This window comes from Streptomyces ficellus (genome assembly GCF_030406405.1).
In the GTDB taxonomy this organism is placed as follows: Bacteria; Actinomycetota; Actinomycetes; order Streptomycetales; family Streptomycetaceae; genus Streptomyces; species Streptomyces ficellus_B.
In genome coordinates this window covers 55,716-106,384 of record NZ_JAUEPL010000019.1, presented here as the reverse complement: position 1 = coordinate 106,384, position 50,669 = coordinate 55,716, and the positions used below count along the sequence as shown (strand labels likewise).

The 50,669-nt window shown below is 72.4% G+C and carries 47 protein-coding genes and 7 tRNA genes (1 of these 54 only partly in view); 25 read left to right on the top strand and 29 right to left on the bottom strand.

Going from position 1 to position 50,669, the window contains the following annotated elements; genetic code table 11:
• The 3 genes from QWM81_RS15080 to QWM81_RS15070 all read left to right on the top strand — a co-directional run.
• The coding region (locus QWM81_RS15080) for an SWIM zinc finger family protein (protein WP_290112458.1) at window positions 1-1,308 on the top strand (1,308 nt) is incomplete at its 5' end.
• A 45-nt stretch (window positions 1,309-1,353) separates the two neighbouring features.
• Entirely contained in the window at window positions 1,354-1,800 is a 447-nt protein-coding gene (locus QWM81_RS15075; RefSeq protein WP_290112457.1) for a hypothetical protein, read from the top strand.
• A 215-nt stretch (window positions 1,801-2,015) separates the two neighbouring features.
• Window positions 2,016-2,789 carry a chaplin gene (locus tag QWM81_RS15070; protein ID WP_290112454.1) on the top strand — a complete coding sequence of 258 codons (774 nt, stop codon included), beginning with the start codon at window positions 2,016-2,018 and terminating at the stop codon, window positions 2,787-2,789.
• A gap of 13 nt (window positions 2,790-2,802) precedes the next feature.
• Here the strand turns inward: QWM81_RS15070 and QWM81_RS15065 are convergent, their stop codons facing one another.
• Complete coding sequence (locus QWM81_RS15065) at window positions 2,803-3,459, bottom strand: DUF2293 domain-containing protein (RefSeq protein WP_290112451.1); 657 nt, start codon at window positions 3,457-3,459, stop codon at window positions 2,803-2,805.
• 152 nt (window positions 3,460-3,611) lie between these two features.
• On the opposite strand from QWM81_RS15065, the gene QWM81_RS15060 reads away from it, so the two are divergent.
• Window positions 3,612-4,244 (top strand): nucleoside/nucleotide kinase family protein, encoded by a 633-nt coding sequence (locus QWM81_RS15060; RefSeq protein ID WP_290112449.1) that lies wholly within the window; start codon window positions 3,612-3,614, stop codon window positions 4,242-4,244.
• Between the two features lie 193 nt (window positions 4,245-4,437).
• Here QWM81_RS15060 and QWM81_RS15055 read toward each other — a convergent pair whose 3' ends face one another.
• The 4 genes from QWM81_RS15055 to QWM81_RS15040 all read right to left on the bottom strand — a co-directional run bounded on the left by QWM81_RS15055 (window position 4,438) and on the right by QWM81_RS15040 (window position 8,291).
• Window positions 4,438-5,328, bottom strand: a complete 891-nt coding sequence (locus QWM81_RS15055) for a carbohydrate kinase family protein (protein ID WP_290112448.1) — start codon at window positions 5,326-5,328, stop codon at window positions 4,438-4,440.
• Complete coding sequence (locus tag QWM81_RS15050) at window positions 5,325-6,233, bottom strand: pseudouridine-5'-phosphate glycosidase (RefSeq protein WP_290112447.1); 909 nt, start codon at window positions 6,231-6,233, stop codon at window positions 5,325-5,327. Before QWM81_RS15050 ends, QWM81_RS15055 begins: the two co-directional genes overlap by 4 nt.
• Window positions 6,234-6,336: 103 nt before the next feature.
• Window positions 6,337-7,587: an MFS transporter gene (locus tag QWM81_RS15045; RefSeq protein ID WP_290112472.1), complete on the bottom strand. Its 1,251-nt coding sequence runs from the start codon at window positions 7,585-7,587 to the stop codon at window positions 6,337-6,339.
• A 161-nt stretch (window positions 7,588-7,748) separates the two neighbouring features.
• On the bottom strand, window positions 7,749-8,291 hold the full coding sequence (locus QWM81_RS15040) for a methylated-DNA--[protein]-cysteine S-methyltransferase (RefSeq protein ID WP_290112446.1): 543 nt from the start codon (window positions 8,289-8,291) through the stop codon (window positions 7,749-7,751).
• Window positions 8,292-8,517: 226 nt separating this feature from the next.
• Here QWM81_RS15040 and QWM81_RS15035 point away from each other — a divergent pair, with 226 nt between their 5' ends.
• The 5 genes from QWM81_RS15035 (at window position 8,518) to QWM81_RS15015 (ending at window position 16,035) form a co-directional block, all read left to right on the top strand.
• The gene (locus QWM81_RS15035) at window positions 8,518-9,390 is read left to right on the top strand and encodes an MHYT domain-containing protein (protein WP_290112445.1); all 873 of its coding nucleotides are present in this window, start codon (window positions 8,518-8,520) and stop codon (window positions 9,388-9,390) included.
• A gap of 94 nt (window positions 9,391-9,484) precedes the next feature.
• Window positions 9,485-11,635 carry an excinuclease ABC subunit UvrB gene (uvrB, locus tag QWM81_RS15030; RefSeq protein ID WP_290112444.1) on the top strand — a complete coding sequence of 717 codons (2,151 nt, stop codon included), beginning with the start codon at window positions 9,485-9,487 and terminating at the stop codon, window positions 11,633-11,635.
• 248 nt (window positions 11,636-11,883) lie between these two features.
• Window positions 11,884-12,462 carry a TerD family protein gene (locus QWM81_RS15025; RefSeq protein ID WP_290112443.1) on the top strand — a complete coding sequence of 193 codons (579 nt, stop codon included), beginning with the start codon at window positions 11,884-11,886 and terminating at the stop codon, window positions 12,460-12,462.
• A gap of 210 nt (window positions 12,463-12,672) precedes the next feature.
• A complete protein-coding gene (locus QWM81_RS15020) occupies window positions 12,673-14,772 on the top strand; it encodes a TerD family protein (protein ID WP_290112442.1) in 2,100 nt (699 codons plus the stop codon).
• Between the two features lie 246 nt (window positions 14,773-15,018).
• Window positions 15,019-16,035, top strand: coding sequence for a TerC/Alx family metal homeostasis membrane protein (locus QWM81_RS15015; protein WP_290112441.1), 1,017 nt, complete (start codon window positions 15,019-15,021; stop codon window positions 16,033-16,035).
• A gap of 155 nt (window positions 16,036-16,190) precedes the next feature.
• Here QWM81_RS15015 and QWM81_RS15010 read toward each other — a convergent pair whose 3' ends face one another.
• The 3 genes from QWM81_RS15010 to QWM81_RS15000 all read right to left on the bottom strand — a co-directional run bounded on the left by QWM81_RS15010 (window position 16,191) and on the right by QWM81_RS15000 (window position 18,927).
• Entirely contained in the window at window positions 16,191-17,492 is a 1,302-nt protein-coding gene (locus tag QWM81_RS15010) for an MFS transporter (RefSeq protein WP_290112439.1), read from the bottom strand.
• Window positions 17,493-17,577: 85 nt separating this feature from the next.
• Entirely contained in the window at window positions 17,578-18,234 is a 657-nt protein-coding gene (locus QWM81_RS15005; RefSeq protein WP_290112438.1) for an MBL fold metallo-hydrolase, read from the bottom strand.
• Window positions 18,235-18,243: 9 nt separating this feature from the next.
• Window positions 18,244-18,927, bottom strand: a complete 684-nt coding sequence (locus QWM81_RS15000) for a maleylpyruvate isomerase family mycothiol-dependent enzyme (RefSeq protein ID WP_290112436.1) — start codon at window positions 18,925-18,927, stop codon at window positions 18,244-18,246.
• Window positions 18,928-19,118: 191 nt separating this feature from the next.
• Here QWM81_RS15000 and uvrA point away from each other — a divergent pair, with 191 nt between their 5' ends.
• Window positions 19,119-22,121, top strand: a complete 3,003-nt coding sequence (gene uvrA / locus QWM81_RS14995) for an excinuclease ABC subunit UvrA (protein WP_290112434.1) — start codon at window positions 19,119-19,121, stop codon at window positions 22,119-22,121.
• Window positions 22,122-22,698: 577 nt separating this feature from the next.
• Here uvrA and QWM81_RS14990 read toward each other — a convergent pair.
• Entirely contained in the window at window positions 22,699-23,616 is a 918-nt protein-coding gene (locus QWM81_RS14990; protein WP_290112471.1) for a carbohydrate kinase family protein, read from the bottom strand.
• 125 nt (window positions 23,617-23,741) lie between these two features.
• Between QWM81_RS14990 and QWM81_RS14985 the strand changes: the two genes are divergently transcribed.
• Window positions 23,742-24,170 carry a Rieske (2Fe-2S) protein gene (locus QWM81_RS14985; RefSeq protein ID WP_290112432.1) on the top strand — a complete coding sequence of 143 codons (429 nt, stop codon included), beginning with the start codon at window positions 23,742-23,744 and terminating at the stop codon, window positions 24,168-24,170.
• Window positions 24,171-24,179: 9 nt separating this feature from the next.
• Here QWM81_RS14985 and QWM81_RS14980 read toward each other — a convergent pair whose 3' ends face one another.
• Window positions 24,180-25,103, bottom strand: a complete 924-nt coding sequence (locus tag QWM81_RS14980; RefSeq protein ID WP_290112430.1) for a hypothetical protein — start codon at window positions 25,101-25,103, stop codon at window positions 24,180-24,182.
• Between the two features lie 224 nt (window positions 25,104-25,327).
• On the opposite strand from QWM81_RS14980, the gene QWM81_RS14975 reads away from it, so the two are divergent.
• Both QWM81_RS14975 and QWM81_RS14970 read left to right on the top strand, forming a co-directional pair.
• Window positions 25,328-25,954, top strand: coding sequence for a papain-like cysteine protease family protein (locus tag QWM81_RS14975; protein WP_290112429.1), 627 nt, complete (start codon window positions 25,328-25,330; stop codon window positions 25,952-25,954).
• 5 nt (window positions 25,955-25,959) lie between these two features.
• Complete coding sequence (locus tag QWM81_RS14970) at window positions 25,960-26,649, top strand: hypothetical protein (protein WP_353938301.1); 690 nt, start codon at window positions 25,960-25,962, stop codon at window positions 26,647-26,649.
• A 419-nt stretch (window positions 26,650-27,068) separates the two neighbouring features.
• Here QWM81_RS14970 and QWM81_RS14965 read toward each other — a convergent pair whose 3' ends face one another.
• The 3 genes from QWM81_RS14965 to pgsA are packed head-to-tail and all read right to left on the bottom strand — an operon-like array spanning window position 27,069 to window position 29,790.
• Window positions 27,069-28,229, bottom strand: a complete 1,161-nt coding sequence (locus QWM81_RS14965) for a glycosyltransferase family 4 protein (RefSeq protein WP_290112427.1) — start codon at window positions 28,227-28,229, stop codon at window positions 27,069-27,071.
• Complete coding sequence (locus tag QWM81_RS14960; protein WP_290112426.1) at window positions 28,226-29,131, bottom strand: phosphatidylinositol mannoside acyltransferase; 906 nt, start codon at window positions 29,129-29,131, stop codon at window positions 28,226-28,228. The genes QWM81_RS14965 and QWM81_RS14960 overlap by 4 nt, the downstream gene beginning before the upstream one ends.
• Window positions 29,128-29,790, bottom strand: a complete 663-nt coding sequence (gene pgsA, locus QWM81_RS14955; RefSeq protein ID WP_290112425.1) for a phosphatidylinositol phosphate synthase — start codon at window positions 29,788-29,790, stop codon at window positions 29,128-29,130. The genes QWM81_RS14960 and pgsA overlap by 4 nt, the downstream gene beginning before the upstream one ends.
• A 254-nt stretch (window positions 29,791-30,044) precedes the next feature.
• Here pgsA and QWM81_RS14950 point away from each other — a divergent pair, with 254 nt between their 5' ends.
• Entirely contained in the window at window positions 30,045-32,246 is a 2,202-nt protein-coding gene (locus QWM81_RS14950; RefSeq protein ID WP_290112424.1) for an elongation factor G-like protein EF-G2, read from the top strand.
• Window positions 32,247-32,425: 179 nt separating this feature from the next.
• Window positions 32,426-34,066: an AbeC-like domain-containing protein gene (locus QWM81_RS14945; RefSeq protein WP_290112469.1), complete on the top strand. Its 1,641-nt coding sequence runs from the start codon at window positions 32,426-32,428 to the stop codon at window positions 34,064-34,066.
• A 9-nt stretch (window positions 34,067-34,075) separates the two neighbouring features.
• Here the strand turns inward: QWM81_RS14945 and QWM81_RS14940 are convergent, their stop codons facing one another.
• From QWM81_RS14940 to QWM81_RS14925, 4 genes are all read right to left on the bottom strand, one after another.
• A complete protein-coding gene (locus tag QWM81_RS14940) occupies window positions 34,076-34,636 on the bottom strand; it encodes an HIT family protein (protein ID WP_290112422.1) in 561 nt (186 codons plus the stop codon).
• Between the two features lie 94 nt (window positions 34,637-34,730).
• The gene (thrS, locus tag QWM81_RS14935; protein WP_290112421.1) at window positions 34,731-36,707 is read right to left on the bottom strand and encodes a threonine--tRNA ligase; all 1,977 of its coding nucleotides are present in this window, start codon (window positions 36,705-36,707) and stop codon (window positions 34,731-34,733) included.
• A 110-nt stretch (window positions 36,708-36,817) separates the two neighbouring features.
• Window positions 36,818-38,044 carry a hypothetical protein gene (locus QWM81_RS14930; protein WP_290112420.1) on the bottom strand — a complete coding sequence of 409 codons (1,227 nt, stop codon included), beginning with the start codon at window positions 38,042-38,044 and terminating at the stop codon, window positions 36,818-36,820.
• Window positions 38,044-38,610 carry a DUF4365 domain-containing protein gene (locus QWM81_RS14925; protein ID WP_290112419.1) on the bottom strand — a complete coding sequence of 189 codons (567 nt, stop codon included), beginning with the start codon at window positions 38,608-38,610 and terminating at the stop codon, window positions 38,044-38,046. Before QWM81_RS14925 ends, QWM81_RS14930 begins: the two co-directional genes overlap by 1 nt.
• A 177-nt stretch (window positions 38,611-38,787) precedes the next feature.
• Here QWM81_RS14925 and QWM81_RS14920 point away from each other — a divergent pair, with 177 nt between their 5' ends.
• Complete coding sequence (locus QWM81_RS14920; RefSeq protein ID WP_290112418.1) at window positions 38,788-39,516, top strand: 3'-5' exonuclease; 729 nt, start codon at window positions 38,788-38,790, stop codon at window positions 39,514-39,516.
• Between the two features lie 68 nt (window positions 39,517-39,584).
• On the opposite strand, the gene QWM81_RS14915 is transcribed toward QWM81_RS14920, so the two are convergent.
• From QWM81_RS14915 to QWM81_RS14900, 4 genes are all read right to left on the bottom strand, one after another.
• Window positions 39,585-39,656: transfer RNA gene (locus QWM81_RS14915), tRNA-Val, on the bottom strand.
• Window positions 39,657-39,720: 64 nt separating this feature from the next.
• Window positions 39,721-40,173 (bottom strand): SRPBCC family protein, encoded by a 453-nt coding sequence (locus tag QWM81_RS14910; RefSeq protein ID WP_290112417.1) that lies wholly within the window; start codon window positions 40,171-40,173, stop codon window positions 39,721-39,723.
• 144 nt (window positions 40,174-40,317) lie between these two features.
• A tRNA-Val gene (locus QWM81_RS14905) sits at window positions 40,318-40,392 on the bottom strand.
• 78 nt (window positions 40,393-40,470) lie between these two features.
• On the bottom strand, window positions 40,471-40,935 hold the full coding sequence (locus QWM81_RS14900) for a TIGR02611 family protein (protein ID WP_290112416.1): 465 nt from the start codon (window positions 40,933-40,935) through the stop codon (window positions 40,471-40,473).
• Between the two features lie 190 nt (window positions 40,936-41,125).
• Between QWM81_RS14900 and QWM81_RS14895 the strand changes: the two genes are divergently transcribed.
• Window positions 41,126-41,539 (top strand): SsgA family sporulation/cell division regulator, encoded by a 414-nt coding sequence (locus QWM81_RS14895; RefSeq protein WP_003959770.1) that lies wholly within the window; start codon window positions 41,126-41,128, stop codon window positions 41,537-41,539.
• Window positions 41,540-41,803: 264 nt separating this feature from the next.
• On the top strand, window positions 41,804-42,364 hold the full coding sequence (locus QWM81_RS14890; protein ID WP_290112415.1) for a CGNR zinc finger domain-containing protein: 561 nt from the start codon (window positions 41,804-41,806) through the stop codon (window positions 42,362-42,364).
• A gap of 35 nt (window positions 42,365-42,399) precedes the next feature.
• Here the strand turns inward: QWM81_RS14890 and QWM81_RS14885 are convergent, their stop codons facing one another.
• Window positions 42,400-42,621 carry a hypothetical protein gene (locus QWM81_RS14885; RefSeq protein WP_353938302.1) on the bottom strand — a complete coding sequence of 74 codons (222 nt, stop codon included), beginning with the start codon at window positions 42,619-42,621 and terminating at the stop codon, window positions 42,400-42,402.
• Window positions 42,622-42,708: 87 nt separating this feature from the next.
• Window positions 42,709-43,146 carry a hypothetical protein gene (locus QWM81_RS14880; protein WP_290112414.1) on the bottom strand — a complete coding sequence of 146 codons (438 nt, stop codon included), beginning with the start codon at window positions 43,144-43,146 and terminating at the stop codon, window positions 42,709-42,711.
• A gap of 160 nt (window positions 43,147-43,306) precedes the next feature.
• On the opposite strand from QWM81_RS14880, the gene QWM81_RS14875 reads away from it, so the two are divergent.
• On the top strand, window positions 43,307-43,840 hold the full coding sequence (locus QWM81_RS14875; RefSeq protein ID WP_290112411.1) for a DsbA family protein: 534 nt from the start codon (window positions 43,307-43,309) through the stop codon (window positions 43,838-43,840).
• Here QWM81_RS14875 and QWM81_RS14870 read toward each other — a convergent pair.
• From QWM81_RS14870 to QWM81_RS14860, 3 genes are read right to left on the bottom strand one after another with little or no spacing between them, the layout of a single operon-like run.
• Complete coding sequence (locus QWM81_RS14870; protein WP_290112409.1) at window positions 43,837-44,676, bottom strand: GNAT family N-acetyltransferase; 840 nt, start codon at window positions 44,674-44,676, stop codon at window positions 43,837-43,839. The two genes, QWM81_RS14875 and QWM81_RS14870, sit on opposite strands and share 4 nt — an antisense overlap.
• Window positions 44,677-44,709: 33 nt before the next feature.
• Entirely contained in the window at window positions 44,710-45,522 is an 813-nt protein-coding gene (locus QWM81_RS14865; protein ID WP_290112406.1) for an aminotransferase class IV, read from the bottom strand.
• Window positions 45,519-46,568: a chorismate-binding protein gene (locus QWM81_RS14860; protein WP_290112404.1), complete on the bottom strand. Its 1,050-nt coding sequence runs from the start codon at window positions 46,566-46,568 to the stop codon at window positions 45,519-45,521. Before QWM81_RS14860 ends, QWM81_RS14865 begins: the two co-directional genes overlap by 4 nt.
• Before the next feature lie 246 nt (window positions 46,569-46,814).
• Between QWM81_RS14860 and QWM81_RS14855 the strand changes: the two genes are divergently transcribed.
• From QWM81_RS14855 to QWM81_RS14835, 5 genes are all read left to right on the top strand, one after another.
• A tRNA-Gly gene (locus tag QWM81_RS14855) sits at window positions 46,815-46,887 on the top strand.
• A gap of 35 nt (window positions 46,888-46,922) precedes the next feature.
• A tRNA-Cys gene (locus QWM81_RS14850) sits at window positions 46,923-46,996 on the top strand.
• Window position 46,997: 1 nt separating this feature from the next.
• Window positions 46,998-47,069, top strand: a tRNA-Val gene (locus QWM81_RS14845).
• A gap of 33 nt (window positions 47,070-47,102) precedes the next feature.
• Window positions 47,103-47,174 (top strand) — tRNA-Val (locus QWM81_RS14840).
• Between the two features lie 41 nt (window positions 47,175-47,215).
• A tRNA-Val gene (locus tag QWM81_RS14835) sits at window positions 47,216-47,287 on the top strand.
• Between the two features lie 62 nt (window positions 47,288-47,349).
• On the opposite strand, the gene QWM81_RS14830 is transcribed toward QWM81_RS14835, so the two are convergent.
• The 3 genes from QWM81_RS14830 to QWM81_RS14820 all read right to left on the bottom strand — a co-directional run bounded on the left by QWM81_RS14830 (window position 47,350) and on the right by QWM81_RS14820 (window position 49,077).
• Window positions 47,350-47,628 carry a TFIIB-type zinc ribbon-containing protein gene (locus tag QWM81_RS14830; protein WP_290112403.1) on the bottom strand — a complete coding sequence of 93 codons (279 nt, stop codon included), beginning with the start codon at window positions 47,626-47,628 and terminating at the stop codon, window positions 47,350-47,352.
• Window positions 47,629-47,668: 40 nt separating this feature from the next.
• Complete coding sequence (locus QWM81_RS14825; protein WP_290112401.1) at window positions 47,669-48,706, bottom strand: phosphotransferase family protein; 1,038 nt, start codon at window positions 48,704-48,706, stop codon at window positions 47,669-47,671.
• A gap of 164 nt (window positions 48,707-48,870) precedes the next feature.
• Window positions 48,871-49,077, bottom strand: coding sequence for a hypothetical protein (locus tag QWM81_RS14820; RefSeq protein ID WP_290112399.1), 207 nt, complete (start codon window positions 49,075-49,077; stop codon window positions 48,871-48,873).
• A gap of 516 nt (window positions 49,078-49,593) precedes the next feature.
• Between QWM81_RS14820 and QWM81_RS14815 the strand changes: the two genes are divergently transcribed.
• Window positions 49,594-50,669, top strand: partial view of a serine/threonine-protein kinase gene (locus tag QWM81_RS14815; protein ID WP_290112398.1) — the 5' portion only. The gene runs 184 nt beyond the window's last position; only the first 1,076 of its 1,260 coding nucleotides appear in the window; its start codon is at window positions 49,594-49,596; its stop codon lies off the right edge, out of view.

Below are 50,669 nucleotides of genomic sequence, written 5' to 3'. Positions count from 1 at the left end.
GGCGCCGGGTCCGCGCCCCGAGGCGGACGCGCGCCCCGAGCCGGACCCGCGCCGCGTGCTCGCGCCGCCCGGCGCGCCCCGCTCCACGACGACCGCCGGCGTACGTTCCCGCAGCTCGCCCCCGCTCAAGGACCGGACGGGCGATTCGCTGCCACGTGGTGGGGCAACGCCTGGGTGGAGGCCCTGGAGGACAGCGCCCTGGACGCGGCCCGCCTGGCGCGCGGTCGCGCCTACGCGGCCACCGGGCATGTCGACGCGATCACCGTGACGCCGGGCAGGATCATGGCGTACGTCCACGGCACCCGCCCCCGCCCGTACCGCACCGAGATCCGGCTGCGGGTGCTCCACGACGAGGACTGGGAGCGGTTCCTGGACACCGCCGCGGCCCGCCCCGACCACATCGCCGCCCTGCTCGACAAGGACGTCCCGCACGCCCTGGCCGCCGCCGTCGACCTGCTGCCCGCCCCCGACGACCTGATCCCGGACTGCTCCTGCCCCGACCACGGCTACCCCTGCAAGCACGCGGCCGCCCTCTGCTACCAGGCGGCGCGGCTCCTCGACGAGGACCCGTTCGTCCTGTTCCTCATGCGCGGCCGCGGTGAACAGGAGATCCTCGCGGCGCTCAGCCACCGCAACGCCGCCCACGAGGCAGCCGAAACGACCGCCGCGCCCCCGCCGATGGCCACCGTCCCCGCCCGCACGGCCATCGCCGCCCCGCCCGCCACGACGCTGCCGCCGCCCCTGACGGCCCCCGACCGGCCCGGCCGCCCACCCGTCTACCCGGAGGACCCCGACGCCCCCGACCCGCTGGCACTGGAACTCCTCGCCACCGAGGCGGCCGTCCGCGCCCACACCTTCCTGACCACCGGCCAGGACCCCGTCGCCGCCCTCACCCCCTGGCAGGACGCCGTCCGCCTCGCCGCCGCCCACCCCGGCTCCGGCCTGACCGCCTCCACCCGCGCGCTCTACCGCGACCTCGCAGCTGCCCTCGACCGCACCCCCGCCGACCTGGCCCGCGCGGTCGCCGCCTGGCGCCAGGGCGGCCCGGCAGGACTCGACGTCCTGGAAGAGCCCTGGGACCCGCCCGCCGGCCCCTTCGACCGGGCCCGCCCCGCCCTGATCGCCGCCGACCTCCCGCACTTCCGCCCCTGGCGCAACCGCCTCTCCAGCGGTTCCCTCCAGCTGCGCTACGGCCGCGACGGCCTCTGGTACGGCTACGAATCGGACCTCGGCCGCGAGGACTGGTGGCCGAGAGGCACCCCCGACACGGACCCGGTGGGCGCGCTCACCGACCTCCTGGAGAGCTGATGGGTAGGCTGCTGCCGTACCGCCAGAGACGACTGAGGGGGACTGGTGGAAGCCGAGTTGGTGGCACTGGCGACAGCGGGGGCGACCGCGCTCGTCCAGCAGTTGGTCGGCGAGACATGGGAGCAGGTGCGAGGCCGGGTCACCGCCTTCTTCGCCCGGCGAGCGGGCACCGACCCGGAGACGGTCGGCGCGGAGCTGGAGACGGTACGGGCCGAACTGCTCGCCGCCGAGGAGTCGGGCGACGAGCAGGCGACGGCCGACGCCCAGGCCGAGGCCCGCACCGAATGGCGGGCCCGGATGCGCCGCACCCTCCAGGCGGACCCGGCAGCGGCTGCCGAACTGCGCGCCCTTCTCGGTGACTTGATGCCCGCTCTCCCCGCGCCCGTCTCTTCCGGCGACGTCCACAACACCATCAGCGGGGGAGTGCAGCACGGCGCCGTGATCCAGGCTGGCTCCATCGGCAGGCTCGACCTGAACAGCCGGGGCCGCTGAGGCGACTGAGTGCCAGGACCGATTCCCCGCCGCCGAGGGCGACCGCTTCGGAGAGGAATTGCCCGCGCCGCGCAACACGTAAAAAGGGTGTGATGATTCGAATGAGTCACCACTCGATGGAGTGAATGGCGCATGCGTCATAACCCCGCTTAGGTGTAAGGCGTTAATTCCGGTGCGGGCGGGTGCCCGTGAAAGTCTCCGGAAGGCAGGAAGCCATGAGGCACACTCGCCGAAATGGTCTGGTCACACTGATGGCCACGGGTGGCGCGCTCGCTCTGGCGGCGGGTTATGCGCACGCCGACTCCGACGCGGTCGGCGCTGCGGCCGATTCGCCGGGGGTGATCTCCGGCAACACCATGCAGCTGCCGGTGGACGTACCGGTCAACGCCTGCGGGAACACCGTCAATGTGGTCGGGCTGCTCAACCCCGCGTACGGCAACAAGTGCGCGAACAGGGGTGAGAACAAGGGCGGTCATGGCCACGGTGGCGGTCACCACAAGGACCGGCCGGGCACGTCGCACGGTGGGCACGGGAGCAAGAACGGCAGCGGCGGCGGAGGCGGGGCATCCGCCGGAGGTGTCGCGAAGGGCTCGCCGGGTGTGATCTCCGGCAACGGCATCCAGCTGCCGTTCGACCTGCCGGCCAACGTCAGTGGCAACTCCGTCAGCCTGGTCGGGCTCCTCAACCCCACCTTCGGCAACGCGTCCAGCAACGGCGGCAGCAAGCCGCCCGCCTCGCCGCAGAAGCCGCCGAAGGACCACGAGCCCGCCACTCCGCCCGAGCACGACGAGCCGGCCGCCCCCGCCGCGCCCGCCCCGGCGCCGGCCGCAGAGGCCCCCGCTCCGGTGACGCAGACGGGCCGGACGTCGTCTCTGGCGGAGACCGGTTCCGACGTCGGGCTGTTCGGCATGGGCGGCGCCGCCATGGGCCTCATGCTCGGCGGCGCACTGCTGTACCGCCGCTTCCGCCCCACGCCGGACGGCGCCTGACCCCTCTGGCTCCTCATCGCCGCCAGGCCTCCAGCACCGCCTCGATGGCCGGTGCCACGCGGGTACGCGCCTGGCGGCGGGGGACGCCCCGCATCAAGAGCGCGTCGTACTCCGTGTCGACGTGCCGCACCGATGCCCGTACCGCCGCGGTCACCGCGCCCTGGTCCAGCGCACGTCCCGCTGCCGTACGGCCCACGCGGCCGCTGCCGCGCTCCGCGGCGTGCGCCGCTATCCCGGACGCCCGCTCCGGCGGGCAGCCGGGAAACAGCCGCAGGATCTCGTCGGCCAGCGCGGCCCTGAACCGTACGTCCTCGGCCGCGCGCCGCGCCGCGTCCCTGGCCCGGCGGCGGGCCCGAGCCTCGGCGTCGGCCAGGCACGCCGCCTCCGCCCGCGCGAGGGCCGCCTCCTCCACGAGGATGCCCTGGCGCTCGTACCGCGTACGGCGCCGGTTGTGGCGTACGACCACCGCCCAGAGCCCACTGGCCTCGCGGGCCCGGCGGGTGAGGGCCGCGTCGCCGCGTGCCAGGTAGACCAGATGGCCCAGGTCGGCGCAGTCCAGGCAGAGCGGCGCGTGGAACTCCAGCACCAGCCTGGCCAGGGGCCCGCCGCGGCACTCGGCGCAGTGGCGGCGCTTGAGCGGCTCGATCACCACGAGCGGGCAGGACGACAATCCGCGCTCCCGCGAACTCGGCGAAATATGCGTGTCCTTGAGTTTTCCCGCGCGGTGACGTCACCGAACCCGCACCCCTGCCGCCCATGGCAACGTCGAACAACGTGGAACCGGCAGGCGACTCGGGCAGCCGACTCAGGCAGCATGAGAGCGTGAGACTCGAACCGATCACCTGGGAACGGCTGGCCGACGCCCTCGCCGTGCATGTGGACGGGTTGAGCCCGGGCGACGGGGGACCGTGGCTGAAGGTCGGCGTCGACGGGCCGCCCGCCGCCAGGCCCGGTGAGCCCGCCGGAATGCTGGCGGAGGCGCTGCGGTTGCGCGGGCGGGCGGTGATGACCGTGGGAACGGAGGGGTTCCTGCGGCCGGCGTCGCTGCGGTACGAGTACGGCAAGGAGGACCCCGACACGTACTACAGCGGCTGGTTCGACACCGCCGCCCTGTGGCGGGAGGTCTTCGGGCCGCTGGAGCCGGGTGGCAGCGGGCGGGTGCTGCCCGACCTGTGGGACCCGGTCACGGACCGCGCCACGCGCAGCCCGTACCGCGCGCTGGTGCCGGGCGGGGTACTGGTACTGCACGGGCCGTTGCTGTTGGGGCACTGGTTCCCGTTCGACCTGACGGTGCACCTGCGGCTGTCGCGGGGCGCGCTGGCACGGCGGACCGAGGAGGCATGGACGCTGCCGGCCTTCGAGCGGTACGAGGATGAGGTCGCCCCCGCGGACGCCGCCGACGTCGTCGTCCGCGCCGACGATCCCCGCCACCCGGCGTGGAGTGGCCTGCGGTAGGGGCCCGGCCAGGCGCCGTCCGCACCCCGTCCGGGACCGCACTCCGTCCGGCACCGCTCCCGCCCCATCACCCCCGCACCCCGTCCGGCACCGTTCACCGTCCGGGACCGCACCCCGTCCGGCACCGGCTCCCCGCCCCCATCCCCCGCACCCTCCCCGCTACCGTCGCCCCCGCACCCTTCCCGTCGCCGCCTCACCCTTCCTGGGGGCGTCCGCCCAGGGCGGTGACCGCTTGCGCGCCTGCCCGGCAGCCCGCTGCCGCCGCCGACGCGGCATCCGCGCCGGACAGGAGGGCTGCCAGGAATCCGCCCGTGAACGCGTCGCCCGCGCCGGTGGTGTCCACCGCCCGTACCTCCGGCGCCGGCACCCGTGCGATGATCCCGCCCGACGCCGCCACCAGCGCGCCCGCGGCCCCCAGCGTCACCGCGACCAGCGGGAAGTGGCGGCTCAGCTTGGCGGCCGCGTCCGCCGCGTCCGCCAGGCCCGTCAGCAGCGTGGCCTCGTCGGCGTTCGGGAGCAGCACGTCCGCCCCCTCGACCACCGCCAGGAAGCGGCCCACCCCCAGCTCGGTGACGAACCCCGCCGATGCCGGGTCCACGCTCACCGGCACGCCCCGCTCCCGCGCTGTCACCAGGGCCAGCCGCGCCGTCTCGCGGCTGGTCCCGGCGAAGAAGAGATACCCGGACAGGTGCAGGTGGTACACCCCGTCCAGCAGGCTTGGCGACCAGTCGCCAACCCCCAGCCGGAGCGCCGCGCCACTGTCCGTGAGGAACGTCCGCTCGGCGGCCGCGTCGACCAGCGCGACCACCGTCGCGGTCGGCGCGTTCGCGTCCGGCACCAGCAGCGGCCGCACCCCCGCACGCCGGAGCCGCTCCTCGTGCCAGGCCGCCCGGTCGGTGCCCACCCGGGCGAGAATCCGCACGTCCGGGCAGCCCGAACGCGCCGCCCAGCACGCCACGTTCGCTCCCGCCCCACCCGGCAGCGTCCGGATCTCCGCCGCCGTGTCGGTCGCCGGGGCGAGCGGCGTACGGTGCCGGGCCACCACGTCGGTGACCACGTCCCCGACGACCAGAAGCCCGCTCACAGCACGGCCGCGATGCGCGCCGCCAGCCGCACATTGCCGCGCACCGCCGTCAGGTTGGCGTCCAGGGACGCCCCGCCGGTGTGCCGCATCAGGTACTCCAGCAGGAACGGTGTCACCGCCTGCCCGGTGATTCCCCGCTCCCGGCACTCGTCCAGCCCGCGCGCCAGTACCCGGTCGTGCAGCTGGGGGTCCAACTGCGCGTCCTCCGGCACCGGGTTGGCGACGATCAGCGCCGCCTCCGGCCCGCCGAGAGCGTCCTGCGCCCGTATCACCGCCGCCACCTCCTCCGGCGCCCGCACCGTCCAGTCGACCGGCTCGCCGGAGGACGCCAGATAGAAGCCGGGGAAGTGCTCCGTCCCGTACCCCAGGATGCCGACTCCCAGCGTCTCCAGCCGCTGGAGCGTGGCCGGCACGTCCAGGATGGACTTGACCCCGGCGCACACCACGGTGATCCGGGTCCGTGCCAGCAGCCGCAGGTCCGCCGACTCGTCCTGCGTGTGGGCCCATTCACGGTGTACGCCGCCGAGCCCGCCGGTCGCGAAGACGCGGATCCCCGCCCGCGCGGCCAGGAACGCCGTCGCGGACACCGTCGTCGCACCGCTCGCGCCCATCGCCAGGGCGGGCGCCAGGTCGCGGTGGCCCAGTTTGCGTACGCCAGGGTCGGTCGCGACCCGCTCCAACTGCCGCTTGTCCAGCCCCACGTGCGCCACGCCGTCCAGGACGGCGATCGTGGCCGGAACGGCCCCGCCGGACCGAACCAGCGCCTCCAGCTCCTCCGCCACCGCCAGATTGCGCGGGCGGGGCAGGCCGTGCGCGATGATCGTCGACTCCAGGGCGACAACGGCATGGCCGGCGGCCATCGCCTCCCGTACCTCTTCCGACAACACCACCGTGGTCTCAGGCATGTCCCCATCCCTGGCGCGGCAGCGGCCCGCGCAAACCTCACGGCCTCGCCGGCAAGCGGTGCCGGGCAGCCGGGAGATTATGCCCGCGTGGTGACCGGCGACGTCACGCGCTCGGTGTCAACGGCTTCGCGCGACGCCGCAGGGCCATGGTGGCCAGCGGGAGCAGCAGGAGCGCCCCCACGGCGTTCAGCCAGCCGTAGCCCGCCTGGGCGACGATCAGGCCGGCCGCAGCACCGCCGATGCCCGCCGCCGTGTTCATCGTCAGGTCCGACAGGCCCTGCACGGCGGCCCGGGCTGCCTGTGGAACGGAGTCCGTCAGCAGGGCCGACCCGGAGACGAGGCCCGCCGACCAGCCGAGGCCCAGCAGGAACAACCCCGCCGCCGTACGCCCGTGCCCGGCGCCCGCCGTGCCGGCCAGGAACGCGGCGCAGGCCAGCAGCGCGACGGCCAGACCGATCACGGGCAGCCGGCCGAACCGGTCCGACAGCCACCCCATCACGGGCGAGAACGCGTACATGCCCGCGATGTGACCGCTGATGACGAGCCCGATCAGCTGGATGCCCGCCCCGTGGTGACTGAGCGCCACGGGCGTCATCGACATGATCGAGACCATCGCGGTGTGCGAGACCGCCACGGTCACGAGCGCCAGCCGCGCGCGGGGCGAGTCCCGCACCGCCCGCACACCCGCCCGCAAGGAGCGGCCCTCCTTCCCCGCCTCTTCCTCGGGCCCTGCCGCCAGCGCCCGTGCGGTCAGCAACGGGTCCGGCCGCAGCAGGACCGCGACCAGCACCGCGGCGGCCACGAACACCCCGGCCGCCCAGAGGAACGGTCCCGCCGCCATGGGTATCCCGAGCCCCGCCACGCTTCGCCCCGCGGGCGCGGCGATGTTCGGCCCCAGCACGGCGCCGATCGTCGTCGCCCACACCACCGTGGAGATGGCACGCCCGCGCCGCTCCGGCTCCGCCAGATCCGCCGCCGCGAACCGGGCCTGGAGATTGGCGGACGATCCGGCACCGAAACCCGCCATGCCGGCCAGCAGCAGCGGAAAGCTCCCGATGACGGCCGCGAGCACGACCACACCCGCGCCCACCGCCCCGACCCCGTATCCCAGGACCAGGCCGGGCCGCCGCCCGCGTGCGGTCATCAGCGCGGCCAGCGGCATGGACAGCAGCGCCGTCCCGGCGACCATGGCGGTCGGGGCCAGCCCGGACAGCGCCTCCGTCCCGCTCACCTCCTGCGCCAGTACGGAGGCGAGCGCGATCGCGGTCGCCACCCCCAGCCCTCCCAGGATCTGGCTGGCGATGAGCACGGCCGATACGCGCCGCCGCAGAGCGGGCAGCCGGGCCGCCGTCACCGCACCGGGTGAGGGGACGGCGGACGGCGTGACCGGAGGCGGCGTGGCGGACGACGACGCGGGCGCCGAGTCGGATGCGTTCGCCGGCCCGGACGCGTCGGGTATGTCGGGGTGCGTAGTCACCGCGGCAGTGTGCCACCCATGTGCCACCCCTTACAGATTCAGAACAGTGGCGGTGGCAACACCCCCTCCAGTTCCAGCAGTCGGCGCTTGGTCTCCAGACCTCCGCCGAACCCGCCCAGCCGCCCGTCGCTCTCCACCACCCGATGGCACGGCACCACCACGGGCAGCGGATTGGAGGCCATCGCCGCGCCGACCGCCTGCGCCGCGCCCGCCTGCCCCACTCGCCCGGCCAGTTCCCCGTACCCGACGACCGACCCGTACGGCACGCCCGACGCCAGTTCCCGCAGCACCTGGCGGTTGAACCCGGTCGTCAGCGACCAGTCCAGCCGAAGCCCGAACTCCCGCAGCCCGCCCGCGAAATACGCCTCCAGCCTGCGTATCGGCTCGGCCAGCCGCCCGGACGCATCCTCGACGAGCTCCGCGCCCAACTGCCCCGCCAGCCGTCCGAGCGCCCGGCCGCGCACCGCGTCGTCGGCGTGGAACACCACGCTGACCAGCCCCTCGCCCGTCGCGGCGAGCAGCAGCGGGCCGATGTCACTGCCGACGACGGCCCACTCCACGAACCGCCCCTTGCTGCCCATGCCGACCACCGTACGGCCGGCCACTGACAACGCGGCCGGAACGGGCATCGGCGCCCCAGCCGCTACATACCGCCGCCACATCTTTGTTCGGTGCCTCGGGCGCCATAGCGTCGCCCCGTACCAGCCGGTACACATGGCAGCACCGGCGCGACGGCAGCACCGGCACGACGGCAAATGGCGTGAAGGCTTCTCGACGGCGGGCACAAGGAGCGAAGGGCATACGGGCATGCAGGGCACAGTCGACGGTTTCAGTTACGGCCTTGCCACACCGGTGGCCGCCTTCCTCATGGCGTGCCTGGGCGGCGCCCTGGGACTGCGCTGCACCACCAGATCACTGCGTGACCACGGAACCCACCGCACCTTCAGGCCCGGCTGGCTCGCGCTCGGCGCCACCTCGATCGGCTCGGGCATATGGACCATGCACTTCATCGCGATGATGGGCTTCAGCGTCGAGGAGGCCCCGGTCGGCTACGACCGGCCCATCACGTTCACCAGCCTGGCCGTCGCCATCGTGATGGTCGGCATCGGGATCTTCATCGTCGGATACCGGGGCGCCACCGCGATGGCGCTCGTCACCGGTGGCACCATCACCGGCCTCGGCATCGCCACCATGCACTACCTGGGCATGGCCGGAATGCGCCTCCAGGGGCGGCTCCAGTACGACACCGTCACCGTCGCCCTCTCCGCCCTCATCGCCGTGGTGGCGGCGACCGCGGCGCTCTGGGCGGCCGTCTCCATCCAGGGATTCCTGCCCAGCCTCGGTGCCAGCCTGGTCATGGGGATCGCGGTCACCGGCATGCACTACACAGGTATGGCCGCCGTCAGCGTCCACCTGCACGGCGACGGTCTCCCGGCGGGCGGCGGTGACACCGCGACCTCACTCCTCGCCCCCATGCTGATCGGCCCGGCGGTGTTCCTGCTGCTCGCCGGAGTCGTGGTGATGCTGGACCCGCTGCTGGTGATGGGCGGCTCCGGCCGGCAGCAGCCCGCGTACCGGGTGCCGCGCCGCCCCGGCGGGCCGGCGCGGCGCCAGGGCTACGCCCACGGCGAACCCGCCGGCCGGACGGAGACCCGCCGCCGGCGCACCGGGAGCCGCTGACCCGCGCCGTCCGCCTGCCTCCCACAGGCCCGAGGCGAGGCCCGCGTCCCTCGATCGACGCCCGACTGTCAGTGGTGGGTCGTACGGTGGATTCATGCGGCCCGTTTCCAAGATCGAACGCTCGGTGGCGCCTTTCGAGGTCGTCAGCCCCTACCAGCCCAGCGGCGACCAGCCGTCGGCCATCGCCGACCTGGAGCGGCGCGTCCGCGCGGGTGAGAAGGACGTCGTCCTGCTCGGCGCGACCGGCACCGGCAAGTCGGCGACCACCGCCTGGATGATCGAGAGGCTTCAGCGCCCCACCCTCGTCATGGCGCCGAACAAGACGCTGGCCGCCCAGCTGGCCAACGAGTTCCGCGAGCTCCTGCCGAACAACGCCGTCGAGTACTTCGTCTCGTACTACGACTACTACCAGCCCGAGGCGTACGTCCCCCAGTCGGACACCTACATCGAGAAGGACTCCTCGATCAACGAGGAGGTCGAGCGGCTGCGCCACTCCGCCACGAATTCGCTCCTGACCCGCCGCGACGTCGTCGTGGTCGCCTCCGTCTCCTGCATCTACGGCCTGGGCACGCCACAGGAGTACGTGGACCGGATGGTGCCCCTGAAGGTCGGCGAGGAGATCGACCGCGATCAGCTGCTGCGCCGCTTCGTCGACATCCAGTACACGCGCAACGACCTCGCCTTCGCCCGCGGCACCTTCCGCGTCCGCGGTGACACCATCGAGATCTTCCCGGTCTACGAGGAGCTGGCCGTCCGGATCGAGATGTTCGGCGACGAGATCGAGGCGCTGTCCACGCTCCACCCGCTCACCGGCGAGGTGATCAGCGACGATCATGAGCTCTATGTCTTCCCGGCCAGCCACTATGTGGCGGGACCGGAGCGCATGGAGAAGGCGATCAACGGCATCGAGCGGGAGCTGGAGGTGCGTCTCGCGGAGCTGGAGAAGCAGGGCAAGCTGCTGGAGGCCCAGCGGCTGCGGATGCGCACCACGTACGACATCGAGATGATGCGCCAGATCGGGTCCTGCTCCGGCATCGAGAACTACTCGATGCACTTCGACGACCGCGAGCCGGGATCCCCGCCCAACACCCTCCTCGACTACTTCCCCGAGGACTTCCTGCTCGTCATCGACGAGTCCCATGTCACGGTGCCGCAGATCGGAGCGATGTACGAGGGCGACGCGTCTCGCAAGCGCACTCTGGTCGACCACGGCTTCCGGCTGCCGTCCGCACTGGACAACCGGCCGCTGAAGTGGGAGGAGTTCCAGGAGCGGATCGGCCAGACCGTCTACCTGTCGGCGACGCCCGGGCAGTACGAACTCTCCCGCTCCGACGGCTTCGTCGAGCAGATCATCCGCCCCACGGGCCTGGTCGACCCGGAGGTCGTCGTCAAGCCCACCGAGGGACAGATCGATGACCTGGTCCACGAGATCCGGCTGCGCACCGAGCGGGACGAACGCGTACTGGTCACCACCCTCACCAAGAAGATGGCCGAGGACCTCACCGACTACTTCCTCGAACTGGGCATCCAGGTGCGCTATCTGCACAGCGACGTCGACACCCTGCGCCGGGTGGAGCTGCTGCGAGAACTGAGGGCCGGCGACTACGACGTACTGGTCGGCATCAACCTGCTCCGCGAGGGCCTCGACCTGCCCGAGGTCTCCCTGGTCGCCATCCTCGACGCCGACAAGCAGGGGTTCCTGCGCTCCGGCACGTCTCTGATCCAGACCATCGGCCGCGCGGCGCGCAATGTGTCCGGCCAGGTCCACATGTACGCGGACACCATCACACCCGCCATGGCGCAGGCCATCGACGAGACCAACCGCCGCCGCGCCAAGCAGGTCGCGTACAACAAGGCCCGCGGCATCGACCCGCAGCCGCTCCGGAAGAAGATCAACGACATCGTCGCGACCATCGCGCGCGAGGAGGTCGACACCGAGCAACTGCTCGGTACCGGCTATCGCCAGTCGAAGGACGGCAAGGGCGCGAAGACTCCGGTGCCCTCCCTCGGCGCCAAGGCGGCGCAGGGCGGCAAGGCCGGCGGGAAGGGTGCCAAGGCGGGCACCAAGGGCGCGCTCGTCAGCGACCGTCCCGCGGCTGAACTGGCCGGGATCATCGAGGAGATGACCGACCGCATGCGAGCGGCGGCCGCCGAGCTGCAGTTCGAGGTGGCGGCCAGGCTCCGCGACGAGGTGAGCGAGCTGAAGAAGGAACTGCGGCAGATGAAGGAAGCCGGTATCGCCTGACCCCGCCGTGCTCGACGCGCCAAGTACCCGGCCGTGCTGGGCGCGCCGTGACCGGGTCCGCACTGGCCGCGCTGGACGCGCGCGCCGCACCGGCGCGGCACGGGCCGGGTCCAGCGCGGCACCTGGTGTGTTGCAACACCGATACAAAAGCGGGACCGGCCTGCTGCCGTCCCGGCCCCGCTGCGTAGGGTGCTGAGCAACCGCACTCGGACACGGTCGCGGGGGTACGCAACGAGAGGGGACAGCGCGTGACGGTCAATATGACCAAGGGACAGGCCATCAGCCTGCAGAAGAGCGACGGGGGCACCCTGACCGCGGTGCGGATGGGGCTCGGCTGGCAGGCGGCACCGCGCCGCGGTCTGTTCGGCTCGCGCACCCGGGAGGTGGACCTGGATGCCTCGGCGGTGCTCTTCGCCGAGAAGCAGCCGGTGGACGTGGTCTTCTTCCGCCACCTGGTCAGCGACGACGGCTCCGTGCGCCACACCGGTGACAACCTGGTGGGTGGCGCGGGCCAGGGCGGCGACGACGAGGCCATCCTTGTCGACCTGCAGCGGGTTCCGGTCCACATCGACCAGATCGTCTTCACGGTGAACTCCTTCACCGGCCAGACGTTCCAGGAGGTGCAGAACGCTTTCTGCCGCATCGTCGACGAGACGAACGGACAGGAGCTCGCGCGCTACACCCTGGACGGCGGCGGCCAGTACACCGCGCAGATCATGGCCAAGGTGCACCGGGCGGGTTCCGGCTGGCAGATGACGGCCCTGGGCAACCCGGCCAATGGCCGTACGTTCCAGGACCTGATGCCGTCGATCCTGCCGTACCTGTAGGCACGGCGGTACGCGACTCGGCGGTACGTACGCAGCGGTGCGTACGTAGCAGTACGTTCGCAGCGGTACGTCCGCGACCGAAGCTCCGCAGCTCCCGGAGGCCCCAGCCGCCCCCGGGAGCTGCCGCACACCAAGGCACCGTGCCCGCAGGGGCGTTCGGGTGCCGAGACACCGCACCACCAGATACCGAGAGCCCGAGGGGACACAGGCATGACGGCCGAGCTGGTCCGGGGGCAGAACCACCCCCTGCCCCACACCCGACTGGAGATCCGGGTGTCGGCCGGGGAGCCCGTCGTGGCCGGCGCCACGCTCGGCGACGAGGGCGGCAGGGTGGCCGGCGTGGAATGGGTCGCCCACCCCGGCTCCCCGGCGCTGCCCGGTCTGGAGGTGTCCAAGCAGGCGGCGGCCGAGCACCGGCTCGCCGTCGACCTCGACGCCCTGCCGGGCCAGGTGCACCGGGTGACGGTGCTGCTCGCCCTGCCGGTCGGTGTCGGCGGCCCGGCCGGCTTCGGCGCCGTTGCCGCGCCCTTCGTGGCGGTGACCTCACTCGATGGCGCGGAGATCGCCGGCTACACCATCACCGGGCTGGACACCGAGTCCGCCGTCGTCGCCCTGGAGCTGTACCGGCGCCAGGGCGCCTGGAAGGTCCGCGCGGTCGGGCAGGGGTACGCGGGCGGGCTCGCCGCGATGCTCGCCGACCAGGGGCTCGATGGGGCCGCCGAACTCGCGGGCGCCATTCATGAGGCGGTGGCGAACGGGATGACGCGGTCGGTCGCCGTGCCGCCGCCACGTACCGCCGAGGGCAACCGGGCAAGGCGCGGAGCCTCGCTGACGACGTCCGGCACACCCGGCGCACCGGGCCACACCGGCACACCCGGCGCACCCGGCCACACCGGCACACCCGGCGCACCCGGCGCACCGGGCACACCCGGCCACACCGGCACACCCGGCGCACCGGGGGCGCCCGGCGAGGCCGCCGCGCACTCGACCGCCCCCGGCGCCTCAGGCGCCCCCGGCCCGTCCTCCTCCACCGCCCCGGCGGGCGCCCCCTCCGGCCCCATCAGCTACGCCCATCCCCGCCGCCAGGGCGCCGCCGCGTCGCCGCCGCCCCCATCGGCCGCCGCCCCGAACCAGCCCTCGGCGGCCCCCAACCAGCCGTCGCAGGCCGGGCAGCCCGCTCCGCCCGTCGCGGGGGATGCCACCGGCTGGACCATGGACGAGCGCCTGTACAACCAGGTCTGGGGCATGTTCGAGGACCTGGCGCGTGCGACCGCCGCGTACCGCACCGCCGTGGACTTCGCCGAGTCCCGTATGGACCAGGAGCTCGACCGCGTCCTGTCGGACCCGCGCAGCCGCATCGGCTCCGCCGGTGACGCCGCCCGCGCGGCCGCCCGTGCCAGGTGCGACGAGCTGACCGCCCGGGCGCGCGAGGCGCTCGACCGGGACCTCGCGCAGCTCACCGCCGAGTCCCAGGTCGTCGAACCCGCCCTTCCGGTCGCGTACGCGGGCTGGGACAGCCCGGTCTGGCAGGCGTACCGCGTTCCCGCTCAGGCCCCGATGGCCCTGCGCCTCGGAGACCTCCACCTGCCCGAGCGGCCCGAACTGCGCATCCCCATGCTGCTGCGGCTGCCGCTGGAGCGGGGCCTGTGGGTGGACAGTGGCCGTTCCGGTTCGGCGGCGGCCGTCCTGATGGACGACGCCGAGCTGCGGCGGCTGGCGTTGGACACGGCGGTCCTGCACGCGGCGCGGCTGCTCGCGGTCCACCCGGCGGGCGATTACGCGGTCCACGTCATCGACCCGGCGGGTGCGGCGGCCGCCGGGCTCGCCCCGCTCACCGAAGCCGGGGTGCTGGCCGCGCCCCCGGCGGCCGGGCCCGGGGGAGTGGCCGCCGTCCTCGACCGGCTGACCCAGCGGGTGGAGCTGGTGCACATGGCGGTCCGCGGCGGTGCGACCGACGCGCTCCCGCCCGACCTGGACACCGCCGATCAGTTGCTGATCGTCAACGACTTCCCGCACGGCTTCGACGACCGGGCGGTCACCCGGCTCCGCTACCTCGCGGAAGAGGGCCCGGCGGTCGGTGTGCACCTGCTGCTGGTCGCCGACCGCGAGGACGCCAGTGCGTACGGACCGGTGCTCGACCCTCTCTGGCGCTCGCTGCTGCGCCTGACGCCCGTCCCCGACGAGCACCTCGCCGACCCGTGGGTCGGCCATGCCTGGACGTACGAACCGCCAAGGCTGCCGCCGGGCAGTGGCATCCTGCGGCACGTGCTGTCGCACGTCGCCGCAGCCGATCCCAACAGGCGTCACTGACCTGCGCACTTGAGGGTTTCTTTACCTTTCTCTTTACCTTCCCTTGGTCTTTGGGGTAGTGTTCTTCGAGCGGAGGGGAGTACTCCCACCTGCGGCGTTCCCGTCAGTACGGACGGTCGGACAGAGACCGGTCCCGGGGCGCCGGCCCGTGGTGTGACCCGGCGGCAGATGCCGGGGCGGCCCGGGTGGAAGAGACCTCCGGCAGCGACGACGCTGTTTCAGTAGCCGTACGAAGCCGGAGGCACAGTGGACGTTTCGATGAGCCTGTGGGTGGCGACCGTTCTCGGTCTGTCCGCCCTGATCGCGGTCGACTTCTTCATCGGGCGCAAGCCCCATGACGTATCGATCAAGGAAGCCGGAACCTGGACGGTCGTCTGGATCGTCCTCGCCGCACTGTTCGGCCTGGGCCTGCTGTTCTTCGGCGAGAGCCAGGCGTCCGGCGAGTTCTTCGCCGGTTACATCACCGAGAAGTCGCTCAGCGTCGACAACCTGTTCGTCTTCGTCCTCATCATGGCGAAGTTCTCGGTGCCCACCCACCTCCAGCAGCGGGTGCTGCTCATCGGCGTCCTGGTGGCGCTCGTGCTGCGGGCGATATTCATCGCTGCCGGCGCGGCCATCATCGCCAGCTTCTCGTGGGTCTTCTACATCTTCGGCGCGTTCCTGATCTACACCGCCTGGAAGCTCGTCCAGGAGGCGCGCGCCGACGAGCCGGAAGAGGAGTACGAGGAGAACCGCCTCCTCAAGTCCATCGAGAACCGCTTCGGCGTCGCCGACAAGTACCACGGCACCAAGCTCTTCATCCGCAACAACGGCAAGCGTGTGATGACCCCGCTGATGGTGGTCATGCTCGCCATCGGCACCACGGACATCCTGTTCGCGCTGGACTCCATCCCGGCGATCTTCGGCCTGACCCAGGACCCGTACATCGTCTTCACCGCCAACGCCTTCGCCCTGATGGGTCTGCGGCAGCTGTACTTCCTCATCGGCGGCCTGCTGAAGAAGCTGGTCCACCTGAGCTACGGACTGTCGGTGATCCTGGGCTTCATCGGTGTGAAGCTGGTGCTGCACGCGCTGCACGAGTCCGGCGTGCACGTTCCGGAGATCTCCATCCCGTTCTCGCTCGCCGTCATCTGCGGCGTCCTGATCATCACCACGATCACCAGCCTCATCGCCTCCAAGAAGCAGGCGGAGCGCGAGGCGGCCGAGGCCGCGGGCGCCGGGGAAGCGGCCGGCGACGCCCCGAAGGACAGCGTCGAGGCCTGACCCCCTACGGCGTAGGACATTTCGCACCGGCCGGTGCGGGCCCGCACTTGTGGCCCGCACCGGCCGTTGCTCTGCAAGCTGTCGGGAAGCTCGCCGCCCTGTGCCCGCCCGACGGTTTCACCACCTGCGACGCCCCGCGCTCGGGAGAGCCTCCGCTAGCCCGCGGGCTCCCGCGCCCGCTCCTTCGCGCCCATGGCCGTCTCCACCGCCGGCCTCGGCAAGGTCTCCGGCAGCAGGGCGAAGCACCCGAGGCTGAGCAGGGCGATCGCCGTCAGATACGCCGCCACACCCCATGGCGGGCCCGAACCGCCCGCCGCGGCCGTCGCCACCAGCGGCGTCAGGGCCCCGCCCACCACCCCCGCCAGGTTGTAGCCGACGGCCGCGCCGGTGCACCGCACCCGGGGCTCGTACAGCTCCGGCAGATACGCGGCGACCACCGCGAACATCGTGATGAACGCCAGCAGCGCCCCGGTGAACCCCGCGAACATCAGCAGCGGCTCCGCCGTGTGCAGCAGGCCCACCATCGGGAACATCCACAACGCCGCCCCCGCGCACCCCGCCAGGCACATCGGCCGCCGCCCGAAGCGGTCCCCCAGCATGGCCACGAACGGCGTCACCGCTCCCTTGACGGCCACCGCGGCCATGATGCAGACCAGCATCACCGTACGGCTCACGCCGAGCCGCTCGGTGCCGTACGCCAGCGCCCACGTGGACACCGCGTAGAAGACCGCGTACCCGACCGCGAGCGCACCGGCCGTCAGCAGCACCAGCCGCCAGTGCCCCCGGGCCACCTCCACCAGAGGGGCGCTCGCCCGCGTCCCGCTCTCGGCCAGTTCCCGGAACTGCGGCGTCTCCGTCAGCGACCGGCGCAGCAGCAGCCCACCGGCCGCCAGCAGCCCTGCCGCCCAGAACGGCACCCGCCATCCCCACTCCCGGAACTGGGCGTCACTCAGCCCGGCCGAGAGCGCCAGCATCACCCCGTTGGCCAGCAGGAACCCGACCGAGGGGCCGATCTGCGGAAAGCTGGCCCACAGTGCCCGCCGCCGCTCCGGCGCGTGCTCGGCCGTGAGCAGGACCGCCCCGCCCCACTCGCCACCGAGCCCCAGCCCCTGCAGGAAGCGCAGCACCAGCAGGAGCACCGGAGCGGTCACGCCGAGCGTCGCGTACGACGGCACGCACCCGACCGCGACCGTCGTCGCACCGGTCAGCAGCAGCGAGGCGAACATCACCGGCCGCCGCCCGTACCGGTCACCGATGTGCCCGAAGAGCACAGAACCGAGCGGACGTGAAAGGAAACCGATCGCGAACGTACCGAACGCCGCCAGCGTCCCCGCGAGGGGCGAGAACGTCGGGAAGAACAAGGGCCCCAGGACCAGCGCGGCGGCGGTCCCGTAGACGAAGAAGTCGTAGAACTCGACGGCCGTCCCGGCGAGGGCGGCGACCGCGAGCCGCCTCATGGAAGGCGGCCGTGGATGATGACTCTGGCACATGTCGCGCCAACTACCCACGCCGCCCGGGGGTTACGGGGGCGCGCGGAAGCGTCTACCAGCCGCGCTCGCGCCACTCCGGGAGCTTCGGGCGCTCCTGGCCCAGCGTGGTGTCCTTGCCGTGGCCCGGGTAGACCCAGGTCTCGTCCGGCAGCGCGTCGAAGAGCTTCGTCTCGACGTCCAGGATCAGGCTCGCGAACGCGTCCGGGTCCCCCCACGTGTTGCCGACGCCGCCGGGGAACAGGCAGTCGCCGCTGAAGACATGCGGGTGGCCGTGCGGGTCGTCGTAGATGAGCACGATGGAGCCGGGGGTGTGTCCCACGATCCGGCGGGCGGTCAGCTCCACCCGGCCGACCCGGAGCGTGTCCCCGTCCTCGACCGGCACGTCCGTCGGTACGTCGATGCCCTCGGCGTCGTACCGCCCGGCGTACGTACGGGCGCCGGTCGCCGCCACGACGTCCGCCAGCGCGTCCCAGTGGTCGCGGTGGCGGTGGGTGGTGACGACGGACGCGATGCCGTCGTCACCGATCAGCCGGAGCAGCGTCCGCGGCTCGTTCGCCGCGTCGATCATCATTTGCTCGCCGGTGGCCCGGCAGCGCAGCAGATAGGAGTTGTTGTCCATCGGGCCGACCGCGACCTTGGAGATCATCAGGTCCGTCAATTCGTGTACATCGGCGGCCCCGCCGACCTTCACCGATCCGCTGTACGTCATGGGCCCAGCCTATAGCGGCGGCAGTACGGGAAGGGCGGCGCCGGACGTGTCCAGGGCGGCCCCGTCGCGGCGGCCGGCGAGCCAGCCGAGCAGGTCGGGCGCGGTTCCGGAGACGGTCACCCCGGCGCCCTCGCCGCCGCCCGTGCGCCACTCCCGGCCGGGTGCCACGAGGCGGGTCGCGGGCACCTGCGGGTTGCCGGAGAAGCGCTCGGCGAGGAAGGCGATCTCCCGCTCCACGAACTCCTGCGGCAGGTCCTCCAGCTCATAGCCGATGCCCAGGTCCACGTGGTGCAGCTCCACCTCGACGAGGCGGCGGAAGGGGAGCCGTACGGCCCGGTCGGTCACGCCGTTGCGCAACTCCACCCTGCGGTCCCAGTCGGCCGGGACCTCGGCCGCCGCCTGGAAGCGGGCGGCGCTCTCGCGTACGTCGTCGAGCTGGACGGCCAGGGGGCGCGGGGCGTCGCGCGCGATGTCCGCGTCGCGCGCCTCGGCGCTGGCGTACATGGGGCGGCCCTGGAGGACGTTCACCAGCGCGTCGGCGTTGCGGGCGAGGTGGGCCAGGACGTGGCCCCGCGTCCAGCCGGGCAGCCGTGACGGCTCGGCGACCGCGGCGTTGTCGAGTGTGGCGGTTGCGGTGAGCAGCCGGTCGGTCGCCTCACGTACGGAGGCCAGGTCATGAACATGGTCGATCATGCTGCTGACCCTAGCGCTGCCACACGATCGGGTGAAGGTGGCAGAGCGCGGCCGGAAATCGAATGCGCGTGCTATACGCTCGGTGGAGGCATCCTGGAAAGTCAGGCATCCATTTGGCGGCCCCCCGTAGGCTTGAAGAGTCTGGGACGGGGGCTGTGCCCCCGCTTCTCTCAAGAAAGGTGCGGACCGGCGTGGCCGACCGTCTCATCGTCCGTGGCGCGCGCGAGCACAATCTCAAGAACGTCTCGCTCGACCTCCCGCGCGACTCCCTCATCGTCTTCACCGGGCTCTCGGGGTCGGGCAAGTCATCCCTCGCGTTCGACACGATCTTCGCCGAAGGGCAGCGGCGGTACGTGGAGTCGCTCTCCTCGTACGCCCGGCAGTTCCTCGGCCAGATGGACAAACCGGACGTCGACTTCATCGAGGGCCTCTCCCCGGCCGTCTCGATCGACCAGAAGTCGACCTCGCGCAACCCGCGCTCCACGGTGGGCACCATCACCGAGGTCTACGACTACCTGCGCCTGCTGTTCGCGCGCATCGGCAAGCCCCACTGCCCCGAGTGCGGCCGGCCCATCTCGCGCCAGTCGCCGCAGGCCATCGTCGACAAGGTGCTGGAGCTGCCCGAGGGCAGCCGGTTCCAGGTGCTCTCGCCGCTGGTGCGCGAGCGCAAGGGCGAGTTCGTCGACCTCTTCGCCGACCTCCAGACCAAGGGCTACAGCCGCGCGCGGGTGGACGGGAAGACCATCCAGCTCGCCGAGCCGCCCACGCTGAAGAAGCAGGAGAAGCACACCATCGAGGTGGTCGTCGACCGCCTCACCGTCAAGGACAGCGCCAAGCGGCGGCTCACCGACTCGGTCGAGACCGCCCTGGGTCTGTCCGGCGGCATGGTCGTGCTCGACTTCGTCGACCTCCCCGAGGACGACCCCGAGCGCGAGCGGATGTACTCGGAGCACCTGTACTGCCCGTACGACGACCTGTCCTTCGAGGAGCTGGAGCCCCGCTCCTTCTCCTTCAACTCGCCCTTCGGCGCGTGCCCCGACTGCACCGGCATCGGTACGCGCATGGAGGTCGACCCGGAGCTGATCGTCCCCGACGAGGACCGCTCCCTGGACGAGGGCGCCATCCACCCCTGGTCGCACGGCCACACCAAGGAGTACTTCGGCCGCCTGATCGGCGGGCTCGCCGACGCGCTGGGCTTCCGTACCGACATCCCGTGGGCCGGGCTGCCGGCCCGCGCCAAGAAGGCCCTGCTGTACGGGCACAAGACCCAGGTCGAGGTCCGCTACCGCAACCGGTACGGCAGGGAGCGGGCGTACACCACCCCCTCCTTCGAAGGCGCCGTCTCCTTCGTCAAGCGGCGGCACAGCGAGGCCGAGAGCGACTCCAGCCGTGAGCGCTTCGAGGGGTACATGCGCGAGGTGCCGTGCCCCACCTGCGAGGGCACCCGCCTCAAGCCGATCGTCCTCGCGGTCACGGTCATGGGGAAGTCCATCGCCGAGGTCTCCTCGATGTCCATCAGCGACTGCGCCGACTTCCTGCGGCAGCTGACGCTCAACGACCGCGACAAGAAGATCGCCGAGCGGGTCCTCAAGGAGGTCAACGAGCGGCTGCGCTTCCTGGTCGACGTGGGCCTGGACTACCTCTCGCTGAACCGCGCGGCCGGCACCCTCTCCGGCGGCGAGGCACAGCGCATCCGGCTCGCCACCCAGATCGGCTCCGGACTGGTGGGTGTGCTGTACGTCCTGGACGAGCCGTCCATCGGCCTGCACCAGCGCGACAACCACCGGCTCATCGAGACGCTCGTCCGGCTCCGTGACATGGGCAACACGCTCATCGTCGTCGAGCACGACGAGGACACCATCAAGGTCGCCGACTGGGTCGTGGACATCGGCCCGGGCGCGGGTGAGCACGGCGGCAAGGTGGTCCACTCCGGTCCGCTGAAGCAGCTGCTGGCCAACAAGGAGTCCATGACCGGGCAGTATCTGTCCGGAAAGCGGTCCATCCCCACGCCGGACGTCCGCCGCCCGGTGGACCCGTCGCGGCAGCTGACCGTGCACGGCGCCCGGGAGAACAACCTGCGGGACATCGACGTGTCGTTCCCGCTCGGTGTGCTGACGGCCGTCACCGGCGTCTCCGGGTCCGGCAAGTCGACCCTGGTCAACGACATCCTCTATACGCACCTGGCGCGTGAGCTCAACGGGGCCAAGTCCGTGCCCGGGCGGCACACGCGCGTGGACGGCGACGACCTGGTCGACAAGGTCGTCCACGTCGACCAGTCGCCCATCGGCCGCACGCCGCGCTCCAACCCGGCGACGTACACCGGTGTCTTCGACCATGTGCGCAAGCTGTTCGCCGAGACGATGGAGGCGAAGGTCCGCGGGTACCTGCCCGGACGGTTCTCCTTCAACGTCAAGGGCGGCCGCTGCGAGAACTGCTCCGGCGACGGCACGATCAAGATCGAGATGAACTTCCTGCCGGACGTGTACGTCCCGTGCGAGGTCTGCCACGGGGCGCGCTACAACCGGGAGACCCTGGAGGTCCACTACAAGGGCAAGTCCATCGCCGAGGTGCTGGACATGCCGATCGAGGAGGCGCTCGACTTCTTCGAGGCCGTCCCGACGATCGCGCGCCACCTGCGCACCCTGACGGAGGTCGGACTGGGGTACGTCCGGCTCGGCCAGCCCGCGCCCACGCTCTCCGGCGGTGAGGCCCAGCGTGTGAAGCTCGCCTCCGAGCTGCAGAAGCGGTCCACGGGGCGGACGGTGTACGTGCTGGACGAGCCGACCACCGGTCTGCACTTCGAGGACATCTCCAAGCTGATCAGCGTGCTCTCCAACCTGGTCGACAAGGGCAACTCGGTGATCGTGATCGAGCACAACCTCGATGTCATCAAGACGGCCGACTGGGTCGTCGACATGGGCCCCGAGGGCGGCAGCGGCGGCGGACTGGTCGTCGCCGAGGGCACGCCCGAGCAGGTCGCGGCCGTCCCGGCCAGCCACACCGGCAAGTTCCTGCGGGACATCCTGGGCGCGGACCGCGTCAGCGACGCGGTGATCCCTGCGGCGCGGAAGCGGACGACGGCCAGGAAGACGGCGGCCAAGACCGTGGCGGCGGTGGACGGCGTGGCCCGCAAGTCGGCCACGGTCAAAACCACCAAGGTCGGCACGCCCCCGTCCCGCTCCCGCAAGTCCTGACGGCCGGCCCGGGGTGCCGGGGCGCCCGCGCCGGATCGCCGTATGCCCAGGCGGGCGGGCGTCACGGCCAGGCCGGGCCGCTTGCCCGTCACGGGCGGGCGGCAGCCGGGTGGCTTGCCATCACCGGGCGGCGGGCCGTCACGGCCGTGGCCGGGGCGCCGTCTCGCCGTCCGGCGGCGGGCGCGCCGGACGGGGGCGGCCGTCACGGGCCCCGGCCGGGGCGTCGGCTTTCACGGGCGGCCCTGGCCCGGGATGCTGTCTCGCGGTCACTGGACTGTCACGGGACCGTCGCCCGCGGTGCCGCCCCGTCGTTCGACGGGCGGGCGCGCTGGTCTGGGGCGGCCGTCACGGGACCCGGCCGGGCGGGCCGTCACGGGCCCCGGCCAGGCCCGGCCAGGCCCGGCCCGGCCGCTTGCCCGTCACGGGCGGGAGCCGGGACCGGGCCGGGGCTTGCCGTTCGCCGTGCGGGGGGCCGCCCGGGGGCGTTCGGGTTGTGGCCGTCAGGGGCGCTGCCCCGTCGGCGGTTCGGGCTCCCGGCCCGGGCCCCCTCGCACCGCGGCGGCCCGCCGTCCGCGCGTTAGCGCGCCGCAGGGCCGGGCGGCGGCAGCTCCGTGGCGTACGGGGGCTCCGCGCCCGGGCGGGAGCAGGTGATCGCCGCCGCGTCGGCCGCGAAGCGCAGGAGTGCCGTCCAGGCGGCGGCGTCCAGGGCGTGCGGGGCGCGGCCCGCCAGGCCGTGCAGGAGCGCGGCGTTCACCGTGTCGCCCGCGCCGATCGTGTCGGCGACCGTCACAGGCGCCGCGGGCACCGAGACGGACACGTCACGCGTCCACACCGTCAGGCCCGCCGCGCCACGGGTGAGCACCACCGCCGAGGGCCCCTTCGCCAGCCACTCCCCGGGCGAGCCGCCCAGCCACCGCGCGTCCTCCTCGGACAGCTTGAGCAGCGACACATAGGGCAGCCAGCCCGCGAACCGCTCCCGGTAGGCGTCCGCGTCCGGGATCAGGCCCGGCCGGACGTTCGGGTCCAGCAGCGTGAGCACTCCGCGCCCCGCCTCCCGCCGCAGCAGCGCCTCGTACGCACTCGCACCCGGCTCCAGCGCCAGGGAACAGGTCCCGAACGACACCGCCCGTACCCCCTCCGGCAGCCGCTCAGGCAGCTCGAAGAGCCGGTCGGCCGTGCCCTCCGCGTAGAACCCGTACCGCGCCGAACCGTCCGCCGCGACCGACGCCACGGCCAGCGTCGTCGGCTCCGGGCCCCGCTGTACCAGGCCGGTTTCGACGCCCGCCGCACGCAGCCCGGCGAGCAGGGCCTCACCGAAGGCGTCCGTCGACACCCGGGAGCAGAACGCCGTCTCCGCGCCCAGCCGTCCCAGCGCCACCGCCGTGTTGTACGGGCCGCCGCCCAGGCGCGGCACCAGCGGTGACAGTGACGAGGGCCGCTCGGGCATCCCCCCGGGGACGAGGTCGATCAAGGACTCTCCGGCGACGACGATCACGAGCCGAACGTAACCCATGGCCCACCCCTCGTCCACGGCCGTGACGACCCCCGGGAAGGGCCACCGATCTGCGCCGGTATCGTCGGTTCCGTCACCGACGCCCCCCATCGCACCGTGGAGACCCCATGCCCGGCCAGCCGCCCGCCCGCCGTTCCGTGCTGAAAGGCGCCGCGCTCGCCGGGGCCGCCGGGCTCGGCGCGGCCGCCTGCTCCACGGAGTCGAAGCTCGGCCACGCCCAGACCCCCACCCCCACAGCGCCGGTGAACCTCGGCGCGGCGGACGAGGTGCCGGTCGGCGGCGCCAAGCTGTACCGCGAGCAGCGCCTGGTGGTGAGCTGCCCCGCCAAGGGCCAGTACAAGGCGTTCAGCGCCCAGTGCACCCACGCGGGCTGCGTGTTCGACAAGGTCGAGGGCATCGAGGGCAACTGCCCCTGCCACGGCAGCCGCTTCGACGTCACCACCGGCCGGCCGCTCAAGGGCCCGGCGACCGCTGCCCTGCCCGAGGTTCCCGTCAAGGTCACCGACGGCAAGCTGCTCGCGGGCCCCGACGCGTAAGCGGCGCGATCACTCCCAGTCCCAGTCGATCCCCAGGATCCCGGGCCGCACCCCCTGCTCCACGAAGTGCACCGTACGGTGCCGGCCGCTGAGCGTCAGGTCGCCGCGGGCACCGCGCGGCGCGCCCGCCGACGTCTGGGCGAAGCGCCGGCACCGTACCGGCAGGGCGTCCTCGTGGAACCGCACCTGGAGCACGTACTGCCCGCCCGCGAAACTGAACCCCCGGACGTACTCCCCGCTCACTCCGCCCGTCCCGTCCTCGAAGCCGTACCCGAACAGATAGGTCTCACCCGCCCGCAGCCGGGCGTCGAACAGCAGCTCCGCGACCACGACACCCGTCTCGCGGTGCCGGCGGACCCGCCCCGTACGGCAGTTCTCGCCCGCCCGTACGACCACCCGCTCCGGGTCGCACCCGGCGTCCCCGTGGTGGATGGCCAGATAGCGGTCGACGCCGTCGCGGTGCGCCCGCACCACCTGCTGCGAGTCCCGGCCGGCCAGCTCCCGCCCCGCCCCGATCCGCACCCGCTCCTGGTGCCCCACCGTGTGCAGCCCGCCGTCCGCGGGCGCCTCCAGCTGCGCGATCAGCTCCTCCACCGCGCCCGAGACCTCCACCAGCGAGCGGTACGACCGGGCCGCCGGCCGCGCGGCCCCCTCCCCGCCCGTGTCGCCGAGCAGCCGGATCAGGGACTCGCCGGGCAGCTGGAGCAGCTCCTCCAGGGCGCGGACGGCCTTCAGCGACTCGGGCCGCTGCGGGCGGCGGGCGCCCTGCTGCCAGTAGCACAGGCTGGTCACCCCGACCTTGATGCCGCGATGGGCGAGATGGTGCTGCACCCGCTGGAGCGGCAGCCCGCGCACCGCGAGAGCCGCGCGCAGCGCCAGGTGGAAGGGGCCGGTATGCAGGATCTGCGTCAGGTCGGTCTCGGTGTGTCCCATGGGATTCCTCGGTGAACGTTCACGACGGGGCGGGGCGGCACCGGGCCGGTGGTGACGGGCGGGCTGGTGGTGGCGGGGATGCCGTTCACTCGTCAACCGGTGGCGTTCACAGCGCGGTGTCACCCCGCATTGAAGCGTGTTGACCTGCCCCCGACAACGATCGATGCTCCCAGCAGCGTCCGGACGCGATCCTCCCTCCCCACATCCCCAGCCGGAGGAACGCGATGCGCAACCCGAGCAACCCCCCAGGAAAAGCCAGACAGTTCATCGTCGCGGTGCTCCTCGCCGCCACGACCGCCCTCGTCCTCCCGGTGTCAGCCGCCACCGCCGAGGGCCACTCCGTTCACTCCGCACACTCCGCGACGACGCTCGCCGCCAAGCGCCTGAACATCACCATGCAGGCGCAGGCGAAGACCAACTGGTGCTGGGCCGCGGGCGGCAACACCATCGCCACCTGGTTCGGCCGCGGCTACAGCCAGAACCAGTTCTGCAACGCCGCCTTCAACCGGCAGCAGGGCTACGACTGCCCCAACTGGCAGGCCACCCTGGGCAACGTGCAGACCGGGCTGCGCTGGGCCGGCGTCAGCCCCGGCTCGTACGTCGACGGCTGGCTGCGCTACGCGACCGTCCAGAGCGAGATCAACGCCGACCGCCCCATCGAGACCCGTATCCAGTGGGCGAGCGGCGGCGGACACATGCATGTGATCTACGGGTACGACGACGCCAACAGCTGGGTGTACTGGGGAGATCCATGGCCCTCCAGCGACCGCTACAACTGGGCGTCACACGCCTGGTACGTCAACAACGGCTCCTTCTCCTGGACCCACTCGCTCTACCGGATAGGGGCGTGAGACCGATGACTCCACGTCGTCTCGTGGCGGCAGCCGCCCTCGCTCCCGCCCTGCTGCTCCTCGCCACTCCCACCACCGCCACCGCCGCCGACACCCCGGGCGCGGCGGTCACCGCCCCCGCCACCCTCGACACGCTCGCCCGCTTCTTCGCCCGCGACGGTGCCGTGACGCGGGCGGCCGCCCACCCCCGTATCGAAGGCTCCACCGTCCCGGTCCGCGTCCTGTCGCCGGACTTCGTGGCGGGCCGGGCCGGAGCGCCGGTCGCGCGGGTCGAGTTCCACGCCGCCGAGGCGGTCTCATCGGACGGGCGGAAGGCGTCCGTGTGGACCGTCCGCCAGGGCGCCAAGGGGTGGCAGGTGGTGAACATCGCGACCGGCGACGACGAGACCCGGTACGCCCGTGAGGGCGCCCGCCGGCTGCCCGGCGGGACGGTCTTCCGCGAGCCGCAGATCGACGCCTGGTACGTCCACGAGGGCGGCAAGGTGCTCCCGCTGGACCAGGACGCGACACGGGCGGTGGGCGCCAACGGCATCACGCTCGCCGCCTACCAGAAGCGCGTCGCGGCCGCGTACGGGGACAAGCTCCCGCACTCCGCGTACGGGAAGAAGGGCGCGGCCGGCGGGTACGGAGGGCCCGCCGGCCGCGCCCCCCCCGCCGCCGCCCCGGCGGGGGGGCCGGCGGGGGGCCGGCGATAGGGAGAGCGGCGGGGGGGGGCAAAGTGTAAGGGGTAGTGGTGGTGTGGGGGGGGGGGGGGGGGGGTAGAAGGGGGGGGGGGGGGGGGGGGGGGGGGGGGGGGGGTGGGCGGGGTGGGGGGGGGGTGGTTGGTGTTGTTGGGGGGGGGGTGGTGTGGGGATGTGCGGGGGGGGGTGGGGGGGGGGGGGGGGGGGGGGGGGGGGGGGGGGGGGGGGCCCCTCCGGGCTCGGCTCCTCGGGGCCGGCGGCCTCGGGTGCCATGATTCGGAGCCCATGCGTCGCCGCCAGTCCCTGCGGGGCCGACCCTGCACGGCCCCGCCCCGGGCCGGACTCCGGCTGTCCGACGTGGAGCTCAGGCACCGGCGGCTGTCACCGCGTGCAGGACGAGGGCCTGTGGGGAGCGGCTCGCCACGGCAGCCCACCTAGTCCCGCGCCAGGCCCCATCGGCCGCGCAGGCCCAGGCGCTCGTCCGTGGCCACGGAGGCCGCGCCGTCCGTGACCGTTTCGTACACCGCCAGGATGTCCGCCCCGACCGTGGACCAGTCGAAGCGCCGGACGTGCGCGCTGCCCCGTTCGTGGAGCTCCTGGCGGCGGGCCGGGTCGGCGAGCAGCCGGATCGCGGCGTCGGCCAGCGCGTCCGCGTCCTCGTTGGCGAACAGCTCGCCCGCCGCGCCCTGGTCCAGGACCTGGGCGAACGCGTCCAGGTCGCTGGCCAGCACCGGCGCGCCCGCCGACATGGCCTCGACCAGGATGATGCCGAAGCTCTCGCCGCCCGTGTTGGGCGCCACGTACACGTCCACGCTGCGCAGCAGCCGCGCCTTGTCCTCGTCGCTGACCATGCCCAGGAACTCCACCCGCTCCCGCATGGCGGCGGGGAGCGACGCGACGGCCTCCTCCTCGTCGCCGCGGCCGGCGACCAGCAGCCGGGCCTCGGGGCGGGCCGCCAGGATCTTCGGCAGCGCCTTCATCAGCACCGGCAGCCCCTTGCGCGGCTCGTCGATGCGTCCGATGAAGCCCAGCGTGTTGCCCTGCCACTCCGGCTTCGGGTCCGCCTTGGCGAAGAAGTCGACGTCCACGCCGTTGGGGATGACCACCGCGTCCCCGCCCAGGTGCTCCACGAGTGTGCGGCGGGCGTACTCGCTCACCGCGATGCGCGCGCTGATCTTCTCCAGCGCGGGCTGGAGGATCGGGTACGCGGCGATCATGGCCCGCGACCTCGGGTTGGACGTGTGGAACGTGGCGACGATCGGGCCCTGCGCCGCCCAGCACGCCAGCAGCCCCAGCGAGGGCGAGGTGGGCTCATGGATGTGGATCACGTCGAAGGTCCCGTCGTGCAGCCAGCGGCGTACCCGCGCGGCCGACAGGAAGCCGAAATTGAGGCGCGCGACCGAGCCGTTGTACGGCACGGGGACCGCGCGGCCCGCGGACACCACGTACGGCGGCAGCGGCGTCTCGTCGTCGGCCGGGGCGAGGACGGAGACCTCGTGCCCGAGCCGGATGAGGTGGTCGGCCAGGTCACGGATGTGGAACTGGACGCCGCCGGGCACGTCCCAGGAGTACGGGCAGACGATTCCGATCCTCACGGTCGGCCTTCCTCCAGGTCCGCGAGCCACAGCCGCTGGAGCATGTGCCAGTCCTCCGGGTGGTCGGCGATCCCGGTGGCGAAGGCATCGGCCAGCGCCTGTGTCATGGAGGACGTCTTCTCGGCGCGCGTACCTGTCCTGGGTACGTCGACGGGCGGGTGCACCCGCCCCTTCATGGTCGTCGCGTCCTCGTACCAGAGCGTCGCCGGCAGCAGCACCGCGCCGGTGTGCTGCGCCAGCATCGCGGGTCCGGCCGGCATCCGTGCCGTCTCGCCGAAGAACTTGACCTCGACCCCCGACGCGGACAGGTCCCGGTCGGCGACCAGGCACACCACTCCGCCGGCCCGCAGCCGGCGCGCCAGCGTCCCGAAGGCCGAGCCCCCGGTGTGCGGCAGCACCTCCATGCCCAGCGACTCGCGGTAGGCGACGAACCGGTCGTACAGCGTCTCCGGCTTCAGGCGCTCGGCGACCGTCGTGAACGGCACGCCCTGCGCCCGGGTCAGATAGACCCCGGCGAGGTCCCAGTTGGCCAGGTGCGGGAGCGCCAGGATCACGCCTTTGCCGGCGGCCAGACCATCGGTCAGGCGGTGCAGCTCCTTGACGTCGACGGTCGCCTTGAGGCGCTCCGCGCTCCAGGTGGGGAGCCGGAAGGACTCCATCCAGTACCGCATGTACGAGCGCATGCCGGCCTTCGACAGCTCCGCCAGGCGCTCGGGCGTGGCGTCCGGCACCACGCGCGCGAGGTTGGACTCCAGGCGCAGCACGCCCTTGCCGCGCCGCTTCCACGCGGTGTCCGCGATACGGCGGCCCAGCGCGACCGCGACCGGCTCGGGCAGCTTCTTGACGACGCCCCAGCCCAGCCCGTACAGCCCGGCGGTAAGCCGGTCCTTGACCTCGCTCATGATGTGGCCTCACTCCCCCTGGGGCCGGCCGCGTCCGCCTCGGCCGACTCGCGCCGTACCGTCACGACGCGCTGTCCCAGCGTCACCGCGCTGCCGACCGCCACCACCCACAGGGCGATGGGCAGCAGCACCTGGATGCCGGGCACACCGAAGCCGTGCAGTCCGGCCAGGCCCGCCGCCACCAGGGAGATGACGAGCCGTTCCGCCCGCTCGACCAGCCCGTTGACCGCGACCGGCAGGCCGATCGACTCGCCGCGCGCCTTGGTGTACGACACGACCTGGCCGCTCGCCAGGCAGAAGATGGCCACGGCACACAGCACATTGTCGTCGCCCTTGCCCGCGTACCAAAGCGCGAAGCCGCCGAAGACCGCCCCGTCGGCGACCCGGTCCAGGGTCGAGTCGAGGAAGGCGCCCCAGCGGCTGGAGATCCCGGCCTGGCGGGCCATGTTGCCGTCGACGAGGTCGGAGAACACGAAGAGCGTGATGACGATCGTGCCCCAGAAGAACTCACCCCGCGGGAAGAAGACCAGCGCGCCCGCCACCACACCGGCCGTGCCGATGAGCGTCACGGCGTCGGGGCTGACCCCGCGGCGGAGCAGAAACGCGGCGAACGGTGTGAGAACACGCGTGAAAAACGCACGCGCGTACTTGTTCAGCATGGCCTTCCCGAGGGTCGGTGTGCCGCGCGGCCCCGACGGCCACCGGCTGGCCCATCGTAGCCAGGCGTCACGGCCCGCCACCCCGGGGCACCCGTGCTCCCGTCGCGGTGTCGGACGTATGGACGCAACCTGGCCTTGGTGGAAAGCTCGAAAGACCACCGCGGGCACCGCCGGAGCTGCCCCAGGCGCTCCCCCGCGCCCGCGCCCCCACCTCCACCGTGCACCCCGTGCACTCGCGATCAGGAGGAAGAATCATGGGCGACAAGGCGAACGCACACCCCGGAGCCGCCGGCAGGGCAGTAACGGCCGACCAGCCCGCTTCGATACGGAACGTGGTGCTGGTCGGCCACAGCGGATCCGGCAAGACGACTCTGGTCGAGGCCCTCGCCCTGACCGCCGGAGCGGTCAACCGGGCCGGGCGGGTCGAGGAAGGCGGGACGGTCTCCGACTACGACGAGATCGAACACCGCCAGCAGCGCTCCGTACAGCTCTCCCTCGTCCCCCTGGAGTGGGGCGGATACAAGATCAACCTGCTGGACACCCCCGGGTACGCCGACTTCGTCGGGGAGCTGAGGGCCGGTCTGCGCGCCGCGGACGCGGCCCTCTTCGTCGTCTCGGCCGCGCAGGAGGCCGACGCCATCGCCGGGTCGTGCCGCATGGTGTGGGAGGAGTGCGCGGCGGTCGGCATGCCCCGCGCCATCGTCATCACCCACCTCGACACCGCCCGCGTGGACTTCGACGAGCTGACCCGGGTCCTCGCGCGGATCTTCGGCGGTGACGACCCCGACGCCATCCTTCCGCTCTACGTGCCCGTACTGGGCCCGCAGACGCCGGACGGGCACGCGCCCGCCACCGGTCTCGTCGGACTGCTCACGCAGAAGATCTTCGACTACTCCTCCGGTGAACGGAAGGAGAATCCGCCGGACGACGCGCAGGTGCCGCTCATCGAGGAGGCCCGCAGCCGCCTCATCGAGGGGATCATCGCCGAGAGCGAGGACGAATCCCTCATGGACCGCTATCTCGGCGGCGACGAGATCGACCTCAAGACGCTCATCGACGACCTGGAGAAGGCCGTCGCACGCGGCACCTTCCATCCCGTGCTCGCCGCCGCCCCCGCCGCCCCCGGGGCGAAGCAGGGCATGGGCACGGTGGAGCTGCTGGAGCTGATCACCCGCGGTTTCCCCACCCCGCTGGAGCGTGAGGCACCCGCCGTCACCACCCCCGAGGGCGACCCCCGTCCGAAGATCAGCTGCGACCCGGACGGCCCGCTGGTCGCCGAGGTCGTCAAGACGTCGTCCGACCCGTACGTCGGCAGGATCTCCCTGGTACGGGTCTTCTCCGGCACGCTGCGCCCCGACGAGACCGTCCACGTCTCGGGACACGGCCTGGCCGACCGGGGCCATGAGGACCACGACGTCGACGAGCGGATCGGTGCGCTCTCGGCGCCCTTCGGCAAGCAGCAGCGGCAGCTGAACCGCTGCATCGCCGGGGACATCGCGTGCGTCGCCAAGCTTTCCCGCGCGGAGACCGGCGACACCCTCTCCGCCAAGGACAACCCGCTCCTCATGGAGCCCTGGACCATGCCCGACCCGCTCCTGCCGCTCGCCATCCAGGCGCACAGCAAGGCGGACGAGGACAAGCTCTCCCAGGGGCTGGCCCGGCTCGTCGCCGAGGATCCGACCATGCGGCTGGAACAGAACCAGGACACCCACCAGGTCGTCCTGTGGTGCCTGGGCGAGGCGCACATGGACGTCGCGCTGGAGCGGCTGCGCAACCGCTACGGCGTCCAGGTCGACGTCGTACCGCACAAGGTGTCGCTGCGCGAGACCTTCGCCGACAAGGCCGCCGGGCGCGGACGGCATGTGAAGCAGTCCGGCGGGCACGGCCAGTACGCCATCTGCGAGATCGAGGTCGAACCGCTGCCGCCCGGCTCCGGTATCGAGTTCGTCGACAAGGTCGTCGGCGGGGCCGTGCCGCGCCAGTTCATCCCGTCCGTCGAGAAGGGGGTGCGCGCCCAGGCCGCGAAGGGCGTCGCGGCCGGCTACCCGCTGGTCGACGTCCGCGTCACGCTGGTCGACGGCAAGGCGCACTCGGTGGACTCCTCCGACGCCGCCTTCCAGACGGCCGGCGCCCTGGCGCTGCGCGAGGCGGCGGCCGACGCCCGGATCAACCTGCTGGAGCCGGTGGCCGAGGTCCAGGTCCTGGTACCGGACGAGTACGTCGGCCCGGTGATGAGCGACCTGTCCGGCCGGCGGGGCCGGGTCGTCGGCACCGACCAGGCGGGCCCGGGACGGACGCTGGTACGCGCGGACGTGCCCGAGCTGGAGATCGGACGGTACGCCGTCGACCTGCGCTCCATCTCCCACGGCACGGGCCGGTTCGACCGCCGCTACGCCCGCCACGAGCCGATGCCCCCGCACGTCGCCGAGAAGATCCGCGAACGCGGCGGAAACTGACGGCGATTGAGCGTGCCGCCCGCCCGACTGACGTCGCGGCGGGCGGCATCGCGCACTGGGCCGACGCGGCGCCGACGACCTCGGTAGGCTGTGGTGCCCAGCTCAGCAGGTGTGCGGGGCACAGGGGTTGGGAACAGACCGCAGTGCGGACACATGTGGCGATGGGGGCGGCAGTGACAATGGACAGTTTCGGCCCCGGGGCGCAGGTCCCCCTCCAGGGCTCGGCCGGTCAGACCGTGGCGACGCACGCGCTGGCCTCCGCCGCGTACCGCGACAGCCCGGTCGAGGAGATCCTCAAAGCCAACAACGAGTGGCACGAATCGACCGTCACGGCAGGGAAGTTCTCCAAACTGTTCCGGCCCAACCTGGGTGAGGCGTTCTCGCGCGCCGTCCAGGTGCGCATGCTCGGCGGCGCCCGCAAACCACTCATCCAGTCCTTCGGCACCGAGCCTCAGCCCATCGTCGAGCACTGCCTGGCGGCCACGCGCATCCGCAAGCAGCGGGACAAACTTCTGACCCTGGTCACCCTCGCCTTCGGTGTGGCCTTCCTGCCCGGACTGCTGCTGTGGCTGACCGTGATCTACCTCCGCCGCAGCCTGGCGGGCGCCGCCGACAAACGCGCCGGGGCCATGGGCACCGCGCTGCTGTTCGGCGTGGGGATCCTGGCCGTGATCTTCATGGTCCGGCTGCCCTTCACCGGCTTCCTGGCGGTCTATCTACGGGCCATGATCGTCGCGCCGGTCCTGGGCTGGTTCCTCGCCAAGCGGATCTGCGAAGCGACCGCCAAGGATTTGCGTGCCTGCTGGGACGGGCTGCTCAGCGGCGGGGGCGTGGGCCCCAAGATCCCCGAGGCCGTGCCCCAGGACCCCAATGAGACGGCCGCCGAGGAGCTGCGCCAGTCCCTGGAGAAGCTGACCGCCGAGCAGCGTTCCAACGTCCTGTTCTACGCCGGGCCCAAGGGCATACTCGGCATGGGAACCCGCTGGGGCAGCTGGCAGCTCGCCGAGGAGCTCATCCCCAAGGACGGCAGGGAGATCCACGCCTTCCGCACCTGGGACGTCATCCGTCCCATCCACGACCAGCTCAAACTCCTGGAACGCGGCACCCTCAAGACCGGTTTCCCCACCCCGTCCGTGAACCACTGGATCGTGGTTCCCGTCGGCGAGGGCGCCAAGGAGGTCGCCCGGCCGGAGGGCGAGAACATCGTCACGTACCAGGTCAAGCCGCACGAGATACAGCGCATCTGCAACGAGAACCAGTTCGGCAAGGGCAACCGCCACTACCTCGGCGTCCAGTTCGTCCTGTGGGACGGCCAGCTGGTGCTCACCATGATGATCACGGTCACGGCCCTGCTGCACACGCTGCGCATCGAGGTCACCGGGCACGCACTCGGCCCGGTCCACCCGCTGTTCACCACCAAGCCGGCGCCCAAGACCAAGGCGGTCTCCAAGGCCGTCCGGTTCTGGGAGACCAAGGAGATCCCGCTGCCGCTGGTGGACACCGACGAGGTCGTCCGCCTCGCCGTCCGCGCCCCGCTCACCTGGTTCCCGCCGGTCCTGGACTACCTCGGCGGCAAGCTGGTGCTGCCGGAACCGTTCGGGCTGCGGCACGCCTGGGCGGACCAGCCCTGGCGCCACCGCTTCATGGCCGACGACGCGATCCGCGCGGCGACCCCCGTGATGCGGGCGGTGCACACCGCGACGATCAAGGTGCTGGAGGACCACGGCGTGGACACCGAGCGCTTCGCCAACCGCTCGATGGTGCTCAGCGGCCTGGTCCAGGACCCGGCGCCGAGGAAGGCTGACTCGTACGACGCGTGATCGTCGCCGTCAGCGCGAAGGCCAGGCGTCGGCCAGCATCGCGCGGGTGTCGGCGAGGAGCTGCGGCAGCACCTTGGTGTGACCGACGACGGGCATGAAGTTGGTGTCGCCGCCCCACCGGGGCACCACGTGCTGGTGCAGGTGGGCGGCGATACCGGCGCCCGCGCTGGCGCCCTGGTTCATCCCGATGTTGAACCCGTGCGCCCCGCTGGCGGTGCGCAGCGCGGTCATGGCCTGCTTGGTGAGCACGGCCAGCTCGGCGGTCTCGGCCTCGTCCAGCTCGGTGTAGTCGGCGACGTGCCGGAACGGGACGACCATGAGGTGCCCGCCGTTGTACGGGTAGAGGTTGAGCACGGCGTAGACCTTCTGGCCACGGGCGACGACCAAGCCGTCCTCGTCGGACTTGGCCGGGATGGTGCAGAACGGGCAGCCGTCGTCGGCCCCGGGGCCGGTCGGCTTGTTCTCGCCTTGGATGTACGCCATCCGGTGGGGCGTCCACAGGCGCTGGAACGCGTCAGGCGTCCCGACTCCGATCTGCTGCTCCGGCTCAGTCGTCATGCGGGCCAGCATATTCGCTGACGGTGACGCCGGAAGCGCCGAGGGGCGGCCCCGGAAAGGGACCGCCCCTCGGCAGCGGATCACGTCCGCGGATCACCGCTGCGGATCACACCTGTACGCGGCGCTCCACCACGTCGGCGAGCTTCGCGAGCGCCTCCTCGCGCGGGATGCCGTTCTCCTGGGAACCGTCGCGGTAGCGGAAGGAGACCGTGCCGGCGTTCATGTCGTCGTCACCGACGATGACCATGAACGGCACCTTCTGCTTCTGCGCGTTGCGGATCTTCTTCTGCATCCGGTCCGAGGACGCGTCCACCTCCACCCGCAGGCCCTTCTTCTTCGCCTGGGCGGCGAAGTCCTGGAGGTACTCGACGTGCGCATCGCCGATCGGGATGCCGACCGCCTGGACCGGGGCCAGCCACGGCGGCATGGCGCCCGCGTAGTGCTCCAGCAGCACCGCGAAGAACCGCTCGATGGAACCGAACAGCGCGCGGTGGATCATGACGGGCCGCTGCTTGGTGCCATCGGCGGCCGTGTACTCCAGGTCGAAGCGCTCGGGGAGGTTGAAGTCGAGCTGGACGGTCGACATCTGCCAGGTGCGGCCGATGGCGTCCTTGCACTGGACGGAGATCTTCGGGCCGTAGAAGGCCGCGCCGCCCGGGTCGGGGGTCAGGGGCAGACCCTGCTTCTCGGCCACCTGCCGCAGGGTCTCGGTGGCCTCCTCCCAGACCTCGTCGGAGCCGACGTACTTCTCCGGGTCCTTGGTGGACAGCTCCAGGTAGAAGTCGGTCAGACCGTAGTCACGCAGCAGGTCCAGGACGAAGGTGAGCGTCCGGTCGAGCTCCTCCGCCATCTGCTCCTTGGTGCAGTAGATGTGCGCGTCGTCCTGGGTGAAGCCACGGGCGCGGGTCAGGCCGTGCACGACGCCGGACTTCTCGTACCGGTACACCGTCCCGAACTCGAACAGGCGCAGCGGCAGCTCACGGTAGGACCGGCCCCGCGCGTCGAAGATCAGGTTGTGCATCGGGCAGTTCATGGGCTTGAGGTAGTAGTCCACGCCCTCGTCGAGCTGCATGGGCGGGTACATGCCCTCGGCGTACCAGTCCAGGTGGCCCGACTTCTCGAACAGCTTGCCCTTGGTGGCGTGCGGCGAGTAGACGAACTCGTAGCCCTCCTCCTCGTGCCGCTTGCGGGAGTAGTCCTCCATGGTGCGGCGGATGATGCCGCCCTTGGGGTGGAAGACCGCGAGGCCGGAGCCGATCTCGTCGGGGATGGAGAACAGGTCCAGTTCGTTGCCGAGCTTGCGGTGGTCGCGCTTCTCGGCCTCGGCGAGGAAGTCCAGGTGGGCCTTCAGCTCGTCCTTGGACGGCCACGCGGTGCCGTAGATGCGCTGGAGCATCGGGTTCTTCTCGCTGCCACGCCAGTACGCGGCGGCGTTGCGCATCAGCTTGAACGCCGGGATGTTGCGGGTGGTGGGCAGGTGCGGGCCCCGGCAGAGGTCCTTCCAGCACAGCTCGCCGGTCTTGGCGTCCAGGTTGTCGTAGATGGTCAGCTCGCCGCCACCCACCTCGACGTTCGCGCCGTCGTCGGTGGACGCGGAGCCCTTGATGCCGATGAGCTCCAGCTTGTACGGCTCGTCCGCCAGCTCCTCGCGGGCGGCCTCGTCGCTCACCACCCGGCGGGAGAAGCGCTGGCCGCGCTTCTGGATCTCCTGCATCTTCTTCTCGATGGCCTTCAGGTCCTCGGGGGTGAAGGGCCGCTCGACGTCGAAGTCGTAGTAGAAGCCGTCCTTGACCGGCGGGCCGATGCCCAGCTTGGCCTCGGGGAACAGCTCCTGCACGGCCTGCGCCATGACGTGCGCGGTGGAGTGGCGCAGGATGTTCAGGCCGTCCTCGGAGGAGATCTCGACCGGCTCGACGGTCTCGCCGTCCTCGATCTCGTACGCGAGGTCCTTCAGCTCGCCCGCGACCCGGGCGGCGACGACGGTGCGCTCACCGGCGAAGAGGTCGGCGGCCGTAGTGCCCGTCGTCACCACGCGCTCTTCCCGCTCGGAATCGCGTTGGATGATCACACGGACGTCTGACACCGGTCTCTCCTGACTGAAGGGGAAGCGCCGCATTCGCATCGCGCGCGCATTACCGCATCGTACCGAGCCGCCCAGCCCGGCCGCGAAACGGTTTGCCGCGCCCCCCGTCGTCACTCGCCGGGCCCGCACGCCTCCCCGAAGAGTCCGGGGTTCTCATGGAGGGACTTCATCAGCCGGTCCCGCTCCGCCTCGTCCACCTGCACCGGTACGACGCCGGAGGCGTCCGTCAGCCGCCGGAAGCCGCCCCGGCTCTCCAGCCGCCCCGCCACCTGGATGGGCAGCCCGGCCAGATGCGCGTGCCCGGCCGTGCGGTACGCCTCCTCGTCCAGCGCCACCCGTACGTGCGGCACCTCCGCTCCGGCCAGCACCCGCAGCCGTACCGTGCCCGCCCCGCCCGGCCCCGACCTGCGCATCCGCACCACCGTCCCGGTGATGCGCACCGGCACGGACGGCTCGTCCTGGAGGTAGCGCGCGCCCGCCTCCCGCAGCGCGGGCAGGTCACCGGGCGAGAAGTCCACGGGCTCCGGCCGCGCCGCGCACCCCTGCGGTACGCCGGCGGCGGGCGCCCATTCCAGGGCGATCCGGGTGCCCTCGGCACCCCGTACGAGGGAGATGAGCGCCTCGGTCAGCTCACGGCTCACGCCCGCCTCGACCGCCGAGTCGAACGCCTCCCACCTGCCGGTCGCCCGCTGGTAGTCGACGGCCTCCCGGGCGGCGTACAGCGCGCGGTAGAGGCGTGCCGTGACCGCCCGGCCGGGCTCGACGGGCACGAACGCGGTCAGCCCGCGCCCGCCGTGCGCGGTCCCGACGAGCACCTCGTCCAGCAGCGCCTGGGCCTGCCGCCGGCGCCGGGCGCCGTGGTAGCCGGCGCGGCCGCGCACCGCGAGCGCGCCGGCCAGCAGCACCTGCCGGGCGGCGGACCGCAGTTGTTCCTGCGCGGCCCAGGAGAGGGTGCCGGAGGGGCTGTGGGGGACGTCGCGCCACCAGCGGACCTCGTCGCTCGGCACGCTCAGGCCGACGAGGACCTCGCGCGCGGAGGGCGCGGCACAGCGGGCGAGAGCGGTGAGGGCCTCGCCGAGGAGGTCTTCGCAGTCGGGGAAGGCACGGCTCTCGGGGACGAGGAGGCTGGTGGCCCCGGCACCGGGCTCGGGCGGGGTCCAGCGACTGTAGCGGCCGGGGGCGCCGCCTCGGCGGCGCCAGCCGTGCCGGCCCAGCAGGGCGCCGAGAACCAGGGGGTCGACCTGGGCGAGGTCGAGCGGGGTGTTGTGCGCCAGGGGCGCAGGGGGTGCGGGGGGCGTGGGGTGGGGCCGCATGGGCTCGTCGATCGGCCGGTGCATCAGGGTCTTCCTCCCGCCCCGACCCGGGTCATGATCTCGCAGAGCGCCCGGTCGTCGAATATCCGATGAGTAGGGATGCGCACGGTGGTGCGGCGCCTGCCGGTGACCGGGTGGCCCGCGAGGTTGGTCCAGTAGCAGCAGTGCCGCAGGTCGAGGCGGTCGTGGCCGGCGCGCAGCCACTCCTCCCGGGTCCTGGGCACGATCATCACGACGAGGATCTTGTGCACCGAGACGGGGGTGCGGGCCAGCTTCACCAGGTGGTCGTTGTCGAGGGTGAAGGAGAACGCGGGTCCCGGAGGGTGCGGTGCGAGCTGGTAGGTGCATTTGAGCTGCACCTTGATGGTGACTTCGTCGTCCACGGTGTGCCCGGGGGCGCTGTGGCTGACGTGCCAGTCGATGCCGTTGTCGGGAAAGGGCTGGGACAGTGAGCACCCTGCGGCGGCGGCGACCGCGTGCAGGTAGCCCACTTGGAGGGTCTCCATGCAGGCGGTGGTGGCGAGTGCGCCCCGCAGCGGTGTGGCCTGCTGGGGCAGCAGCCCCCCGTGTTCGGGCTGCGCGAGCGCCATGGCTCTTCGTGCCTTCCGGACTGGCGGTCGGCTGGCTGCCGACCGGCGACGGAGCGTCAGTTGCTGAGCTCCTCCCCTGTGTTGTCGCCGTGTTGCGTACGGCGCAAACAGCCCGGGTATCACCGATTCGGGCAGGGGATCACGCCATCTGCCAGGCATGTGCGAGGAGTTCGGGGAATGACGCTCTGGTACGAAGGGCCCCTGGCCGCATTCGACACGGAAACGACCGGAGTCGACGTCGAGGAGGACCGGATCGTCTCGGCCGCCGTCGTCGTCCAGGACGCGGCGGGCGGACGGGTCCGCGCCACCCGCTGGCTGGTGAACCCGGGGGTGCCGGTGCCGCCCGGGGCCACCGAGGTACACGGGCTGACGGATCATCACCTCCAGCGCAACGGGCGCTGGCCCTCACCCGTGATGGAGGAGATAGCGAGGCTGCTCGCCGAGCAGTGCGCGGCGGGCAGACCACTGGTGGTGATGAACGCGCCGTTCGATCTGACGCTCCTGGACCGGGAGTTGCGCCGCCACCGCGCGTCGTCACTGTCCCGGTACCTGCAGAACGTACCGCTGTGCGTCCTGGACCCACGGGTGCTGGACAAGCACTTGGACCGGTACCGCAAGGGCCGCCGTACGCTGACGGATCTGTGCGCGCAGTACGACGTGGCGCTGGAGGGCGCGCATGACGCGGCCGCGGACGCGACGGCGGCGCTGGAGGTCGTACGGGCGGTGGGGCGCCGGTACGCGTCCCGTCTGGAGCGGCTGACGCCGGCGGAGCTGCACACCTTGCAGGCCGTGTGGCACGCGGCGCAAGCGCGGGGCCTCCAGGCGTGGTTCGCGCGCAACGGCTCTCAGGAGGCGGTCGATCCGGCCTGGCCGCTGCGGCCGGAGCTGCCGGCGGCGGCCGCGTGAGTCCGCCCGGGGAGGCTCCTTGGATGCCGAAAAGCCGGTCCGTACGGTGACGGACCGGCCTTTCCCGGTGGGCGATACTGGGTTCGAACCAGTGACCTCTTCGGTGTGAACGAAGCGCTCTCCCACTGAGCTAATCGCCCGGGAACGCACTGAACCATACAGGTCCGGGCGGCTCTCGTTCAAACCGGTTTCCCACCGATTCGTTCACGCCGCACGGCCGACGTGGGCGGCCAGCCCACGGCGCCCGGCGCGCATCATCAGCGTGTGGTTGGCGCGGAAGGCCGGCCTGCCGGGCAGGGCGAGGAGCCGCAGCAGGGGCCGCCGGACGTCGACCTCCTGCTCGTAGACGGCGCGGGCGCGGCCCGCGCCGTGCGCGGTGACGGTCCAGCGGGCCCACCCCTCCATGTCACCCGCGAGGCAGGACTCCAGCACGCGGGCCACGGGGTCCCGGCGCCGTTCGGTGAGGGTGACGACGAGGTCGTACGGGAGGAAGGACCGGAATCGGGCGGTGCCGGTGCGCTCGTCGAGCCGGGCCACCTCGCGCACCTGCGGCCACCAGCTCGGGTACTCCTCGGGCCGCTCCAAGATCGCGTAGACGGTGTCCGGCGGGGCGGGCACGTCCCAGACGCTGCGGAAACGGAAGTGGGACCAGTTCATGGTCCCAGTCTGCATCGATGTGGCATGCTCACGCCGCGCGGTCGACTGTGGACCGGGACACGGAAGCGGGACACGGAAGCGGGACACGGACGGAACGCCGGAGGCCCTGGAGACTGATCCGGTCTCCAGGGCCTCCGGTCCGGGTGGTGGGCGATACTGGGTTCGAACCAGTGACCTCTTCGGTGTGAACGAAGCGCTCTCCCACTGAGCTAATCGCCCGGGCGCACCGCAAACATTACCGCATGTCAGCGGGTGCCCCCGACCACCGAGGGCGGCTCGGTGCGGGCCGCCGGGAGGTCATCGGCCGGTGTTCCAGGGCATGGCGAATCCGTACTTCCAGAGATAGACGCCGACCAGCACCGCGATGATCACCAGGCCCACCGTGGTGAGGATGATGTTGCGCCGCCGCACCTTCGGGTCGATGGCCTTCTGCGCCGCCTCGGTCACTTTCCGCTTCGTCCAGCGCAGGACGAGCTGCGCCCAGACGAATTCGGTCGCCCAGATCGCCATACCGCCGAAGATCACCAACCAGCCGGGGCCGGGCAGCACGAGCATGGCCGCGCCGGCGGCCACCACGGCCAGGCCGACGAGGAACACGCCGACCTGCCAACTGAGATGCAGCGTCCGGCGCGCCTTGATGAACTCGGGCGCCCGGGAGCCGAGCGCCGGCTCCGCGCCCACCTCTTCCGTCACGTCCCCCCTCGCGGGTGCTGTGGTCACCTGTGGGGTGACCTTCCCCCGCTCGTCACTCTCCGCATTCATAGGGCCTAACCTACCCGACTTCGGCCGAGCACCGGAATGGACGCATAAGGGCCGGTTGCACACCGCCATACGAGGTACCTCAAGGGCCACAAAACAGACAGAGGGGTTTACAACGGCACCGTAGGTGGCATGTCGATTTCGCCGACGTGCGAATCCCCGAGCGCACACTGAGCGAAAGGCCCTGGCGCTTATGAACACCACGGTCAGCTGCGAGCTGCACCTGCGCCTCGTTGTATCGAGCGAGTCCTCACTGCCTGTACCGGCGGGCCTGCGGTATGACACGGCCGATCCGTATGCCGTGCACGCCACCTTCCACACCGGAGCCGAAGAGACGGTCGAGTGGGTGTTCGCCCGCGACCTTCTCGCCGAGGGGCTTCACCGGCCCACAGGCACCGGCGACGTCAGAGTCTGGCCGTCCCGCAGCCACGGCCAGGGCGTCGTCTGCATCGCGCTGAGCTCCCCGGAGGGGGAAGCCCTGCTCGAGGCCCCGGCACGCGCCCTGGAGTCGTTCCTGAAGCGGACCGACGCCGCGGTGCCGCCGGGCACCGAGCATCGTCACTTCGATCTCGACACGGAGCTCTCGCACATCCTGGCCGAAAGCTGAGCCAGGCCCGAGAGCCGCACGGCGCCGTCCGACTCGGGGCGACGGCGCCGCGCGGAGACCTCGTACGGCCGTTCGCGGCCTGATACGACGACACCGGCGCCGTCACCGCGGAAACCACCGCGGTGACGGCGCCGCCGCGCGTTCCCGGCGGCCGTGCGCCCTGTCCCCCACGCGACCCCGGCGGCCCGTGGCACCCGGTGGGCGAGCCGCTAGAGTCGGCGCCATCCGGCGGGCGCCCGCCCGCGGCAGGCCAGGGAGCGAATCGTGCTGATCCCCCACGACACCCGGATCGCGCTCGACACCGTCGTCGATCTGATGAACACCGCGCCCCAAGGCGAGCGGGGCGACGAGCTCGGGGACGTCGCGGCCCTGTACGCGTTCGTGCGGAGCCACGACATCAGCGGCGTCGGCGAGCTCGGCGAGCAGGATCTGAGGGCCGTACGGGACGTAAGAAAACGATTTTCCGAGGTGTTCTCGGCGCCCGAGGCGCGGACCGCGGCCGAGCTGATCAACCAGCTGGTGGCCGCCGCGGGCACCACCCCCCAGCTCACAAACCACGACGGCTACGACTGGCACGTGCACTACTTCGCGCCGGGCGCGTCGGTGGCGGACCACCTGGCCGCGGACTGCGGCATGGCGCTGGCCTTCATCGTGGTGGCCGGTGAGCAGGACCGGCTGCGCCGCTGCGAGGCACCGGACTGCGGGCGGGCCTTCGTCGACCTGTCACGCAACCGCTCGCGCCGCTACTGCGACAGCCGTACGTGCGGCAATCGCCTCCATGTCGCGGCGTACCGGGCACGCCGCAAGGAGGCGGCGGCCGGCTGACCCCGGCCGCCGGACGCCGCCGGCCGCGGCGAGGCTCACAGCACGAAGAGATCGTGTACGGCGGCCATCAGCAGCAGACAGCCGATCACCGCCAGGAAGATCACCAGCGGCGGCTGGGAGAGCGCGAAAAGGCATCCGCGTCGCTCTCCGGGGATCTCCGCAGGCATCTCGGCGGGAATCCCGGTGCGGAACGCGGTGGGGGCTTCGGTGGCGGGGGACGGCTCCCGCGAGGTTTCCGGCATCTCGCGGGAGATCATGGCGCAGGCCACCACCCACGTAAGGGTGAAAACCCCCTGATCGGTACGCCGGTTCACTCCATCCCGCGCATGGCGGTTTGACTTACGTCAGATGCCGTGCTTCTTCAGGATGGCCTCGATGTCGCTGAAGTCGTCGTTGGCGGCCGTGGCGCCGCGCGGCTTCGCCGTGGACCGCTCACCCGCCCCGAGCGACGGCGCGGACGCGCCCGGCGCGGTCGCCTCGCGCTCCCGTGCGGCCCCGGCCGCCTTGCGGTCCTTGCGCGTACCTCCCCGGCGCCGTTCGACGGCCCGGGTCGTCGTGAACAGCACCCAGGACAGGCCGAGGACACCGAAACCGGCCCACGCCACGGGGCTGAAAGCCGTCCTGGCCAGCCACTCCACTGCGCCGGTCATCACCAGTCCGAGCGGCACCAGCGCGTACGCGGCGATACGGGCGGCCGTCAGGAACCTCTTGCGGTACGCGGTGATCGCCGCGATGCCCAGCCCCGCCGCGGACACCGCAGAACAGATCGTCTCGGCAAGCATCCGGTCCTCCAGGCGTGCGGCGGGCGATACGTCCCTTCCATCCTGCACCGGGCGGCGGCGTGGCGGCCATGGTCCCGGGCGACCTCGGGGAGATCTCCGGGACCGGGTCCTCCTCAGGTCCCGGTTGGGGCGCTCGCGTCCCTGCTGAAAGACTGCCCTCATGAACGACGCCACCACCGAGCGCACCGCCACGCCCGTCGTCCTCGACGTCTGGTGCGAGCTGCAGTGCCCCGACTGTCATGCCGCCCTGGAGGACCTGCGCGCGCTGCGCGCCCGGTACGGGGACCGGCTGGAGGTACGGCTGCGGCACTTCCCCCTGGAGAGGCACCAGCACGCCTACGCCGCGGCGCAGGCCGCCGAGGAGGCGTTCGCGCAGGGGCAGGGCTGGCCGTACGCGGAGGCGGTGCTGGCCAGGACCGAAGAGCTGGCCTCGAAGGGCGAGCCGCTGCTGCTGGAGGTGGCGGACGAACTGGGCCTGGACACCGAGGAGTTCGACACGGCCCTGATCGACGGCCGGCACCTGTTGATCGTGGACGCCGATCAGGCGGAGGGCAAGGCGATCGGGGTGACCGGCACCCCCACGTATGTGATCGGCGGCGAGCGGCTGGACGGCGGCAAGAGCCAGGAGGGGCTGCGCGAGCGCATCGAGGAGATCGCCGACCGTCTTCTGGCCGAGCCGGGCGGTCAGCTCTAGAGCAGCGGCTTGTAGCTGTGGACATGGGTCGTCCGGTAGCCGAGCGACTCATAGAGCCGCAGCGCCGGGGTGTTGCCCGCGAAGACGTGCAGGCCGATCCGGCGCTCCCCGCCCTCCAGGGCGATCCGCTCGGCGAGCAGCATCAGGGCGCGGCCGTACCCCTTGCCGCGGTGGTCGTCGGCGACCTCGATGTCGTACACGAACGCGGCCTCCTCGCCGGGGGCCAGCTCCCGGCGGCCGGTCCACAGGTGCGCGACGGGCACACCCTCCCGCACGGCCACATGGAAGGCGGTGCCTTCGGTGGCGAGTCCGGCGGGCAGGTTCTCGCGGCGGCTCACCTCCGCCTTCGCCCTGGCCCGCTCCGCCGCTACGCCGCGCTCGGTCCAGCTGCGCGCGAAGCTCTCCGTGGACCGGTCCTCCCACACGCGGTACTCCGCCTCGCTCATCGGCCGGACCTCGACGTGGGCGGGCAGCTCGGGGGGCGGTCCGGTGAGGTCCTTGGCCATGTTGCGGCTGCGTTCGGTGTAGCCGAGGGCGCTCGCCATGCGCAGCGCGGCCGTGGCCCCGGCCGGTACGGAGATCACGACCTGGTCGCAGCCCCAGCCCCGCAGCACCTCCTCGGCGGCGAGCGCGGCCACCGTGCCCCGGCCGCGCCGGCGGTCCGGCTCGTCGACGCGCAGCGAGCGGATCACCCCGGCCGCCCGCCCGGGTCCGGGCATGGTGCCGAGTTCGACGGCGCCCACGGGGCGGCTGTTCACACAGACGTCGTAGGAGCGCGATCGGGCGCCGTCGGCGGTCTGCTGGAGCGGCCCGGTCGGCCGCAGGGTGGTGGTCATCGGGGATGTTCTACCCACCGTGCGGCCGTCGCGTCACATCTGGGCGGCCCGCTCCGCGAAGATCCGCATGGCCTTGGCGGTGACCGGTCCGGGCGCGCCGGGCAGCTCGCGCCCGTCCAGGCGGTGGACCGCCTGGACGTCGCGGAGGGTGGAGGTCAGGAAGATCTCGTCGGCCCGCTCCAGTACGTCGAACGGCAGGTCGGTCTCCTGGGCGCCGGTCCATTCGACGGTCAGGGCGCGGGTGATGCCGGCGAGGCAGCCCGAGGCGAGCGGCGGGGTGTGGAGCCGGCCGTCCAGGACGACGAAGACGTTGGAGCCGGTGCCTTCGCAGAGCTGTCCGACGGTGTTGGCGAACAGTGCCTCGGACGCGCCCCGCTCGTGTGCCCTGGCGAGGGCGACGACGTTCTCCGCGTACGAGGTGGTCTTCAGGCCCGTCAGGGCGCCGCGCTCGTTGCGCGTCCAGGGGACGGTGATCACGGCGGTGGTGTCGGGGCGGTACGTGGTCTCGCCGAGGGCGACGACGAGGGTGGGGCCGGTGTCGCCGCGGTCGGAGCCGAGCGGGGAGACCCCGCCGGTGTACGTGATGCGCAGCCGGCCGAGCGGCATGGGGTTGGCCTGAAGCACGGCCGCGCAGGCCCGGCGCACCTCGTCGAGGTCCGGGTCGGGCAGCCCGAGGCCGCGCGCGGAGCGGGTGAGGCGGTCCAGGTGCGGGTCCAGCGCGAAGGGCCGGCCGTCCACGGCCTTGATCGTCTCGAAGACGCCGTCGCCCACGGTCAGGCCGTGGTCCAGTACGGAGACCCGTGCGGCGTCCGCGTCGTACAGCCCGCCGTTGACCCACAGCTTCATGTCGTGATGGTCCTTCCGCTCGCCTCGTACCTCCCCGACGCTACCGCCAGCAGCCGGGATGCCTTCAGTTCGGTCTCGGCCCACTCGCGTTCGGGGTCGGAGCCCCAGGTGATGCCGGCGCCGGTGCCGAAACGGAGGGCGCCCTCCGCGCGGTCGATCCAGAACGTGCGTATGCCGACGGCCAGCTCTCCGGTGCGGCGGTCGGCGTCGACCCAGCCGATGCCGCCGCAGTATGGGCCGCGGGGGGCGGTCTCCAGCGCCTCGATGATCTCCAGCGCGCTGGACTTGGGAGCGCCGGTGACCGAGCCGGGCGGGAAGGTCGCTTCCAGCAGGTCCTTCCACCCCGCCTTGACGGACAGCTCGCCGCGCACGGTGGAGACGAGGTGGACGAGGCCGGGGTGCGGCTCGATCGCGCAGAGCGCCGGGACCGTGACGGAGCCGGTGGCGCAGACCCGTCCCAGGTCGTTGCGGACCAGGTCCACGATCATCACGTTCTCGGCGCGGTCCTTGTCCAGGAGGTCCTGCGCGGTCCTGCCGGTGCCCTTGATCGGGCCGGACTCCACGGTGGAGCCGTCGCGCCGCAGGTACAGCTCGGGCGATGCGGTGGCGATCTCGACCCCGTGGGCGGGCAGCCGAATCGTTCCGGCATAGGGGGCGGGGTTGCCGCGCGCGAGGAGCGCGGTCAGGTCGTCGATGTCGGCGGCCTCGTCCGGGAGGGGCGCGCTGAGCACGCGGCAGAGGTTCGCCTGGTAGACCTCACCCGCCGCGATGTGCTCCCGGATCCTGCGTACGCCCGCCATGTACGCGGCGCGGTCCAGTGACGACGTCCAGTCACCGGCGGCGGGGCCCCGCCAGGCGCCCGGCACGGGCGCGGGTACCGGCGCGGGACGGACGTCACCGAAGCGGGCGCAGGTCAGGCGGCCTTCGAAGTCCGCGGAGACGGCCCAGAAGCCGGCGGAGTCGAGGGCCTCGGGGTCACTGGTGACATCCCGCAGATCGGTGGCCAGGAGGCCACCGAAACGGGCCAGAGGAGGGAGGTCGTGCACGGATGCGAGTCTATGGCGGTCCCGGGCGGGGCGTACGCGGCCGGTCTCCGGCTCCGTCCGCGGGAGCGGTCCCGTGGCTTTCCCGGCGCCGCCCCTGGCACTGTCCCGATACCGTGTGTGCGCCGCCTGTCGCACTTCGGGCCGGGGTCAGCGCAGCACGCTGCGCAAACGCGTTTTTGTACTGGACCGGGAATCCGCTAGAGTTCAACACGTCGCCGGGACGCGCAAGCGGATCGGAAACGACAAGCGGACGTGGCTCAGTTGGTAGAGCATCACCTTGCCAAGGTGAGGGTCGCGAGTTCGAATCTCGTCGTCCGCTCGACGTGGGGGATCTTCCCGAACCCCTGCACTCCTGGTGGAGTGGCCGAGAGGCGAGGCAACGGCCTGCAAAGCCGTCTACACGGGTTCAAATCCCGTCTCCACCTCCAAGGACGATTAGCTCAGCGGGAGAGCGCTTCCCTGACACGGAAGAGGTCACTGGTTCAATCCCAGTATCGTCCACTGATCCACAAGGATCGGTCCGCAAGGATCCCCGCGCGATTAGCTCAGCGGGAGAGCGCTTCCCTGACACGGAAGAGGTCACTGGTTCAATCCCAGTATCGCGCACGCAGTGTCCATGATCCTCGAATTACGGATCATGGTCCCGAGGACGATTAGCTCAGCGGGAGAGCGCTTCCCTGACACGGAAGAGGTCACTGGTTCAATCCCAGTATCGTCCACACAGCCCGGAGCCCCGGCCGCGTCACGCGGCCGGGGCTCCGTCGTTCGTCGGGCCCTTCCCTCAGGAGGAGAAGAGCATCCGGCCGAAGCTGCGCTGGTGACCGTGGCGGCCGTGGTGGCCGTGGTGCGGCGCGCCCCAGGCGGGAGCGGCCGGGGCCGGGTAGGCCTGCGGGGCCGGCGGCGCGGGCGGGGCCTGCTGGACCCACTGCGCCTCCAGGCGGGTCAGCGCCTCCAGCTCGCCGTAGTCGAGGAAGATCCCCCGGCAGCCGCTGCACTGCTCGATCTGGACGCCGTTGCGGTTGTAGGTGTGCATGGGCGCATGGCACTTGGGACACTGCATGCTTGGCTCAACTCCTCGCCGTCGGGATGATGTCCACACCTTACGACGAGACTTCTCGGGCCAACTCGGGCGGGAGGGTGGCGATTCGGGCACACGCGTCCACAACGCTCAGCTCGACCTCGTCCAAGTCGCGCCTCTCAACGGTGCTCTTGGCGATGGCGAGGGCGGCCGTCTGGACGGTCAGCGCGCGGGCCGGAACGTCCAGCCGGGGCCAGGGGTCGCCCTCGGGGGGAACGGCCGGGCCGCCGGCCGCGCGGTACGCGCCCAGGAACCGGCTCCACACGAGGGGCGGCAGGAGGCCGGCCGCATACCAGGCGGCGGGCCGGGCCAGGTCCCACGCGGGGTCGCCCATGCCGAGATCGTCCACGTCGATCAGCAGCCAAGGGCCGGTGGCGGCGGGGTGGCGGATGAGCTGGCCGAGGTGGAGGTCGCCGTGGCAGAGGCGTTCGGGCCCGGGCGGGGGACCTTCGCCGCGGGCCCACCCGGGCAGGCGGCGCCAGGCGGCGCGTACCGGCGCGGCGGCGGGGTGCGGCCCGGCCGCCCCCATGCGCGCCACGGCCCGGGCCGCCTTGGCGGGGCCGCGCATGGGCGGCAGCGGGGCGGGGAGCTCGGCGGGCGGTACGGAGTGGAGCCGGGCGAGCAGGGCGGCGGCGTCCTCCCAGGGAGCGGCGTCCGGATCGGCGGGGTCGACGGGCGTGCCGTACGGCCAGGCGGTGACGGGGCGGCCGTGGACATCGGGGGCGGTGACCGGCAGGGGCGGCAGGAGGATGCCGGCGAGTCGCGGGTGAGCGGCGACGGCCAGCCGGGCGCGGTGCGCCGCGATGTCGGTGCCCGGCGCGTGCGCCTTGGCGACGGCTCCCCCATGACGCACGACGGTGCCGTCGTCCCGGTCGGCCAGCACGGCAGCGGCCGCGCTGCCTCGGCAGGCTCGGCAGGGGGCGGCCGGGGGCGGTACCGCCGGGGGATGCGCGGGCAGGGGCGGTGCGGACGTGGCCGGTGCCGGCGGGGCGGGCTGGTGCGCGGCGACGTGCGCGACGGCGGCGAGCTCGCGGACGAGTGGGGGGATCTCCTGCTGCACGCCCCGACCCTACGCGCCGGCACAGCCGGCTTCGGGGGAACAAAGCGGTGGCCGGCAGCTCCCCAGCTGCCGGCCACCGCTGCCGTCCGCCGCACCCCCGTCCCCACGGGGCTGTTGGCCGGATGTCCCTGACCCGGGCCGCTCACCCGGGTCCGGGGCGCCGCTCAGCGCCCCAGCATCACGCCCACGGACGACGCCTGTGTGACCACTGCCTCCCAGCCGCCGAAGACGACCACCAGGAGCGCGGCCAGAGGAAGAACCATCGCTGTCGCCACCAGCGGGTGACGCCTGCCGGACGGACGGCCGCCGAACGAGGCGACCGCCTTGCGTCCCTGCGTGCGGATCACCGTCCGCGAAGCCGTGTCGGCCATGGTCCCTCTCCTGTCGTATCTGGCGGCGGCGGGTGTCCGACCTCGGGGGACGAGTGCTGCCACCCGCCGCTTGACCTCAACATTAGGGAGCCGGAGCGACCCTGGCGTCATGCCCGCGTACCGATTCCCGGGCCTCCCGGAGGATGACCCGCGGCCGCCCGGCGTACTCCCCTGGGTGGAGACGGGGGCCTGGGCCTGAGGGTCTTCCCGGAGGGGAAGGGGCTGTTCCGGGGATGGGTGACATCCCTCACTCCACTGCCCTCCCCCCGTAACCCCCTGGTCTCCCTTCACATCGCGCCGTCCCCCGCGCCATGGAGTCAATCCCCCTTCCACGGCGCAGCGTTGGCAAACCGCACAGGTCCGCCGGCGGGGGTAGGCCGGGCCCTGACCACTCCTCAAGTGTGCCGCCCGGCACTGACAATCGATCGCCTCGCGAGGGCGCGGCCTATGAGCGCACTGGGGCGTGGGTACGTAAGCTGTGCCACGTCACACGGACACTGGGCAGCGGGGATGGACATGGCGATGATGCGGCTCCGGCGCGAGGATCCGCGTGTCGTCGGCTCGTTCAGGCTCCACCGGCGGCTGGGCGCGGGCGGCATGGGGGTCGTGTACCTCGGTTCCGACCGGCGCGGGCAGCGGGTGGCCCTGAAGGTGATCCGGCCGGATCTCGCCGAGGACCAGGAGTTCAGGTCGAGGTTCGCCCGCGAGGTGTCGGCCGCGCGCCGCATCCGGGGCGGGTGCACGGCGCGCCTGGTGGCGGCCGACCTGGAGGCGGAGCGTCCGTGGTTCGCCACGCAGTACGTGCCCGGGCCCTCCCTGCACGACAAGGTCGCCGAGGAAGGCCCCCTGGGCGCCGCCGACGTGGCCGCCATCGGGGCGGCGCTCTCGGAGGGCCTGGTGGCGGTCCACGAGGCCGGGGTCGTGCACCGGGACCTCAAGCCGTCGAACATCCTCCTGTCGCCCAAGGGCCCGCGGATCATCGACTTCGGTATCGCCTGGGCGACCGGCGCGTCCACGCTCACCCACGTCGGTACGGCGGTGGGCTCGCCCGGCTTCCTCGCGCCCGAGCAGGTGAGGGGCGCGGCGGTGACTCCGGCGACGGACGTGTTCGCGCTCGGTGCGACGCTGGCGTACGCGGCGATGGCCGACTCGCCCTTCGGACACGGAAGTTCCGAGGTCATGCTCTACCGGGTGGTGCACGAGGAGCCGCAGTTGCAGGGCGTGCCGGACGCCCTCGCGCCACTCGTACGGGCCTGCCTCGCGAAGGACCCGGAGGACCGGCCCAGCACCCTGCAATTGTCCATGCGGCTCAAGGAGATCGCCGCGCGGGAGGCTCAGGGCCTGCCGGACGGGCGCCCCGTCACCCCGCGCCCGGCGTCACGGCCCGTGGACGACCGGCCCACGGGGCGGCTCACCGAGCGGTACACCGAGCGCACGATGGAACGCACCACCGAGCGCGGTGGTGGCGAGCGCGGCACGCATGGGCGTACGCACCGGACGCCCGCCCCGGGGCCCGGGGCGCGGGCTTCCCGCACCTCGTCGTCCCGCACCCAGTCACGGACCGGCGGCGGCCGGACGGCGTCCCGGCCCGG

Coding starts and splice junctions, on each gene's coding strand:
- QWM81_RS15070 (WP_290112454.1), top strand. CDS start 2,016: ATGAGGCACACTCGCCGAAATGGTCTGGTCACACTGATGGCCACGGGT.
- QWM81_RS15050 (WP_290112447.1), bottom strand. CDS start 6,233: ATGCCTGAGACCACGGTGGTGTTGTCGGAAGAGGTACGGGAGGCGATG.
- QWM81_RS15040 (WP_290112446.1), bottom strand. CDS start 8,291: ATGGGCAGCAAGGGGCGGTTCGTGGAGTGGGCCGTCGTCGGCAGTGAC.
- QWM81_RS15035 (WP_290112445.1), top strand. CDS start 8,518: ATGCAGGGCACAGTCGACGGTTTCAGTTACGGCCTTGCCACACCGGTG.
- uvrB (WP_290112444.1), top strand. CDS start 9,485: ATGCGGCCCGTTTCCAAGATCGAACGCTCGGTGGCGCCTTTCGAGGTC.
- QWM81_RS15020 (WP_290112442.1), top strand. CDS start 12,673: ATGACGGCCGAGCTGGTCCGGGGGCAGAACCACCCCCTGCCCCACACC.
- QWM81_RS15010 (WP_290112439.1), bottom strand. CDS start 17,492: ATGAGGCGGCTCGCGGTCGCCGCCCTCGCCGGGACGGCCGTCGAGTTC.
- QWM81_RS15005 (WP_290112438.1), bottom strand. CDS start 18,234: ATGACGTACAGCGGATCGGTGAAGGTCGGCGGGGCCGCCGATGTACAC.
- QWM81_RS15000 (WP_290112436.1), bottom strand. CDS start 18,927: ATGATCGACCATGTTCATGACCTGGCCTCCGTACGTGAGGCGACCGAC.
- QWM81_RS14985 (WP_290112432.1), top strand. CDS start 23,742: ATGCCCGGCCAGCCGCCCGCCCGCCGTTCCGTGCTGAAAGGCGCCGCG.
- QWM81_RS14980 (WP_290112430.1), bottom strand. CDS start 25,103: ATGGGACACACCGAGACCGACCTGACGCAGATCCTGCATACCGGCCCC.
- QWM81_RS14975 (WP_290112429.1), top strand. CDS start 25,328: ATGCGCAACCCGAGCAACCCCCCAGGAAAAGCCAGACAGTTCATCGTC.
- QWM81_RS14970 (WP_353938301.1), top strand. CDS start 25,960: ATGACTCCACGTCGTCTCGTGGCGGCAGCCGCCCTCGCTCCCGCCCTG.
- QWM81_RS14960 (WP_290112426.1), bottom strand. CDS start 29,131: ATGAGCGAGGTCAAGGACCGGCTTACCGCCGGGCTGTACGGGCTGGGC.
- pgsA (WP_290112425.1), bottom strand. CDS start 29,790: ATGCTGAACAAGTACGCGCGTGCGTTTTTCACGCGTGTTCTCACACCG.
- QWM81_RS14950 (WP_290112424.1), top strand. CDS start 30,045: ATGGGCGACAAGGCGAACGCACACCCCGGAGCCGCCGGCAGGGCAGTA.
- QWM81_RS14945 (WP_290112469.1), top strand. CDS start 32,426: ATGGACAGTTTCGGCCCCGGGGCGCAGGTCCCCCTCCAGGGCTCGGCC.
- QWM81_RS14940 (WP_290112422.1), bottom strand. CDS start 34,636: ATGCTGGCCCGCATGACGACTGAGCCGGAGCAGCAGATCGGAGTCGGG.
- QWM81_RS14930 (WP_290112420.1), bottom strand. CDS start 38,044: ATGCACCGGCCGATCGACGAGCCCATGCGGCCCCACCCCACGCCCCCC.
- QWM81_RS14925 (WP_290112419.1), bottom strand. CDS start 38,610: ATGGCGCTCGCGCAGCCCGAACACGGGGGGCTGCTGCCCCAGCAGGCC.
- QWM81_RS14920 (WP_290112418.1), top strand. CDS start 38,788: ATGACGCTCTGGTACGAAGGGCCCCTGGCCGCATTCGACACGGAAACG.
- QWM81_RS14910 (WP_290112417.1), bottom strand. CDS start 40,173: ATGAACTGGTCCCACTTCCGTTTCCGCAGCGTCTGGGACGTGCCCGCC.
- QWM81_RS14900 (WP_290112416.1), bottom strand. CDS start 40,935: ATGAATGCGGAGAGTGACGAGCGGGGGAAGGTCACCCCACAGGTGACC.
- QWM81_RS14895 (WP_003959770.1), top strand. CDS start 41,126: ATGAACACCACGGTCAGCTGCGAGCTGCACCTGCGCCTCGTTGTATCG.
- QWM81_RS14885 (WP_353938302.1), bottom strand. CDS start 42,621: ATGATCTCCCGCGAGATGCCGGAAACCTCGCGGGAGCCGTCCCCCGCC.
- QWM81_RS14880 (WP_290112414.1), bottom strand. CDS start 43,146: ATGCTTGCCGAGACGATCTGTTCTGCGGTGTCCGCGGCGGGGCTGGGC.
- QWM81_RS14875 (WP_290112411.1), top strand. CDS start 43,307: ATGAACGACGCCACCACCGAGCGCACCGCCACGCCCGTCGTCCTCGAC.
- QWM81_RS14870 (WP_290112409.1), bottom strand. CDS start 44,676: ATGACCACCACCCTGCGGCCGACCGGGCCGCTCCAGCAGACCGCCGAC.
- QWM81_RS14865 (WP_290112406.1), bottom strand. CDS start 45,522: ATGAAGCTGTGGGTCAACGGCGGGCTGTACGACGCGGACGCCGCACGG.
- QWM81_RS14830 (WP_290112403.1), bottom strand. CDS start 47,628: ATGCAGTGTCCCAAGTGCCATGCGCCCATGCACACCTACAACCGCAAC.
- QWM81_RS14820 (WP_290112399.1), bottom strand. CDS start 49,077: ATGGCCGACACGGCTTCGCGGACGGTGATCCGCACGCAGGGACGCAAG.